At 55.9% G+C, this 53,112-nt stretch carries 54 protein-coding genes; 22 read left to right on the forward strand and 32 right to left on the reverse strand.

What is annotated here, in order from left to right:
- Positions 1-154: 154 nt before the first annotated feature.
- Complete coding sequence (murQ, locus tag L248_RS07860; protein WP_022529631.1) at positions 155-1,057, forward strand: N-acetylmuramic acid 6-phosphate etherase; 903 nt, start codon at positions 155-157, stop codon at positions 1,055-1,057.
- 89 nt (positions 1,058-1,146) lie between these two features.
- Positions 1,147-1,947: a tyrosine-protein phosphatase gene (locus tag L248_RS07865; RefSeq protein ID WP_040535597.1), complete on the forward strand. Its 801-nt coding sequence runs from the start codon at positions 1,147-1,149 to the stop codon at positions 1,945-1,947.
- A 133-nt stretch (positions 1,948-2,080) separates the two neighbouring features.
- Here L248_RS07865 and L248_RS07870 read toward each other — a convergent pair whose 3' ends face one another.
- The gene (locus L248_RS07870; protein WP_022529633.1) at positions 2,081-2,953 is read right to left on the reverse strand and encodes a BadF/BadG/BcrA/BcrD ATPase family protein; all 873 of its coding nucleotides are present in this window, start codon (positions 2,951-2,953) and stop codon (positions 2,081-2,083) included.
- A 200-nt stretch (positions 2,954-3,153) separates the two neighbouring features.
- Between L248_RS07870 and L248_RS07875 the strand changes: the two genes are divergently transcribed.
- A complete protein-coding gene (locus tag L248_RS07875) occupies positions 3,154-4,479 on the forward strand; it encodes a PTS sugar transporter subunit IIC (RefSeq protein WP_022529634.1) in 1,326 nt (441 codons plus the stop codon).
- A 26-nt stretch (positions 4,480-4,505) separates the two neighbouring features.
- Positions 4,506-4,793, forward strand: coding sequence for a hypothetical protein (locus L248_RS07880; protein ID WP_022529635.1), 288 nt, complete (start codon positions 4,506-4,508; stop codon positions 4,791-4,793).
- A 177-nt stretch (positions 4,794-4,970) separates the two neighbouring features.
- Here L248_RS07880 and L248_RS07885 read toward each other — a convergent pair whose 3' ends face one another.
- Positions 4,971-5,561: a type IV toxin-antitoxin system AbiEi family antitoxin domain-containing protein gene (locus L248_RS07885; RefSeq protein WP_040535600.1), complete on the reverse strand. Its 591-nt coding sequence runs from the start codon at positions 5,559-5,561 to the stop codon at positions 4,971-4,973.
- Positions 5,562-5,685: 124 nt separating this feature from the next.
- Positions 5,686-6,588 carry a LysR family transcriptional regulator gene (locus L248_RS07890; protein ID WP_022529637.1) on the reverse strand — a complete coding sequence of 301 codons (903 nt, stop codon included), beginning with the start codon at positions 6,586-6,588 and terminating at the stop codon, positions 5,686-5,688.
- 105 nt (positions 6,589-6,693) lie between these two features.
- Here L248_RS07890 and L248_RS15185 point away from each other — a divergent pair, with 105 nt between their 5' ends.
- Both L248_RS15185 and L248_RS07900 read left to right on the forward strand, forming a co-directional pair.
- Positions 6,694-7,242: a chromate transporter gene (locus tag L248_RS15185; RefSeq protein ID WP_022529638.1), complete on the forward strand. Its 549-nt coding sequence runs from the start codon at positions 6,694-6,696 to the stop codon at positions 7,240-7,242.
- Positions 7,239-7,790 carry a chromate transporter gene (locus tag L248_RS07900; RefSeq protein ID WP_022529639.1) on the forward strand — a complete coding sequence of 184 codons (552 nt, stop codon included), beginning with the start codon at positions 7,239-7,241 and terminating at the stop codon, positions 7,788-7,790. Before L248_RS15185 ends, L248_RS07900 begins: the two co-directional genes overlap by 4 nt.
- A gap of 113 nt (positions 7,791-7,903) precedes the next feature.
- Here L248_RS07900 and L248_RS07905 read toward each other — a convergent pair whose 3' ends face one another.
- The 9 genes from L248_RS07905 to L248_RS07945 form a co-directional block, all read right to left on the reverse strand.
- Positions 7,904-8,206 (reverse strand): hypothetical protein, encoded by a 303-nt coding sequence (locus L248_RS07905; protein ID WP_040535603.1) that lies wholly within the window; start codon positions 8,204-8,206, stop codon positions 7,904-7,906.
- A 291-nt stretch (positions 8,207-8,497) separates the two neighbouring features.
- Positions 8,498-8,668 carry a putative holin-like toxin gene (locus L248_RS16205; RefSeq protein WP_245585282.1) on the reverse strand — a complete coding sequence of 57 codons (171 nt, stop codon included), beginning with the start codon at positions 8,666-8,668 and terminating at the stop codon, positions 8,498-8,500.
- A gap of 105 nt (positions 8,669-8,773) precedes the next feature.
- Positions 8,774-10,375, reverse strand: a complete 1,602-nt coding sequence (locus L248_RS07915; protein ID WP_040535606.1) for a PH domain-containing protein — start codon at positions 10,373-10,375, stop codon at positions 8,774-8,776.
- The gene (locus L248_RS07920) at positions 10,365-10,835 is read right to left on the reverse strand and encodes a PH domain-containing protein (RefSeq protein WP_040535609.1); all 471 of its coding nucleotides are present in this window, start codon (positions 10,833-10,835) and stop codon (positions 10,365-10,367) included. The genes L248_RS07915 and L248_RS07920 overlap by 11 nt, the downstream gene beginning before the upstream one ends.
- 73 nt (positions 10,836-10,908) lie before the next feature.
- On the reverse strand, positions 10,909-11,352 hold the full coding sequence (locus tag L248_RS07925) for a P-loop NTPase family protein (RefSeq protein ID WP_022529644.1): 444 nt from the start codon (positions 11,350-11,352) through the stop codon (positions 10,909-10,911).
- A gap of 77 nt (positions 11,353-11,429) precedes the next feature.
- Positions 11,430-12,191, reverse strand: coding sequence for an NAD(P)H-dependent oxidoreductase (locus L248_RS07930; protein WP_040535612.1), 762 nt, complete (start codon positions 12,189-12,191; stop codon positions 11,430-11,432).
- A gap of 59 nt (positions 12,192-12,250) precedes the next feature.
- Positions 12,251-13,261, reverse strand: a complete 1,011-nt coding sequence (locus L248_RS07935; protein ID WP_040535613.1) for a linear amide C-N hydrolase — start codon at positions 13,259-13,261, stop codon at positions 12,251-12,253.
- A 75-nt stretch (positions 13,262-13,336) separates the two neighbouring features.
- Positions 13,337-13,957: a class I SAM-dependent methyltransferase gene (locus tag L248_RS07940; RefSeq protein ID WP_040535615.1), complete on the reverse strand. Its 621-nt coding sequence runs from the start codon at positions 13,955-13,957 to the stop codon at positions 13,337-13,339.
- 4 nt (positions 13,958-13,961) lie between these two features.
- Positions 13,962-14,237 (reverse strand): hypothetical protein, encoded by a 276-nt coding sequence (locus tag L248_RS07945; protein WP_022529648.1) that lies wholly within the window; start codon positions 14,235-14,237, stop codon positions 13,962-13,964.
- 223 nt (positions 14,238-14,460) lie between these two features.
- Here L248_RS07945 and L248_RS07950 point away from each other — a divergent pair, with 223 nt between their 5' ends.
- Positions 14,461-15,702: an MFS transporter gene (locus L248_RS07950; protein ID WP_022529649.1), complete on the forward strand. Its 1,242-nt coding sequence runs from the start codon at positions 14,461-14,463 to the stop codon at positions 15,700-15,702.
- 198 nt (positions 15,703-15,900) lie between these two features.
- On the opposite strand, the gene L248_RS07955 is transcribed toward L248_RS07950, so the two are convergent.
- The 3 genes from L248_RS07955 to L248_RS07965 form a co-directional block, all read right to left on the reverse strand.
- Positions 15,901-16,206, reverse strand: a complete 306-nt coding sequence (locus tag L248_RS07955; RefSeq protein ID WP_040535618.1) for a hypothetical protein — start codon at positions 16,204-16,206, stop codon at positions 15,901-15,903.
- A 98-nt stretch (positions 16,207-16,304) separates the two neighbouring features.
- Positions 16,305-16,760, reverse strand: coding sequence for an NUDIX domain-containing protein (locus tag L248_RS07960; protein WP_022529651.1), 456 nt, complete (start codon positions 16,758-16,760; stop codon positions 16,305-16,307).
- Positions 16,761-16,779: 19 nt separating this feature from the next.
- On the reverse strand, positions 16,780-17,322 hold the full coding sequence (locus L248_RS07965; RefSeq protein ID WP_040535621.1) for a GNAT family N-acetyltransferase: 543 nt from the start codon (positions 17,320-17,322) through the stop codon (positions 16,780-16,782).
- 133 nt (positions 17,323-17,455) lie between these two features.
- Here L248_RS07965 and L248_RS07970 point away from each other — a divergent pair, with 133 nt between their 5' ends.
- Positions 17,456-18,310 carry a metallophosphoesterase family protein gene (locus tag L248_RS07970; protein ID WP_022529653.1) on the forward strand — a complete coding sequence of 285 codons (855 nt, stop codon included), beginning with the start codon at positions 17,456-17,458 and terminating at the stop codon, positions 18,308-18,310.
- On the opposite strand, the gene L248_RS07975 is transcribed toward L248_RS07970, so the two are convergent.
- On the reverse strand, positions 18,307-18,831 hold the full coding sequence (locus L248_RS07975; protein ID WP_040535624.1) for a DUF7679 family protein: 525 nt from the start codon (positions 18,829-18,831) through the stop codon (positions 18,307-18,309). The genes L248_RS07970 and L248_RS07975 overlap by 4 nt on opposite strands.
- A 154-nt stretch (positions 18,832-18,985) precedes the next feature.
- Between L248_RS07975 and L248_RS07980 the strand changes: the two genes are divergently transcribed.
- The 5 genes from L248_RS07980 to L248_RS08000 are packed head-to-tail and all read left to right on the forward strand — an operon-like array spanning position 18,986 to position 23,057.
- Entirely contained in the window at positions 18,986-19,744 is a 759-nt protein-coding gene (locus L248_RS07980) for a 1-acyl-sn-glycerol-3-phosphate acyltransferase (RefSeq protein ID WP_022529655.1), read from the forward strand.
- Positions 19,741-20,580, forward strand: coding sequence for a glycosyltransferase (locus L248_RS07985; RefSeq protein WP_022529656.1), 840 nt, complete (start codon positions 19,741-19,743; stop codon positions 20,578-20,580). Before L248_RS07980 ends, L248_RS07985 begins: the two co-directional genes overlap by 4 nt.
- Positions 20,577-21,533, forward strand: a complete 957-nt coding sequence (locus tag L248_RS07990; protein WP_022529657.1) for a glycosyltransferase family 8 protein — start codon at positions 20,577-20,579, stop codon at positions 21,531-21,533. The genes L248_RS07985 and L248_RS07990 overlap by 4 nt, the downstream gene beginning before the upstream one ends.
- Positions 21,530-22,420 carry a lysophospholipid acyltransferase family protein gene (locus L248_RS07995; protein WP_022529658.1) on the forward strand — a complete coding sequence of 297 codons (891 nt, stop codon included), beginning with the start codon at positions 21,530-21,532 and terminating at the stop codon, positions 22,418-22,420. The genes L248_RS07990 and L248_RS07995 overlap by 4 nt, the downstream gene beginning before the upstream one ends.
- Complete coding sequence (locus tag L248_RS08000; protein ID WP_040535627.1) at positions 22,407-23,057, forward strand: TetR/AcrR family transcriptional regulator; 651 nt, start codon at positions 22,407-22,409, stop codon at positions 23,055-23,057. The genes L248_RS07995 and L248_RS08000 overlap by 14 nt, the downstream gene beginning before the upstream one ends.
- A gap of 87 nt (positions 23,058-23,144) precedes the next feature.
- Here the strand turns inward: L248_RS08000 and L248_RS08005 are convergent, their stop codons facing one another.
- The 8 genes from L248_RS08005 to L248_RS08040 form a co-directional block, all read right to left on the reverse strand.
- Positions 23,145-24,095: an ROK family protein gene (locus L248_RS08005; protein WP_022529660.1), complete on the reverse strand. Its 951-nt coding sequence runs from the start codon at positions 24,093-24,095 to the stop codon at positions 23,145-23,147.
- An 18-nt stretch (positions 24,096-24,113) separates the two neighbouring features.
- Positions 24,114-24,725: a DUF624 domain-containing protein gene (locus L248_RS08010; RefSeq protein ID WP_196812007.1), complete on the reverse strand. Its 612-nt coding sequence runs from the start codon at positions 24,723-24,725 to the stop codon at positions 24,114-24,116.
- Positions 24,726-24,780: 55 nt separating this feature from the next.
- Positions 24,781-26,415 (reverse strand): type 2 periplasmic-binding domain-containing protein, encoded by a 1,635-nt coding sequence (locus tag L248_RS08015; RefSeq protein ID WP_245585283.1) that lies wholly within the window; start codon positions 26,413-26,415, stop codon positions 24,781-24,783.
- Positions 26,416-26,456: 41 nt separating this feature from the next.
- Positions 26,457-27,329, reverse strand: a complete 873-nt coding sequence (locus L248_RS08020; protein WP_040535685.1) for a carbohydrate ABC transporter permease — start codon at positions 27,327-27,329, stop codon at positions 26,457-26,459.
- Between the two features lie 73 nt (positions 27,330-27,402).
- Entirely contained in the window at positions 27,403-28,311 is a 909-nt protein-coding gene (locus tag L248_RS08025; RefSeq protein WP_245585284.1) for an ABC transporter permease, read from the reverse strand.
- A 99-nt stretch (positions 28,312-28,410) separates the two neighbouring features.
- Positions 28,411-29,385, reverse strand: coding sequence for a LacI family DNA-binding transcriptional regulator (locus L248_RS08030; RefSeq protein ID WP_040535633.1), 975 nt, complete (start codon positions 29,383-29,385; stop codon positions 28,411-28,413).
- Positions 29,386-29,686: 301 nt separating this feature from the next.
- On the reverse strand, positions 29,687-30,454 hold the full coding sequence (locus L248_RS08035; RefSeq protein ID WP_022529667.1) for an SDR family NAD(P)-dependent oxidoreductase: 768 nt from the start codon (positions 30,452-30,454) through the stop codon (positions 29,687-29,689).
- Between the two features lie 87 nt (positions 30,455-30,541).
- Positions 30,542-31,960 carry an MFS transporter gene (locus L248_RS08040; RefSeq protein ID WP_022529668.1) on the reverse strand — a complete coding sequence of 473 codons (1,419 nt, stop codon included), beginning with the start codon at positions 31,958-31,960 and terminating at the stop codon, positions 30,542-30,544.
- Between the two features lie 293 nt (positions 31,961-32,253).
- On the opposite strand from L248_RS08040, the gene L248_RS08045 reads away from it, so the two are divergent.
- The 3 genes from L248_RS08045 (at position 32,254) to L248_RS08055 (ending at position 38,426) form a co-directional block, all read left to right on the forward strand.
- Entirely contained in the window at positions 32,254-34,164 is a 1,911-nt protein-coding gene (locus L248_RS08045; RefSeq protein WP_040535639.1) for a M13-type metalloendopeptidase, read from the forward strand.
- Between the two features lie 201 nt (positions 34,165-34,365).
- Positions 34,366-37,665 carry a MucBP domain-containing protein gene (locus L248_RS08050; protein ID WP_196812008.1) on the forward strand — a complete coding sequence of 1,100 codons (3,300 nt, stop codon included), beginning with the start codon at positions 34,366-34,368 and terminating at the stop codon, positions 37,663-37,665.
- Positions 37,666-37,844: 179 nt separating this feature from the next.
- Entirely contained in the window at positions 37,845-38,426 is a 582-nt protein-coding gene (locus L248_RS08055) for an SOS response-associated peptidase (protein WP_022529671.1), read from the forward strand.
- A 69-nt stretch (positions 38,427-38,495) separates the two neighbouring features.
- Here the strand turns inward: L248_RS08055 and L248_RS08060 are convergent, their stop codons facing one another.
- The 4 genes from L248_RS08060 to L248_RS08075 form a co-directional block, all read right to left on the reverse strand.
- Positions 38,496-39,263, reverse strand: coding sequence for a Fic family protein (locus L248_RS08060; protein WP_022529672.1), 768 nt, complete (start codon positions 39,261-39,263; stop codon positions 38,496-38,498).
- Positions 39,264-39,424: 161 nt separating this feature from the next.
- The gene (locus L248_RS08065) at positions 39,425-39,655 is read right to left on the reverse strand and encodes a hypothetical protein (RefSeq protein WP_022529673.1); all 231 of its coding nucleotides are present in this window, start codon (positions 39,653-39,655) and stop codon (positions 39,425-39,427) included.
- A 368-nt stretch (positions 39,656-40,023) separates the two neighbouring features.
- Positions 40,024-40,419 (reverse strand): iron-sulfur cluster biosynthesis family protein, encoded by a 396-nt coding sequence (locus tag L248_RS08070; protein ID WP_022529674.1) that lies wholly within the window; start codon positions 40,417-40,419, stop codon positions 40,024-40,026.
- Between the two features lie 88 nt (positions 40,420-40,507).
- Positions 40,508-41,458, reverse strand: a complete 951-nt coding sequence (locus L248_RS08075; RefSeq protein ID WP_040535646.1) for a ketopantoate reductase family protein — start codon at positions 41,456-41,458, stop codon at positions 40,508-40,510.
- 314 nt (positions 41,459-41,772) lie between these two features.
- Between L248_RS08075 and L248_RS08080 the strand changes: the two genes are divergently transcribed.
- Together L248_RS08080 and L248_RS08085 are read left to right on the forward strand one after the other, a co-directional pair.
- The gene (locus L248_RS08080) at positions 41,773-45,405 is read left to right on the forward strand and encodes a hypothetical protein (protein ID WP_022529677.1); all 3,633 of its coding nucleotides are present in this window, start codon (positions 41,773-41,775) and stop codon (positions 45,403-45,405) included.
- A gap of 264 nt (positions 45,406-45,669) precedes the next feature.
- Positions 45,670-47,217: a coiled-coil domain-containing protein gene (locus L248_RS08085; protein ID WP_022529678.1), complete on the forward strand. Its 1,548-nt coding sequence runs from the start codon at positions 45,670-45,672 to the stop codon at positions 47,215-47,217.
- Here L248_RS08085 and L248_RS08090 read toward each other — a convergent pair.
- On the reverse strand, positions 47,192-48,013 hold the full coding sequence (locus L248_RS08090; RefSeq protein WP_196812009.1) for a DUF2785 domain-containing protein: 822 nt from the start codon (positions 48,011-48,013) through the stop codon (positions 47,192-47,194). The two genes, L248_RS08085 and L248_RS08090, sit on opposite strands and share 26 nt — an antisense overlap.
- 183 nt (positions 48,014-48,196) lie before the next feature.
- Between L248_RS08090 and L248_RS08095 the strand changes: the two genes are divergently transcribed.
- Entirely contained in the window at positions 48,197-49,507 is a 1,311-nt protein-coding gene (locus L248_RS08095; RefSeq protein ID WP_022529680.1) for a PTS sugar transporter subunit IIC, read from the forward strand.
- Positions 49,508-49,579: 72 nt separating this feature from the next.
- Here L248_RS08095 and L248_RS08100 read toward each other — a convergent pair whose 3' ends face one another.
- Both L248_RS08100 and L248_RS08105 read right to left on the reverse strand, forming a co-directional pair.
- Entirely contained in the window at positions 49,580-50,350 is a 771-nt protein-coding gene (locus tag L248_RS08100; protein ID WP_022529681.1) for an SGNH/GDSL hydrolase family protein, read from the reverse strand.
- Positions 50,351-50,418: 68 nt separating this feature from the next.
- Complete coding sequence (locus L248_RS08105; protein ID WP_022529682.1) at positions 50,419-50,745, reverse strand: YxeA family protein; 327 nt, start codon at positions 50,743-50,745, stop codon at positions 50,419-50,421.
- 227 nt (positions 50,746-50,972) lie between these two features.
- Here L248_RS08105 and L248_RS08110 point away from each other — a divergent pair, with 227 nt between their 5' ends.
- The 3 genes from L248_RS08110 (at position 50,973) to L248_RS08115 (ending at position 52,592) form a co-directional block, all read left to right on the forward strand.
- Positions 50,973-51,374 (forward strand): hypothetical protein, encoded by a 402-nt coding sequence (locus L248_RS08110; RefSeq protein ID WP_040535655.1) that lies wholly within the window; start codon positions 50,973-50,975, stop codon positions 51,372-51,374.
- A gap of 108 nt (positions 51,375-51,482) precedes the next feature.
- On the forward strand, positions 51,483-51,656 hold the full coding sequence (locus L248_RS15870; RefSeq protein WP_022529684.1) for a hypothetical protein: 174 nt from the start codon (positions 51,483-51,485) through the stop codon (positions 51,654-51,656).
- 243 nt (positions 51,657-51,899) lie between these two features.
- Complete coding sequence (locus tag L248_RS08115) at positions 51,900-52,592, forward strand: class I SAM-dependent methyltransferase (protein WP_051999933.1); 693 nt, start codon at positions 51,900-51,902, stop codon at positions 52,590-52,592.
- A 46-nt stretch (positions 52,593-52,638) separates the two neighbouring features.
- Here L248_RS08115 and L248_RS16055 read toward each other — a convergent pair whose 3' ends face one another.
- Positions 52,639-52,965 carry a hypothetical protein gene (locus L248_RS16055; RefSeq protein ID WP_022529686.1) on the reverse strand — a complete coding sequence of 109 codons (327 nt, stop codon included), beginning with the start codon at positions 52,963-52,965 and terminating at the stop codon, positions 52,639-52,641.
- Positions 52,966-53,112: the final 147 nt, after the last annotated feature.

Genomic DNA, 53,112 nt, shown 5'->3' on the forward strand with positions numbered 1-53,112 from the left:
TCTTTGTCTTTTTTGATATACGATTTCTTAACCCACAAACAAATCGAACGGTAATTGAAACAGTATTTCTTCCATGATATACTTATAGCCGACTTGGAAAGGGCTGTCATCCGGCTGATGCCGCTTGGTTCCCGTTAGAAAGGGGTATGCTGTCATGGACTTGAGCAAGCTGACCACAGAGACCCGCAACCAGAAGACGATGCACCTGGATACCATGTCTGTGCACGACTTCGCCGTGGCGATGAATAATGAAGATAAGACCGTACCGGAGAGTGTGGCGCGGGCGCTGCCGGCCATTGAGCAGGCAATCACGGCGATCACGCATTCATTCAACCACGGCGGCCGGCTGTTCTACATCGGCGCCGGGACCAGCGGCCGGCTGGGCGTGCTGGACGCGGCAGAATGCGTGCCCACCTTCGGCACCCCGCCGGAGATGGTCCAGGGGCTGATTGCCGGCGGCATGCAGGCGATGACCGTGGCCGTCGAAGGCGCTGAGGATTCTGTTACCTTGGGTCGGCAGGACTTGATGGCCCACAAGCTGACCCCCCGCGATACCGTCGTCGGTATTTCTGCCAGCGGCCGCACGCCTTACGTGGTGGGCGGCTTGGATTATGCCCAGACCATCGGCGCGACCACCATTAGCATCGCCTGCAACGACCACGCCGTAATCAGCAGCCATGCGGGCATCGCCATCGAGTGTCCCGTCGGTCCGGAGATCCTCACCGGCTCCACCCGGCTGAAGTCCGGCACCGCCCAAAAGCTGATCTTGAACATGCTCTCCACCGGCGCCATGGTCGGCATCGGCAAGGTCTATGGCAACCTCATGGTGGACGTGAAGCCGACCAACGAGAAGCTGGTCGAGCGGGCCAAGCGCATCATCCGCCAGGCCACCGGCGCCGACGAAGCCGCTGCTGAACAGGCCTTCACCGCTGCCGGCCAGGATGTGAAGCTAGCCATCGTGATGGTCCTGACTAAGCTGCCCAAGGTTGAGGCCGCCGCCCGGCTGCAGAAGGCCAAGGGCTTCATCGCCCGGGCGGTGGAGGAACCGAAGAACTGACCCGACCGCGCTGGACTTGCGGTAGAATATCAATAGGCGCCGAGGCTGCTCGCCCCAGGCGCCTTTTTGTTGAAGGGAGAAATGTGGCCATGTCAGTACCCTATGTTCTGCCGCTGGAACAAGGCCCCAATTACCGCGACCTGGGCGGCTACCGCACCGCGGACGGGCGGGTAATCAAGTCCCACCGGTTGATTCGCGCCGCCCGAATGAATGAGTTGACGGAACAAGACCAGAAGTTTCTGACCAGCTACGGCGTCACCACTGTGGTGGACCTGCGCTCGCCCCGGGAAGCGCACGAGTGGCCGGACCGGTTGCCGACCGGTGCGGCGTACGAACTGAATCCCGTCTTTCCCACCGACGAGACCCAGGTCAGTAAATCCATCATCGAACTGCGCCGGATGTACGACAAGGACCCGCTGGCCGGCTTTCTCAACATGGTCACGACTTACCGGGACATGGTCACCCGGGGCAGCGCCCAGCGGGCCTTCCGCCGCTTCTTCACCCTGCTTGCTGCGCAAGACGCAACGTCCGGCGCCGTCCTCTGGCACTGCACCTCAGGGAAAGACCGCACCGGAATGGCCACGGTCTTCCTGTTGACGGTGCTGGGCGTGCCGGCGGAGACGATCCGGGCCGATTATCTGCTGTCCAACAGCCTCTTACGGGAGAAGCGGCACGAGCGGCTGGAGGCCTTGCGGGCCACGAACAGCTCCGCCGCGCTGATCGCCACCAACCGGTCGCTGGCGTCAGTGAGAAATGAATACTTGGACGCCGCTCTGGTACAGATCCAGACGGATTACGGCTCTCTGATGGATTATTTGACGAATCAGTTGGGAGTGGACGCGGCCATGCGGGCACAACTGCAGCGTCAGTATCTCAGCGACGCGCAGTAAGCGATGCCCATATACCCATCGCGACACCGTTTCCTGGCCCCCACGGGCGCCGGGATAACGATGCCGTTTTTTCTTTAGAAAAACCAGGTGTGCCTGACGCGACTTGGGCAGCCATGGAAAAGATTGTCCGCGGTCACTGCGGAAAGTGGTAATACTGCACCCCGCCCGCATTGCTGCCCTGCAGCCGACGCAACTCGGCGTCTGGGAGTTGGCGCCGCAGCACAGAGAAAAACAAGTCGTTTTTAGCCGCGACCGACCCCGCTAGTGCAACGACACTGGCGTTCGGTAGGCCAGCCCGACGCAGCGCTTGGTGGATTTGTGCGGCTAACGCCTCAGCTGCGGCCGTTACACAGGCCTGGGCGGCAGTGTTGCCCGTCTGCGCGGCGTCAGCCACGGCCCGGGCCAAGCCGGCAAATGCACCCCGGTCCAGCTGATAACTGCGGGCCACAGCGGCGCGGTAATGCGACGTTTGGGTTGCCGCCACCAGTACTGGCTCAATCGGACTGACCTGACCATCATCCCGCGCCGCCGCCATCATGGTGAACGCCCGCCGAACGATGTCATACGCGCTGCCCTCGTCGCCGAAGCGCCAGCCCCAGCCGCCGACCCGGACCCGGTCACCCGTGGCTTTCTGGGCCAGTACGATTGACCCGGTGCCGGCAATCGCAATGACTCCAGGACCGCCATGCAATCCGTTCAATAACGCCAAGTCGGCGTCGCTCACCACGGCAACGGGAACAGCATACTGCCGGTGCACCGCCGCAATGATCTCCTCTTGCCCGCCAGCCATGGCCACGCCGGCGATGCCGATGAGGATGCCCCCGCACTGGGCCACGGGCAGCTGATTGAAGACCTGGGCCAGCACCGTCATAATATTCCGCTGCGTACCGGCGGGGTCCAGGGCAATATTCCCCGGCCCGCTATTTTCTTGGACCAACCGTTTTCTTTCTTCATACGCTTCTGCCACCATGTGCGTGCCGCCGCTGTCGATACCAATCAGATACATGCTGTCGGACTCCTTTTTTGTTCTTTTTTCATTCTCAGGAAATGGTTTTCTGAAATATTGGTCTATACCTTAAACAACCGTCCAAAGAAATATTGTACCCCCGTGTCAACATTATTGACACGCATACTTGAAACACCATTCCACATGTGAGTATACTGAATTGGTAATCAGTTGTATACCGCTTGAGGAGGAATCATTCTATGAACAAATTGATGAAGTGGATCGAGACCAAACTCGTTCCGCCCATGGCCAAGATTGGCGCCCAGCGTCATCTGCTGGCTATCCGTAACGGTGTTGTTTCTACGCTCTCATTGATCCTGATCGGCAGTTTCTTTCTGATTTTCGTCAACCTGCCGTACAAGCCTTGGGCGGATGCCTTAGCCCCCTATTCCGCGACTATCGCGCTGCCCTTCCGGATGACCATGGGCTTGATGGCCATCTACGCCACCTTCGTGATGGGCTCGGATCTGGCCAAATCCTACCATTTGGATAGTACCACGGGCGGCATCCTGTCGCTGGGCACTTTCTTCATGCTGCAGATGCCGGTCAACGTGCTCACCCCGAAGAAGGCACCGCTGGGCTTCGTTCTGCCCATGACGAACCTGGGGGCCGCCGGCATGTTCACCGGGATCGTGTCCATGATCTTCGCCGTGGAAGTCTACCGGTTCTTCAGCGTGCACAAGATCACCATCAAGATGCCCGACCAAGTCCCGCCGGCCGTGGCCCGGTCCTTCGAAGCCTTGATTCCAGGTGCCGTCATCATCATTGTCGCCTGGCTGGTCCGGGACATCGCCGGCTTCGACGTGAACAGTGCGCTGCTCACTCTGTTCAAGCCGATTACCGGGATCCTGGGGAATAACCTGTTCGGCGTACTGCTGCCGATGTTCCTCATCCACTTCCTGTGGTCCTTCGGGATCCACGGGATGAGTATCGTCGGTTCCATCGTCCGGCCAATGTGGCTGATCATGCTGAATGCCAACACGGATGCCCTGACGAAGGGCGTCTCCGAGGCGAAGCTGCCTTACATCGCCCCGGAACAGTTCTACCAGTGGACCGTCACCATCGGCGGGGCCGGCGCGACAGTCGTCGTGGCCCTCATGTTCGTCACCATCTGCAAGTCCAAGTTTCTGCGGGAGGTCGGCGGTTTCTCACTGATCCCCGGCATCTTCAACATCAACGAGCCGATGATCTTCGGTGCCCCGATCATTTTGAACCCGTACCTGCTGCTGCCGTTTAACATCGTGCCGCTAGTGCTGTCGACCATTTCTTACTTCGCCGTGAAGTTCAACCTCGTCAACCACTTCACTACCTACCAGGCCTGGACGCTGCCCGCCCCCATCGGCGGCTATCTCAGTGCCGGGAACGACTGGCGGGTGATCGTCTTGATTGTCATCAACCTGATCGTCGCCGCCATCATCTACTACCCGTTCGTCAAGGCCTACGATAAGAAAATGGTCGCCGACGAACAGGCGAAAGCCAACGGTACTGATGACGCGGCGGATGCTGCAACTGCGGCCAAAGCGTAATTCATTTTTAGAAAGCAGGGAACTCCATGTTCTATTGGCTCGTCGTTTTTGTTGGCTTCCTCGCTTTGCTAGCCGGTACGCAATGGCTGCTGGCCTGGCTGAAGCAGCGGGGCATCCATATTAACCGCTGGCTCTTCGGATTGCTGGCCTTCCTCGTACTGATCGTCCCCCACGTGCTGATGAAGCAAGTGCCGCCGGTACTGGACGGTATACTGTATGGACTCTGCGCGGTCTTTGCTGTCGCGTTCATGACGGAGTCGCATGCGTTGGCGCTGCGGGAAGAAAAGGAACACGGAATCACGCCCAAACACTAAAATATCAAAAACTAGCTAGCATGCATGAGCATCGTCAAAATGTCGTGCGTGCTAGCTTTTTTAGCGTTGTTCAATCCAATTCTTTCCTGGGGTCTGCAATATCAAATACCGTATTTCATCGCCACTCCGTTGAGGAGAGGCATTCTGCTAGAGATGTGCACTATGCATTTCCAAACATCATCGAGCAAGCACCTCCATTAACGTAATCAACTCAGTTGTGGGATACAAGTCACGGGCGTAGGCAGCTAGACGCAGGTCGTCCTCAACTGATAATTGACCGCACAGATAAGTTTCCACCGCTTCATACTTTACATTGGGTCCGATTGTTGAATCGGCCCAAACGTCCAACAATGTACGCTCTTTGTCATAGACCTTAATTGGGTCGCCGCTTGGCGATTGAATTGTCGTAATTCCCACCGCATACCGATTATGGACCAAGTGACGAGCTGTCACGTCCCACTTAGCGAGATTATGGTTGTTATAACCTTGGGGAAACGTCATATAGAAGTGGAGCGGCATTTCGGTGGTCAGTCCGTGAAGAATCAACGCCGTCTCTTGTGAAAAGATACCAGGAGTAAATTTTTGACTCAACAGACTATATTGATCCGTCTCTGCACCGGCCAACACGTATACACCCGGTTCCTCGCGAACAATCATACCTTCATCAAGAGCCGTCTGAAGCATTGAAGACGATAGTCCATAGTTTCGTGCCGTACGAGAGAGAAATGTTTGGTGATGGGCTAGGAAATCATCGATTTTGCGTGTCATAGGGGACGCCTCCTTCAAAAATGTTCAGATATACTATTGATTACAACAATCTTCCCATTTTTGAACTTTCTCGGCAAGGGAACAACTCATTAAGATTACAATCGTCCCCTTTGCATGTTTGTATTCAGTACCCATCAGGAGATGACATATGCTGATTTTCGCTTTCTGCCTCCCGAAAACACGCCACCATCGCCCGTTGCGCCGGACTCACGGCGGCGTCCCGCAAAGTGATCGCGTAGTTCACAGTCTTCATCGCCACCCCCGGGAGTTCATAGACCGCCAGCGTTCCCGCCTGCACATAGGGCTGGGCAAATGGGGCTGGCAAAATTGTCAGCCCCAAGCCGGCCACTGCAGCGTTGATCAGCACCGCGGTGCTGCTGCTTTGCAGTATCGGCACGACGTCAGCGCCCAGACGGTGCACCGCGTCAGCGAAACGGTCGCGCAGCGTGCTGCCTTTCTCCCTCAGCAAGAACGGCACGACGGCCAACTGGTCGACCGTCAGCGTGCCCTGAACCAGGCCCGGTCGGCCGACAATAAGAAGGGGATATTGAGAAATCGGCTCTGCATGGAACGAGCGGCTGCTGGCGAAGCCTTCGATGAAAGCCACGTCGATGTCACCGCGGACCAGGCGGTCCTTGATCTGCTCGACGTTCTCCGCATAGAGCGTTAGCGGTGTTTGGGGATACTGGGCCTTGAACCGGCTGATGGCGGCGGGCAGGGAGATCTGGCCCAGTGTCAGACTGGTGCCCACCCGCAATGGCAACGCCCGCGCCGCTTCCCGGCCAAAATTGGCTAACGCTTGATATTCAGCCAGCAGCCGCTTCGCGCGGATGCGGAACGCCTGCCCGGCGGGATTCAAATGCAGACGATTATCGATCCGGTCAAACAAGGAGGTGCCGATGGCAGTTTCCAGTTCCCGCAAGGCCTTGGAAACTGCCGGCTGGGAAATAAAAAGCTGGTCGGCAGCTTGGGTCACTGACCTGGTGGCGGCGACCTGGACAAAGATTTCGAGCTGGCGGATATTCATTCGTTGTACGCCTCCATAACGCGTTTGTTATGGCTATTGTACCAGACATGTATTTTTAGTTAACCTCTTGTTCCGGTAGAATAGAGACCGAGGAGGATTTATCCCATGCATAAGAACTGGATTTTATTCAAGGTTTACCTGACTGCCGGCACCTTCACGTTTTCTGGCGGTATGGCTATGCTGCCGATGATTGAGCGCCAGCTGGTCAACCAATATCATCTCATTGACCGCGACACCCTGTATGAATACACGACTCTTTCCCAGACCTTCCCCGGCGTCATCGCCCTGACGAACGCCTGCTTTTTGGGGAAGAAAATCAACGGTACCAAAGGCATGATTGCGGCCGGCATTGGCGCCATCCTGCCGGCTTTCGTCTTGATGCTCGCCGCCACCATCGCCTATCAGCTGATTCCCCAAAAAGGCGTCATCATTAGTATCATGGCGGCGATCCGGGCGGCGTCGGCGGCTTTTCTGTTCAGTGCCGCCTACAGCCTGGCCAGGTATAACTTGCGGGACGCCGCGTCAATCCTGCTGGCGTTGGCCTGTTTTCTGCTCACTGTCTTCAACCTGGCCAGCGCGCCGACTCTGATCGTCGCCGCAGCGGTCGTGGGAATTCTGCTGAGCGTCACGAAACGGAGGGCGGCGAAGGCATGATCACCATTTTTCTCACCTTTCTCAAAATCGGCTTCCTGGGCTTCGGCGGCGGTTACGCCATGCTCTCCTTGATCTTCCAGGAATCCGAGACGCTGGGGATGACGGTCCAGCAATTCGCAGACTTGAACGCCTTGGACGGCCTCATCCCCGGCCCAATTGCCATCAACTCGGCCACCTACCTGGGCCAACTGTATGGCGGCTTCTGGACCGCCCTGGCCGCTACCGCCGCGGTGTGCGTGCCCTCGCTGGTCTTCGTGCCGCTCTACATGCACTTCGAGCAGCGCATCAACGATAACTGGTTCCTAACCGCGATCCTCGACGGTATCAAGCCCGCCTCAGCCGGCCTGATTCTGGCCGTGGCCCTCTCGCTGATGCTCCTGACCGTGTTCGGCATCAATGGTCTGGGCGCCTGGCGCAGCGCACATCTCGATTGGAGCAGCCTGCTGGTTCTGGGCGTCGTGTTCTTCCTCGATGCCAAGTACCATGTGAACCCGGTGTGGCTGATCCTGCTGGCCGGCGTCATCGGCGCCGTGGTCTATTATTTGTAGATGATAAGAAAGGCAAAGAACGTGCCGCCGAACTCCTTACATAGGAAATCGGCGGCACGTTCTCGTCATTCATTATCTGTATTGGCAGATGAATTCTGCCATGATAGCCAACATTATTGCGTAACGGTATCCGCGATGAAGCCTTTATCCCGCAACTCGCGGCCGGTATCTTCCCAAATATCATCCCGGGCGGTGATGGGGTAATAGTGATGCGTGCCCTTCGCGTCCACGACTTGAACGATTGGCGCATCGCCGAACTCGTCAGTCAAGGCGGCCGCCAAGTGCTTGTCCCCTTTGGTGGCCGCTTTGACGTCGGTAATCACCGATACTTTAAAGGCACCGCCGATATCATCGTTAAACCACGCGCCGCTGTCATTCCAATACCTGATGTCATTCTTGTTCTCTTGTTCGTTCATGCTGCATCCTTCTTTTTGTACCTTGCTTGGTTCTTGATACGCCTTCATTGTAGACCATCTTCGGGGGAACGTTAATTCACTGGGGCTTGGCGGGCAGTTCCTTAGTGGGAGCTTCTTAGTGGCCAGTGTCACCCCCGAATTGCTTGCGTAAAACCTTCAGTATTGAGTATAATAAAGACAGCAAAGGAGCCGCTGGCCTAAGCGACTCCCCGCAGAACCGTTTAAGACGGTTGGCATTAGTAAAGCTAAGCAATCTATTAAACGACCGCTAGACCATCGCCAAATAGTCTGTTAGCGGTCGTTTTTTCGATTGTCGACGATTACTACGACGAGCTTAACGACCACATCCACAAGTAACAGTACAAAACTGCCAAATGCGAAAACGACCGTTAAGACATCGGTAATGCGCAAACCGGCACCCCCTTTCGCTCTAGAGTTTGTCGATAGCGCATAGGCTACCACCCCTTCACGATCAGATTTGCCAACCGCCTTTCAACTATTCTGCTGTTGTTATTGTATCATGAAAACGTCTGAACCACTACGGCCGCAAGGGAAGTGGAACTTTCCTCACGGTTCCGGCACCGGGGTGGTAACCACGTGAATCCGCTGCTCTTCGGTGAACCACTGATACACATTGACGGCTGCGTCTTCCGGCAAGTACCGAATAGCAAATTCATCATTGCTGTTGCCCCGCCGCACATTGATCTCCAGGTGGGCGAGGTGACGTGAGCGCATCCAAATTGACTGGTGCAGCGCCACCGACTGGATCTGCTGGTGGTCTGCAATTAAAGTGGCTTGCGTAAACCAGCGGCCATGCAGCGCGTATAGCTCATCCCGCTGGCGGTCGATGCTCACGCCGCGGTGGGCACCGGCGTACCAGCCTTGCCAAATCGCCGCCAGGGGCAGCAGCAGTGCCCCGTACCCCCAGGGTCGTAACCAAATCATCAAAGGGATCGTGGGGACCAGGCTGAGCAGGAACGCATTGCGCAGCTGGTACCACTGCGTGCGCCGGGGCGGCCGCTGCCATTCTGGTGCTGCGCCGGTGCCGTACCCCGTCAATGCCTTCACCTGCTGCCAGGTTGCCGTCCGGCTCACAGGCAGCAAAACCAGTTCATCGTCACTCTCATCCTCTGCCGCTCGCGACGCCAGCAACGCTTGAATCGTCGTCAGATGGAACAGCCGGCGTAAGATAGATTGCGACAACCGCACGGCCTGAATCCGCTGCACCTTCGTGGTCACCGTATTGCGGGACAGTAGGCCGCGCTGCGTCGTGATATCATCACCGGTCCGGGTAATGGTGAAACCATAGAACCGCGTAAGCAGCCGCAGATAGGTGATCAGGGCCAAGAGAACGAGCAGACCGATCAGAACCCCTGCCAAGATCAGCAGTGCGGACGCGACGCCGCGACTCACTTGCGCGGTGAATCGGGCCGGGATCTCAGCCGCAATCTTGGGGTAGCCCAGAACGATGGCAATAAGAAAGGGAAACAGGCTGAGCGACGTTAACGCGTATAGATTCAGATCGCGGCCATTAATCTTGTAATGGGCCTCGCCGCTGACGGTCGCCGGCCTGTCGGATGCCGCCAGCATGGCGGCAATCGAATCTAAGGTTGGCGTCGTGGCTGACCCTTCATCAGGGGCAGCGGGCGGCGCACTGTGCTTCGGCTCCGCCGGGTCAGCCGGTGCACTGACCTGGTCGGCGGGCTCCTCGGCCGGGCTTGATCCGCGTTGACGGCTCGCCTGCTGCTTGGCCGTCAGCTCGTCATAAACCGCCACCGGCACGGCATTCAGCTCCGCCTCTGGTTCGTCTTCCTGATGCCCGGCGGTTTCAATGATCAGCGCCATCAAATGAAACGGCCGCATATACCACGCCTGTTTCTGTTGAATCGTTTGAATCCGGGCATACGGAATATGGGTATGCTTGCGTTCAAAGATGCCGCTGTGGACCACGATCATGTCGTCCTCCAACGCATACGTGAATGTCACGTACCGCACCACCGGCAGCAGGACCACGCCGGCAATATAGAGTCCCGCCAGAAGCAGCGCCCACCAACGGGCCATGATCCAATTGGTCTGCAGCAGCATCAGCAGCAGTAACACCCAGTTATCCCGCAGGCTCCGGCCCCAGTTAAAGAGCAGCGTCAGCGGATGCACATGCCTAGCGGTCATCGCGCACCTCCAATGCCAGCTTGAGGATGGCGGCCCGCAGCCGCTCGGCCTCTGCCGGTTCCACCCCGTCAATTTTCGCACTGGTGGACGCCGTTGCTACCCGCACGGCCTGCAATTTCTGCCAGCGCAGCAGCGGGCCCTGCTCAATCGTCACGTTCTGGATCCGTGTCGTGGGAATCGATTCCTGCTTGCGGAAGATGAAGCCGCTGCGCAATTCAACCGATTCCGGCCGGATGCGGTAGCCCGTGAAGGTGTATCGGTACGGTACCAGCACCAGCTGCACGAGGGGCACGATCACTAATAGCGCCCCGGCCAGCGGCAGCAGCCACACTGGCCAGTGCCGCCAGTAAACGACGTATATTGCCGCCGCCAACGGCACCAGCAGCCAGCCAGCGTCGGCGACCGCATCGGCCCGCCACACCGTCTTGATGCGTTCTGGGAGTTTTTCTAACTGATCCATCCGCACTCACCTCGCCTAACGTTTTGGTCTAGTATACCAGACCGCTGCTGGCCGGAGGGAGAGAAACGCACTCTCATTCCCCGCTGTTTGGGAAGCGGTCCATGAAGGTCCGCTTGGCCCGCTTCCCCCGCAGCACCACCAGGCGGGTTCCCGCCGGCCGCTGGGCCAGTACTTTCTGCCACTTCTTGTCATCATAGTGCCAGACGAAAGCGAGGAAGTTCCAGTAGTCCCGATTCCAATGTTCAGTGAAGCCCGCCGCCATGTCCGGTCGGCTGGCCTTGTCCCAGTGGTAGCGCAGGGAGCGCCGCACCACTCGGATAATGGCCTGGACCCGGTTCACTTGCAGCCAGAGCACCAAATCCGCCTCTGCCAGCCGCAGGGGCATGGTACCGCCGTAATTCCCGTCAATGATCCAATTGTCGTGGGCCGCCATGAAGTCCCGCTGCTGCTGAATAAACCACTGCTTGGCCTCTGGTGAATAGTCCGCCTTATGCCACAAGCGGTCAAGGTGCAGCACTGGATAGGCAGTCTAGGCCGCCAACCAACGGGCCAGCGTGGACTTGCCCGCCCCTGACCGGCCGATCAGCATGATTTTCATGCCCGTTTATGCCGCATGAACGTCATCACGTGCAGGATGATCGCCAGCAGAACGAAGAAAATCACGACGAAGCTGGCGTAACGCAGCCAGAAGGTGGCCGTCAAGGCGCTGAATAATTGCTGGATCCCCATCGTGGCCAGAGCCATCACAGCGATCATGAAGAAAAGCAAGACATACCGTTTCAAAGTTTCATCATCCTTTCGTTGATAGTGACTCAACTCGGCGCCAATCTGCCGGGCGCGAGCCAATTTTCTCTCCGTCGGCGTGCGCTGCCGCCAGGTGTTGGGGCAGACCAGCTCGGTGATTTTGTGCACGCCGGCCAAAGTCATGGCCCCGTCGATGGCCCGGAGCGTCAAATCCGTCTGCCCGGTGAAAATATTGTCCCAAGTCGGCGCGAAGCAGCTGGTGACAGAGACGTAATGCTTGTCGGCAAACACCCCGTTCGGCAGACTGTCCCCGGCCTTCGTCATCCGCGTCCAGCGATGCCGCATCACGTCGAAGAATTGCTTGAGCTGCCCAGGAATCGTCGTATAGTAAGTCGGTGCCCCGAAGACCCAGATATCAGCGGCCTGGAGCTGCGCCGCTAACTTATCCAAATCCGGGTTGGGCCGGTTCGGTGTCTCCGGGTGCAGGTCATAATCATTCAAGTCGATGAATGTGCTCGTGGCCGGCGCTTGCACCGCTCCCAATATTGTCCGCACCACTGTCGCTGTCAGTCCGTTGGCGTCCTGGCCGCCATAGATTCCCAAAACTTGCATTGCTGCCATCCTCTCCACGAAAAAAGAGCCCGCAGGCTCTTTCTTGTTACCTTTCTATCTTACAACACGTGGGCTTCGAACGTCTTGCCCAAGTCTTGGTAAGTGATCTCGGTAATGTCCGGATCCACTGTCTTCACAGTGGGCGTCATGTAATGGGAGTCCTGGACAGTCATCGTGCACTTGCTCAGGTCGAAGCCGGCCCAGTATTGGGTGGAATCGGTCCGGTGAGCATTGTCGGCGTCCTTGCCCAGACCCTCAGGCACCATCACGGACTTGAAGGCGTTGTAAAGCTGCTGAATCCCGTCCGCACTGTGGAACGGGGCGATATTGTGTGCAATCAGCATCGCCCGGACGAAGCGGGACGGGGAAGTGTAATCGCCGGGCATGCCGAACATGCCGTAGCCGGTGCCCAGTTCGATGGGCTGCAGCTGATAATCGCCAATCTTACTGCCCTGGCCGCGGTTGGTCGTGTCCAACGACACGTAATTACGAATATTGGTCAAGTGGTAACTGTACTCGGGACTGTTGGTCATCGCCCCAACGTTGTCGTAAACCTTAAAGGCCCCGTGGTCCACTGGCTCCAGCACCACGCCGGCCCCGGTGGCATCAACGAAGGCATAATGGAGGGGCAAGCCCTGGGCCGCCTCATCGCCGAGGATCCCGGTCTTCGCTGCGGCCGCCTTCACGTCAGCGACATTCTTGCAGGTGGTCAGAATGTAAGAAACGAATTCCGTGGAGAAAACGCCCTTCAGCCCGCGCTGGCTGAGCGATTCCTGATTCGCGTCAGTGGCCTCGATCAGGACCTGCATGTCCCCGGCCAAGCCATGTTCGTTGACCCCATCGAACAAGCCTGCCGTACCGGCAACGCCGACACCGGTCGCCGCATACTGGGTGGTCCAATCCGGTGTCTGACTGGGTACCTTGATACCCCGCGGGAAGCTGGTAATCTTGCCCGGGAAGTTCTTGCCGCCTTGGGGATCATTGTCGTGGAAGAACGTGTCGGCAAAGTCCATCGTCCGGCCCCAGAACGTATCCCCTTCGATTGATTTGATCTGCATAGATGTGCACATACCCTTCGCCCCTTAACTTAATATTATGTTCATTGTGGCGCTTTCGGTCTCGACATTCAACTGCCGGCCGTTCATTTACTGGTTCCGGGCCAGGCGGGCCTGCTTGCGCTGCAGTTTCTTGGATAACGTATGCTGCTTCTCGTGGGTATGGCCCCGGTGCTCACCGATCCGCTTCTGGGCAGCGAAGACGAAGTAGCCATTGTCCTCAATCACATGCACACCGCCGAAGACCGTGCGGATCTTGTTTTCATACCATGTCCGGCGCTTCGTCACCATGTACAGCCGGCCATTCGGCGCAAGCTGGCGATAGGCCCCTTCGATGAAGTGCTTAGGGACAGAAAAGTTCTCGTGGTACGGCGGATTCGACAGAATGACATCGAAGCGCGCGTCCCGGATGGCCGCGAAACCATCGCTCTGGCTAATCATGGGTGTGACGTGATTCTGCTCGGCGTTTTCCTTAGCCAAGGCGACGGCGTTGCCATCGACATCGGCCATCGTGACCCGGGCTTCCGGCTTCGTCGCCGCGAAGTAGACGCCGACGAACCCGAAGCCGCACCCCAGGTCCAGAATCCGGTCATTGGCGTGTACTTCAGCGTGGTTGAGCATGGTTTCAGTCCCCTGGTCCAGCCCTCGGGGAGAAAAGACCTCGGCGTTGCTGGTGAAGCGGAGCGTCGTTCCTTGATACGTAATATCCATGAAGTTAAGACTGCCTTTCTTTGTTGGATTGACGGACATCGGCGAGAATCTCTGCCAATTTCGCTGACGGTAATATGGCGTACGCCACATGCAGGTTCAGCGCCTCTTCCATCTTCTGCATGGCTTTCGTATACGCCCACATATCACTCGGCCGATAGCCTTCAGGCCAAGGCGTCACGCGCATGGTCCGCAATTCCCGACCGACGATTTCCCGCCGCCGATGGGATCCCAGCCGGTCCGTGAAGCGCCGGTACAGCACGTTGCTCAGGTAGAAAAGCACCTGCCCCGCTTGTTGTTCTTGCCGTCAATACGCACGTCTTTGACCACATAAAATGACTGGCTGTGCTTAGACTTGCTGATTTGTAGTCGCATGGCGGGACCTTCTCTTCGATATTGGGATACCATGATTATACTCGATTCAGTCCGTTTGATGGTGGTCACTGCCGCATTGACTTCGCCTCGGCAAAAGCCAATGATAAGGAGGAATTTCTTCGAGACAGGCGATGACCGCAGTGAACTTTCATGTGCTAGGCGATACCTTTTCTTCCCTCCGCTCCAAAAACTTCCGCCGCTTCTGGATTGGCCAATGTATCTCTGTGATGGGGACCTGGATCCAACGGACGACCCAAACTTGGCTGGTCTACCAGATGACCAAATCCGCCTTTCTGGTAGGACTGCTAGCGGCGGCACAATTTGTACCGATCCTGCTCCTGACGCTGGTCGCCGGGACACTAATTGACCGCTTCCCCAAACGGCGTATCCTGCTCATCACCCAATCCGGCTTCCTCGTCCTGGGCGCCATCATGACGACGATTACGTATCTCAAAATCGTCCAATACTGGCAGATTCTGCTCATCGCCTTGGGCTACGGCATCTTGCAAAGCTTTGATACGCCCACTCGCCAGTCCTACGTCATTGAGCTGGTGGGGAAGAAAGACCTGATGAACGGTATCTCATTGAACTCGTCCATCTTCAACCTGGCGAAGATTGCCGGACCGTCGCTGGCCGGCATCCTGATGGTCGCCCTGGGCGTCGCTCCCTGCTTCCTCATCGATACGCTGAGCTACGTGGCCATTATCATTGGCCTGCTAATGATCCACCAAGAGCACCCCGTGGCCAGTCACAAGGCGCGGCACATCATCGCCGATGTCAAAGAGGGTCTCACCTATGTGGTCCACCATGCCGACGTGAAGCTCAGTGCGGAATTGATGATGATCATTTGCACGCTGAACTTCAATAATAACGTCATCATTCCCATCTATGCCCAAGAGGTCCTGGGGCGCGGGGCGCAAGGCTACGCGAACCTGCTTTCGGCGACTGGTGTCGGGTCACTCGTTGCCGCCTTCCTGATGAGTTATCTCTCCCGCTTCGGTTTGCGCCGGGACATGTACCTGCTGGTCGCCCTGGGGACAACGGTCATGCAGTCGTTGATGATCTTCGTCCACGTGTACGCCCTGGCTTTGGTCTTCATGGTGGTCATCGGCTTCTGTAACATGGTCTTCCTCAACCAGTCCAACGCAGCTTTCCAGTTTTCTATTCCCAATGAACTGCGGGGGCGCATCATGAGCGTGTACGTGCTGCTGAATCAGGGCTCGACCCCCATCGGCAGCCTGTATTCTGGCGGCATTATGGACGTTGCCGGCGGCTTGTGGGGTTTTCCCGCCTGCGGTTTGCTGGCGTTGCTGCTGGCAGTGCCGGTCTTGTTGATGCACAGGCCCACGGTGAAAAAGTGGCTGAATGCCTAGTTTCATGGCTTCTTTCTTTAACTCTGTCCTGTTACTCTGTCCCGCTTAGTCGCCAGAAAAAGGAAGCAAATATATCACCATCAACGAGCGATGTTCTTTACCGTCCGCATTAATCAGCACAAACAACATTTTGCCCACTGAAAAAGGCGCCCCGTTCGGCTTCATCTTGAAGTCGTACAGGACGTCTTTCCTATTGCCTTAGAATCGCAGAATTTCACCGACGAGTATGAAGAAAATCACCGCCAGCAAAAGACCGCCGAGGATCTTGAACACCATCTGAGTACCCTTGGCAAACAGGTCCTTGGGAAACACCCAAGCCAGGATGATCGATCCTGACAGTGCCAGCAGCCCAATGGCGCGGGCTGCTGGTTCGCTATGCAGGACAATCGTTCCCCAGGTGACGCCGTGAATAAAGGTATTGTTCATCAAGATGGCTAATACCAGCAGTACCGGTGAGAGGCTGCCCCAGCCGATATGCTTGCCGCGTACAACGATCTTATCCATCACTGCCACCCGCCTCTCAGCATGCCCAATAACGCAAACTTCTTCTCGGTTGCATTATATGCTGAAACCGGATTCTCCGCCAGCAATACAGCTGGTGATCACAGCCGATGCAGCCATTCGGCCATCCGCTGGCGGCGGTAGCGCCAGATACTCTCATCTTTGATGACGTGCAAGCCCTGCTTGCCCGCCAGGACGGCAGTGATTTGTTCAACCCGAATAGCGGGCAGCACCGCCGCCAAAGCCGTTGGTGTGGTGTCTACCCAGCGCGAAGTGAGCTTAATCGGCACGCTTTCTTGACCAGCCGGTGGCGTGACCACGAACACTGTTTCCTGTGTTTCATGCTGAAGACAGAACCACGTGCCCACAAAGCGGTCGATGGTCACGGTCAGTCCCGTAGCTGCCTGAACGGCTCGGCGGACGGCAATCGCCGGCATTTCTGCCGCCTCAAAGTCAGCGCTGGGCAAGTCCCACTCATGGCGATGGGGACCGTGGACCAGTAAGACCTGGTGGCGGTCATTCATGATGATGCCCGATACCGTACGACGCAATGCCATGTTTCCCGGCAACCTTTCTTCACGCTTGGGGAGTCAAACCGAAAGCGGGATCGTAGTGTAAAACCCCGTGGACGCCAGTCAAACCGCCCTCTTGCAGTTCGCGCACCATGAAATTCTCATCGGCCACCTCGTATGGCGCCGTGATGCCGAATGGGCGGGCGGGAACGAAGCCGAAACGGCCATAATAGGCCGGGTCGCCCAATACGGACAAAGCGCGGATCCCATCGCCATAGGCCATCGTCTCCAAATACATGACCAAGGCAGTCCCCAAGCCTTTCTTCTGCTCCGCCGGCGTCACAGCTACTGGTGCCAGAACATAAACGGGCCACCGCTGGCCGTCATCAGCGACCACGGCGGCCTTGCTTAGCATGGCATGCCCCAGTACCGCCTCCTCATCGTTCACGGCCACCGCGTCATATTCTGGGCGATAATCAGAACTGTGGCGCAGCGCAGTAACCAAGTCCGCCTCGTGCCCGTCGCTATGGGCGGCATTGGCAAAGGCATCAGCAATGACTGGCAGGCTTTTGGCGGCCAAGTCCGGCGTCACAGGCGTAATTTGCATCGGGGACAGCTTCCTTTCTCTTACTGCTTCCATTATAACCGCAATTATTCCCCAGGAAATACTGAGCTGAACGGTCAGCATTGCCGGCGCCGCCCTTCCTGCTTATACTGAAAGCACGAGGGAGCGATGTTGAATGTCTGAACGAATTGCATTGTTAGCCGATGTGCACGGGAACGCGACGGCGCTGCGGGCGGTCTTAGCCGACGCCCAGGCCCGCCACGCCACCCGCTACTGGTTCCTGGGCGATCTGATCATGCCCGGACCGGGGGCCGAGGACCTGTTCGCCCTGCTGGCCAGTGTCGGCACCGAGGTGATCATCAACGGCAACTGGGAAGAAGCTTTCTTCGCCGCTCTGGACGGCCACATCTGGGCCGACGATCCCTCCGATGTCTACTTTGTCCGCCTCAGCGAATACCTCGCCGAACATCTGGATGACGCCACCATTGCCACGATGAGAAAGCGGCCGATTGCCGTGACGAAACACATTGCCGGACTGACTATCCAGCTCACCCACAACCTGCCGGACCACGCCGGCGGCCACACCCTGTACCCGAACCAGCCGCAGAAGAATTACGACGCCCTCTTCGCCGACCACCGAGTGGACATCGCCATCTTCGGCCACATCCACCAGCAGCTGATGCGGTACGGCAGCCAGGGCCAGCTGATCATCAACCCCGGCGCCGTGGGCCAGGCCTATGACCCGCGGGCGGCCTTATCCACGGATCACCGGGCCCAATATGCGCTGCTCGACGTCGCGGATAACGGCGCCAACCGGGTCGATATGCGCCGGGTGCCCTATGACGTGGAGAAAGAACTGGCCCTGGCCAAGGCTGCCGATTTGCCTTACTTAGAGTTGTACACCAAGCTGCGCCGCACCGGCCGCACGTTCACCCACGATGACGACCTGCTGGCGGGTATCAACGCCGCCCACGGCTATCGCGACGACGTTCTCCGTTTTGCCCGCCAGCGGCACCACGCGCAGAATTAACGTGTCTGGCTGCGGTGGTGCAACTGCCGCCACAGCCGGTTGACCCGCCACTGGGACAGCTGTTTCACCCACGCGCGCGGCCAGTGCCAGAAACGATTGGGTAAGTGATACTTTGCCCGCCACGCCGCCAAATCCGCTGCAATTTGGGCACGCGTCCAATAACTATAATCATGCTGCACATAACGCAGGGCATCCCGAATATCGGCGGCGTCCGTTCCGTGCCAGCGCTCTGGCATGAGGAACTGGGCCCGCGGCCGATTGACGGGACCCTGTTTTTTGCGCTGCACCACCAGGATTCGGCCCAGGCCCATTGGGGGAATCACCCCCTCGATGTAGGGTCCCAGCGGATAGACGATCAGTGCCCCTTGCAGAAACTGCAGGGCGGCGTCGAGACCTTCAGTCACCGCCATCTGCTTCAGTCCGCGCTGCAAATCGTTAGAGAACGTGAACCATTCGCTCCGGTGCTTGCCATGCCCGTCGAGTTTTTGAATCTTCACGATGTACCGGTTCCGCTGTGTCACGGTGCGCCGCCCCTTTCTACCCATAACTGTCTCAACTTCAGCGGCCCTTGTCAATTCGCCAAACCGCGTCAGTCCCACTTCCCAAAAAGGGTGGTATACTAACCGGTAAAGGATTGAGTGAGCACTCAATCGACAAGGGGAGGAGAAGCTCATTATGACCAAACGTGAATACGACTTCGATTCCGAGACTCAAGACGTGGTGTCTGTGCCGGAACCACCCAGCCCGGCGGCCATTAGCAAGGCCCTGGCCCGTCATTATAATATCTCCGTCTACACGGCCGCCAAGATGTTCGCTCGCCTCTATTGCGCGGGTTACCTGGGCATTCGGGTGGCCAATCCGGAAGTGCTGCAGCCCTATCAGGGCCGAGGTTACTTTCTCTATGGTAACCACACGCAACCGCTGAGTGATGCGTTCTTTCCGATGCTGCTGGCCCATGGTGTGCCAGCTAAGACGATTGCCCGCACGGACAACCTGGCGGTGCCGATCCTCGGTCCGTTCCTGCAAATGGGCGGGGCCGTGGTGGTGCCGCCAGACCTGCACGCCATGCCAGAGTTCTTACAAGACGTGGCCCAGTGCATCACGGCCGGCCAGCCGGTGACAGTGTACCCGGAGGCCCATGTGTGGCCCTATGACACCCACATCCGGCCATTTACCCGGGCAGCTTTCCATTACCCCGTCGCCCTGCACACCCCGAGTTTTGCCATGACCACCACGTATCACCGCCGGCGCCATGGCAGCCGGCCGGGGATCACTGTTTACTTAGATGGTCCTTTCTTCCCCGACACCAACCTGTCACCCCGGGCTCAGCAGGGAGATCTGCTGGACCGCATCCATGCGGCCATGACGGCCCGCGCCGCGCAGTATAGCACATATGCGTATGTGACATACAAGAAACGGGGGGGACAATCGTGAATATTCTCTATTCGGGGGATGCCCATATCGGGGATGGGGTCTTAGTTTCGGTACTTTCACTGTTGAAGCACGTGCAAGAACCGCTCCACATCTACATTCTGACAGCCACCATGGCCGCGGACGGCCAGCGCTGGGCACCGCTGCCGGACAGCACGGCGGCGTATCTGAGCCGGGTGGTCAGCCAGCGCTCGCCGGCGTCCACAGTGGTCAAAATCGACGTGACTGACCTCTTCAACGCTGAACCGCCCACGGCCAACCTGGCCACCCGCTTCACCCCGGGCTCGATGCTGCGGCTGTATGCCGACGAACTGCCTCAGATGCCGGACCGGCTGCTTTACTTAGATACGGATGTCCTTTGCCGGCGGGACCCTGCCGCATTCTACAGCCAAGACTTCCATGGGGCCGAGTTCATCGGCGTCCTGGATCACTACGGCAAGTGGTTCTTCCACCACGGCTGGCGCCCCTTTGATTACGTGAACTCTGGTGTTCTGCTGCTGAATATGCCGCGAATCAAAGAAACGGGCTTGTTCGCCAAAGCCCGGGTCCGCTGCCAGCAGCGCAAGATGTTCATGCCTGACCAGTCGGCCCTGAATAAACTGGCCGTGAACAAACGGCTGGCCCCGACCCGTTACAATGAACAGCATACACTGAAGGACGACACCGTCCTCCAGCACTTTAGCACCACCTTGCATTTATTCCCTTGGTTTCATACCCAAACGGTCAAGCCGTGGCAGCCGGAGGCCATGCACAGCGTCTTACAGCTGCATGCCTACGACGATATTCTTCAACAATACGCTGCCCTGGCTCCGGCCTTGAAAGGAAGTTCTCATTCATGACGACGCCTACTTTACCTATTTTCTTCTCAATCAATGACGCCTACGTTCCTTGCTTGACGGTGGCGATTCATTCTCTGGCCGCGCACGCTGATCCGGCCCGCCAGTATGATGTCATTATTCTGCACCAAGGGCTTCTGGCAGAAAACCAGGCGGCCCTGCAAGCGCTGAGCACCGCCAACGTGACCGTTGAACTGTTGCCGATGGATGATCAACTCCAGGCTCAGATCAACGATCAAAGTAACACCCTGCGGGGGGACTATTTTACCTATACGATTTACTTCCGCCTCTTCATCGCGGATATGTTTCCGCAATATGATAAGGCCCTGTACCTGGACGCCGACGTCGTTATTTTGACCGACTTGGCGGAATTGTTTGATACGGACCTGGGCAACAATTTCTTCGCTGCCGCCTCCGACGACTTCATGGGTACCGATCCGGCCATGGGTCACTACGCCGAAGCAGCCGTGGGGGTACCCCGCACAGAGTACGTCAATTCCGGCGTGCTGCTGATGGACCTGAAGAAGCTGCGGACCGAGCACTTCAGCCAGCATTTCTTAGCCCTGCTCAACCAGTACCACTTTGCCAGTTTGGCGCCAGATCAGGACTACATTAATGCCATGGCCCACGGCCGCATCCACTACCTGCCCCACCAGTGGAACACCCAGGTGCGGACCACCGGCGATGCTGCGGCTAATCCCCATCTCGTCCACTACAATTTGTTCAGAAAGCCGTGGCATTACGCCGATGCGCCCCATGCGGACTATTTCTGGCAGGCTGCCCAAAATCTCAGTATCTACCCCGCCTTGCAAGCCACTCTGCAGGCCTACACCGCTGTGGACCGGCAAACCGACTTGGATAAACTAGCCCACATGGAAGATATGGCCCATGACATTCCGCTGAAATCGCCCACCTTCAGGACGGTTCAAGCGCAAACAGGAGGTGTTGCGCTATGATTGCGCAATTATTCGCCCCGAGTGACCGCGGGCCGGTCATTCAAAACATTGAAAAAGCCGTCGCCGCCAACCAGCTCAACAGCAAAGTGGAGACCGACGACCCAAACATTTCTAACCAGCGGGAACTGGATCTGCTGAATAGCTACGTCCAAAACCTGCACACCGTGTCTTATAAAGTGAACAACCTGATTGCCCGGACCGCCATGAATACCGCTGCCCGGATCATTACCCGGAACATGGTGGTGACCGGCCAGGAGAACCTGGCCGCCACCCCCGGCGGCGCCATCGTCACCAGCAACCACTTCAGTCCCATCGAGAACATGCTGGTCCGCCGGGCCATGGGGATGCACCGACTGTACATTGCCAGCGAGACCACCAACTTCTTCATGGACGGCTGGCTGGGCTACCTGATGCGCTATGCCGACACGATTCCTGTCAGCATCGATATTCATTACGCCGGCATCACCTTCCCGGAACTGCTGCGGAAACGGTTGGACGCTGGGCACAAGGTTCTCATCTACCCGGAGCAAGAAATGTGGTTCAACTACCGCAAGCCCCGTCCGCCCAAGCGCGGCGCCTATTTTTACGCGGCCAAGCTGAACGTCCCCATCGTCTCCTGCTTCGTTGAGATTGCTGACCTGCATCATCCCCTCAACACCGAGTTCAACGAGACGCAATACCGGCTGCACATCCTGAAGCCCATCTTCCCGGATCCGGCCCTGTCGCCCCGAGACAACAGCTTCCGCATGGCTGACCAGGACTATGCCCAGAAGAAAGCCGCCTACGAGGCAGCTTACCGCCAGCCGCTGGATTACCGCTTTTCTCCCAGCGACATTGCCGGCTGGATTCCCACGGGACAGGAGGTGGCCCGGGATGGTGGGCAATAACGACGACTTGCAACTGTTCCGCGACGCCCACTTGCTCGACGATATGACGCCGAAGCAGGTGAGCATTCTGGCCGCCGCCATCGACGTCTTCGCCGAGAACGGCTACGCCAACTCCAGCACCAAGGAGATTGCCCGGCGCGCCGGCGTCGCTGAGGGCAACATCTTCAGTACCTTCACCAACAAGCGGGGCTTGCTCCACGCCATCATCGACCCGGTGCGCGAATCCCTCTTCCCCCGGGCCATGGACGAGCTGGTCAAGTACAAACTGGCCACCAAGTACGCTACGCTCCGGGAATTCCTCGACAACATCATCCGCGACCGCATCGACTACCTGCGCAATAACCAGAAGGTCATCAAGATCTTCGTTGCTGAGCTCTTCTACGACCAATCCCTGCGCCGCCAATTCGTGAAGAAGTTCCCCGTGGCGTACTGGCTCCAGTTCGACCGCCAATTCATTCACCTCAAGCACCTCGGTCAGCTGGTAAATTGGAATAACCGCGAGATCGGCGCCGTCATGTCCGGCATCATCGGCGAAGTCTTCTTCGGTTACCTCTTCTTCGGCCAGCCCCTTTCGGACAAAACCGTTCAGAATACCATCAATACTTTGGTGGATGTGCTGACGCCGCATGAAGCTTAAGGCAGAAAGGCCCCCACGATAAAGCCCCTCACAAGTTCGGCATAACCGACTGTGAGGGGCTTTGGTGTCCTGTATTTTGTTGAAAAACTATGCCAGTTTCTTTTCAGCCTTGGCAGCACGAACCAAAGGATAAACTGCACCAATCAAACCAGCGTCATTATGCAATCCTGTTGATTTGACATGACCCAGTGCCTTGTCTTTGATGTAATTCAAGCTCTTATGCCGGGTCAAGAACTCTCGTATCTTATCCATGAGCATGCCCATAAATACGTCATTGGCACTGATCCCACCACCAATAAGAATCAGCTCAGGATCAAAGCTGGCAAACATGTTGACAACCATGATGCTAATATCTTCCATGAATTGGTTCAGCACTGGTGCCGCGATGGGATCGTTATCCCGGGCGAGTTGAATGATTTCTCGGGCATCAGTCACTTCCGCATCTTTCGGATACACCTGTTTGGCAGACTCATTGTACCGGTGCACTAGGCCGCTAACCACAGCGGCATGCCAATTGAGCGATGCATCTTCCAGATCCTTGGTCAAATCAAAGTCATGGGTAATCGTCCACCCAAACTCTCCTGCCATACCGTGCGCTCCTCGATACACGTCGCCATTGATAACGATGCCGCCGCCAACGCCGGTCCCCAAGACAACACAGATATAATCATCCACACCTTGGGCATTACCCAACCAGTGCTCTGCAATGGCTGCAGCATTAGCGTCATTCTCGACGTGCACCGGCAGGTCAGTCATCGTACTCAATTTGTCCGCCAACGGGAAACCGTTCAGACATTTAATGGCGCCGGCGGTAATCATGAAACCATCGCGTCGAACGATTCCCGGGATAGAGACACCCACTCCGGCAATATCATATTGCTTACGATACGCCGTAATCACTTTACGCATGGAAACCAGTAATGGCTTTTTCTCTTTTTCTGTTGGTACAGCATCCTTCGTCACAATTTTTCCAGCAGCATCGATCACGCCATATTTGATCGTCGTACCGCCCATATCGAATCCTACGTAATACTTCATGCTGCCTTCCCCATTCCCTTATTCATATTTTGCAAACACCCGCTGCAACAACCAGCTCTGCAAATAAGCTGTGCCGGCGAAACCCATCACCAGGACGATGATGGCTATCCAGTGATACTTAAAGGGAAGATAGAAGACCACAGCAATCATCAGTAAGAACATAACAACGGACTCCCATGCATTCCCGATGGCTAAGGTGACTGCGTTATGCAACACTTGCCCAATGGTTTCTTGATAGCGGCCCACCAGGGGGAAGATATACATGACGGTCAGAAACAAGATGGCATATAGTGCAATCACCGCCACCATCAACGGAGAAGACGGCCCGACCACCTTCCCAATCCACCAATAGAACGCTATCATACCGGCGACGAGGCCCATCACTAGCCATCCCAGCACGCTTCCCTGCACCAGATTTTTCCGGTAAGCGTGCCAGAAACCCGGCGCCACTTGCACTGTACTTGGATCATCCAATTTAAGCGCCATGCCATACAATGCACTTAGTGAAGCACCAATCGTGACCACGGGTAAGCACCCAATCACAAACATCAAATTGAGTACCAGCAGCTGGTACATGCTTTGCAAAGTACGATAGGCTTTGCCATCCAGTGCAAAAAAGCGAGCCATCATCTTCATCTCCTTGAAAGAAAAAGGACCGTTCTCGGCCCTTCTTCTAGTATACAGCCTACTTCATATTCAGTTTCTTCATGTTGGCTTTGATATTCTTGTCCCGCGTTTGATTGATTTGGTCAATGCTGTTGGACTTCTCGAAATCCTTGTATTTCTTTACATTGGCATCAAACTCTGCCTTGGACTTTGCTCGAATGAGACTGACTAGTGTCGTGCTCCAATTGGTTTGAATGGCGGAGTACGCACGTGCTTCCTGGGTTCCCGGATCGGGTGCGATATTCTCTGTCTTGAATTGCGGTGTCAGGTACTTCTGACCCCACTTCTGCATTTGCCAAATGGCCTTAACATAGGAATCTTTGTTCAAGGCCTTGTAACGATCATGGCCAAACAGAATAAATTCGCCCATCCGGTACTGGTTCTGCCACTTATCTGGATCGTCCTGTTGTACCTTAGCGGCACTTGGTGTCCACTTGACCATACCATTACCAGCATCTTCATAAGTCTTCCCTTTGATGCCGTAGTTGACCAGCATCTGCCCACGATCGCTCAAGAGATACTCGAAGACCTGAATTGCCTTTGCCGGGTTCTTGGTCTTGTTAGAAATGTAGTTAATCATCCAACCAGAGATCCCTGCTTGAGACAACGTAGGTTTCCGGCCTTCAGTGCTCTGGATACCATCGACGGCCACATATTGGTCATCCGGATGCTTTGAAGCAAATGTTTGTAGGTTGATGCCGTGGTTAACATCGCTGCCCATCATGATCGTTGCGTATTTACCGACGTTGACTTTTTCGTTGAAGGCATTGGAATCGTCGGTAAAGCTATCATCACTGATATTACCAGCGGCATGGACTTCACGGAAAGCATTCAACCATTTCAGATAATCCGGGTCCATGTTCCGTGCATAGTATTTGTTGTCTTTGGTAACAATGGGCACACCCAGCATATCTTGAACAACGTTGTCCAGCGAACTATTGGCGCCAGAGAAGTCGTTGAAACCGAAGGGCGTGAGATTCGGGAATTTGGCTTTGATAGCTGCCATGGCTTTTACAAAGCCTTCTGGTGTTGTAAAGTCTTGCTTGCCGATGGCTGCTAAGACATCCTTCCGAACAATAAAGGCGTCGCGAGGCGGAACCTTCCCTGACTTGTAGTCGGCCTCAGTATTCGAGTAGTCCGGATAACCGTATGTTTTGCCATCTTTCATCTTGTACCAATTTAAGGTGTCTTGACGGGCGACCTTGAAGAAATAGGGATCGTACTTCGTCGCTAAATCTTGTAACGGGTACGCCCATTGGCTGGCGGTCCGTGCAACTTTAGAGTTCGGGTCAAGAATTGTTACAACATCCGGCAACTTACCAGAAGCAAAGTACGTGTTCAGCTTAGTATCGTCCCCAGTGACAAACTTGATATTAACGTTCAAGTCTTTCTTGATTTGCTTGGTGATCATGTCCTTGCCAAAGGACTTATTCCACCAGTCGGCATTGACATACCACGTTAACGTGTTGTTCTTGCTTTTATCCGCTTTCCAAGCCGGCGTGTTCTTTGAAACTTTATAGGACACTTTGGGCAATTTGTCGCTGGTGCTGGATGAATTGGAACTGGATGAGCCGCACCCCGCGGCGATCAACATTGTTGCAGCTGCCATGGCCGCAATCGCGCCAATGCGCGCCAACCGTTTGGTAATACTCACAATAAACATCTCCCTTAAACTTTTCCTTCAAAATAGACTGACTATTCCTTCACAGCGCCAAGCATTGTGCCGCTGACGAAGTACCGTTGAACGAATGGATAAAGAATCAAGATGGGTAGAATCGTAATCATGATGGTCGCGAGCTGCACCCCCCTTGATGTGGTATTGATGGCGACTTGGGCTTTCAACCCGGTTGTACTTGCGGCTTGGGCTTGCACGATGATGTCATACAAACGCATCTGTAACGGATAAAGGCCTTCGTTGGTGACGTAAAGCTTCGTTGTCATGAAGTCATTCCACTGCCAGACACCATTGAACAGTGCAATCGTCGCGAGCGCGGGCTTGGATAATGGTAAGATGATGCTCCAGAATACCCGAAAGTCACTGGCACCATCAATTTTTGCTGATTCTTCCAGCGAATCCGGCACTTGCCGGAAGAAGTTCATTAGGATAATGACGTCGTAGTAGCTGAACAAGGACGGGATAATATAGACCCAGAAAGTATTCAGCATCCCGAGTGACTTAATCAGCAGGTATGTTGGAATCATCCCACCCGAGAAAAACATCGTGATGATTCCCATTGTGGAATACAGCTTCCGCCCTCTCAGGCGGCGCTTACTCAACGGATATGCAACGATGGCGCAGAATAGCGTATGGGTAATGACCCCCACACCCGTTTTCGCCACTGAAATGAAGAAGGCGCGCCACAAGCCAGGATCGCGGAACACCGCTCGATAATTATCCAGCGATAATTGTTGAGGCCAGAAAATAAAGTTGCCATTACTTAGGGCCGTCGAAGAAGCAAAGGACGAAATAACAATGTTCCACAACGGTACGACGATAATCAGGGTAAATAGAGTAAGGATGACGATGTTCACGACATTGAACACTCGCGTTCCTTTGGTCTCTCGCACCTTGGTGCCGGTTTTACGCTTGCCACCAAATGGCGACTTTTGCGCTGTATTTAATTCCACTTAAGACACCTCCTCACAGGACCGATTGGTTGTCATTTAACTTCTTGGTGACCATGTTGGCAGCCACCAAGAGAATGACAGAAATGACTGAAACGCCCAAGCCGACGGCCGTTGCGTACGAAAAGTCGCCCTGGGTCAACCCTACTCGGTAAACGTATGAATTAATGACTTCAGCTCGAGGCTGGTTCTGGGAATTCATCAACACCAACGTTTGATCCAAGTTGGAGCCGAACAGCCCGGACACCGAAAGAATCAAGTTGAGAGAAATAATACTGCTGATTCCTGGCAACGTAATACTCCAAATTTGACGCAGCTTAGAGGCACCGTCCATCTCGGCTGCTTCATAGTATGTGGGATCAATACCGGCCATTGTGGCCAGGTACAAAATAGTGCCCCAACCGACTTCTTTCCAAACATCCGACCAGGCGGCAATATTCCAATACTTATTGGCATCCAGCATATAATTTGCATGAGACCCGATACCCAGCAAACCAAGGAACTGGTTGATCAAGCCGTTGGAAGACATCCAGTTAATCAACATACCACCAAGGATGATCCATGAAAGAAAGTGAGGCAGATACGTAATTGTCTGGACAATCTTCTTGAACGGCAACCAGTTGACCTCGTAAATCATGATGGCTAAGGCGATAGGCAAGAAGAACTCGATGGTGAGCTTAATTGCACTGATGCCCACCGTGTTCCAGACTGCCTGCCAGAAGTACTTGTCATTCATAATGGTCTGGAAATTCTGCCACCCATTCCACTTAGCACCAGCAATCGTGTCGGTCACAGAGTAACTTTTGAACGCAAGAGTCAACCCGTAAATGGGAATAAAATTGAATACGATCATGAAAATGACACCCGGCAGCATCATGGATTGCATTTGCCACTGCGAACGAAAATCAGCAAACCATGTTTTCATCCGACTGCTGACACTCCGTTTTCTCCCCGCAGGAATTGAATTCATTCTGGACACCCCTCTTTTGTGCTGACTAAAAACGTTTTTATTTTGGAAGAAAAATTATTGTTTGATTGCTGTTGAGTCTCGCACAATCATTTGCCCATCCAAGACAACCATCTGTCCCTTGGCATCTTCTGCAATCATACTTACTAACTGCTTTACAGTAATAACACCTTGTCTGCCAATTGGATTCCTGGTTGTTGTTAGGGATGGTTGGAAATAGCGAGCGATCTCAACATCATCAAAACCGATGACGCTAACGTCTTGAGGAACATTGATGCCGTTCTCTTTAAGTGCGCGCATGGCCCCAATTGCGGAAATATCGTTACCAGCCAGAATACCGTCCACGACATCTTCTGGGTGGAGGTTGATGAACCGACGCATCTCACTGTACGATGTCGGTTCTTCAAACAAACCAGGCAGAATAAGGGAGCGGTTGACCGGAATCCCGTACTTCTGTAAAGCATCTTCGTATCCCCGCTGTCGTTCGTTACTATCGAAGTTGTCCGGATACCCTGCAAGGTAAACAATTTTCCGCCTGCCCAGGCTGATGAGATACGCTGTTGCATCGAACGCTTCTTTGTACGAATTGAACGTAATACTGCTGATTTTGTCACCGGTCTTCGGTCGATCCAGGAAAACGGCAGGGATTCGATGGTGTTCGATCATCTTCGCGTCATTTTCAGTAATTCGGCTTTCAAACACAATCACACCGTCGACGACATTGCCGAACAGATAATTCTGGATGGTATCGTGGCGTTTCGTCACGAATACGTTCAATCCGTACCCGAGACTGTCAGCTGTGCGCGCAATGGACTCAATCAATGTGTAGAAGTACGGGCCAGAAACACTATTTGTAAAGAAACCTAGCATATTCGTCTGCCCTGACTTCAACTGCTTTCCAAGAAGGTTAGGCACATAGTTCAATTCTTTGGCGGCAGCGATGACTTTCATCTTCGTCTCTTGCTTCACCACATCGACACCATTCAGTGCTTTCGATACGGTTGCAATAGATACTCCCGCAGCTTTCGCCACATCTCGAATTGTCGGCTTCGTGTCCCACGCCCCCTTAAAAACGTTTTTACACTTTGTAGAATACCATCACTGTCCGTTGAATGCAACCGGTTACTTAATAGAAACATGTTCCTTTCTATGTATCATCACCATCTAACATATCAGTATTTTACTAAACTTTTTTACTTAATGTCATGGAATTGGTGACCCAAACAATGTTAATATCCCGGATACCGCCCGTTGGAGGTAAAAACGTTTTTACTAAACCCAACAAAAACAACAGCACCCCTCTCTCGAGAAGTGCTGTCTCTCCTACCCAAATTTACAGAGCCGTCCACCCGCCATCAGCCACCAGCACCGATCCATTCACGAACTTGGCCTCATCCGACACCAAGTACAATGCCGCGTCGGCCATGTCCTCGCCAGAGCCCTGCGGTGACTCAAAGCCGCCGGACGCTTGCAGTGCTTTTTGGCCCACTGGATCAGGATCCGTGATGGTCGCCCCAATATTGGTGACGACAGAACCAGGGGCTAAGACATTGGCCCGGACCTTGCCCTTAACACCGTAAGTGGCCGCAATGTTTCGGGTCAGGCCAATAACAGCGTGCTTCGAAGTGACATACGCCGCCCCGCCGCGGCCGCCGAAGAAGCCGCCGACGGAACTGATATTCAGGATCACCCCGCCGTTTTCTTGGGCTTCCATGATCGGCACGGCTTCCCGGCAGGACCAAAACGGTGCATAGAGGTTGATTTTGAGTACTTTGTCCCAGGATTCATCCGTTGCTGACACGACCGTCTTGAAGTTGTCTACGATACCGGCATTATTGACAAGGATGTCCAAGTGGCCGAATTCTGTCTCAGCTCGGTGCACCAGGGCCTTCACGGCAGCTTCGTCGCTGACGTCGGTAACATCGCCGACCGCTTTGCCGCCGGCAGCGGTGATGGCATCGACCGTGGCTTGAACACCGGCTTCGTCCCGGTCACTGACCAGGACCTGGGCCCCTTCCTGAGCAAAGCGCAAGGCCATGGCCTTCCCCATCCCATTGCCGGACCCCGTAATGATTGCTGTTTTACCTGCTAAACGCGCCATATTGAATCGTCTCCTTTTCAAGTGATTAGAATCACAATCTACAATTCTATTATACCGAGTTGGAGACAGGCTTGGCTAGCAGAATGCTTAAGCGGTTTCAGAGCGGCGGCGATACAGCAGCAGACCGCCAATCAGCAGCACGGCGGTGCCAATCAACGCCACCGCCCACCAGTAGCTGAAGTGCATGGCGTTCACGAACCAGTCTGGGTGTGCATGGGGATAGGCTATCACCCGGGTGCCTGCTTGCCGGGACATGCCCCAATACAGCAGCGAAGTCGCCAGCGACAGTCCCAAGGCCATCCCGATATTTCTCCCTAAGGCGGCCATTGCCCCGGCGATGCCCTGGTACTCCGGACCAGCCCCGCCCATGATCATCGGGTTGTTCTGGAAGGCGCCGTTGGCCACCCCGAACATGGCCAGACCGACGATCAGCCACCCCAGCGGTGTTGTCGGGCTGGCCCAGAGGAACAGTCCGAGGGGAATGAAGAAAATAAACAAGGCGTAGAACGATACCTTCTCCGCCCCGATGTGGTCGCTGATGATCCCACCGGTGGGGGCGCTGACCATATTCAACAGCGGCACCGCCATCAAGATCACGCCAGCGGTGGCCGACGAGAGCGCCAGTGTTTCTTGCAGGTAAAAGGGCATGATCACATTGTTAAAGTAGCCGACCATATAAACCAGCATCGCCGAGATAATGCCCAGCGTGAATCCTGGCGAGCGGAAGATGCCCAGAGCAATGAGCGGGCTGGCCACCCGTCGTTCAATCACAATAAACGCGACGAGCAGAGCGGCGGCCAGGGCAAAGAGCACCAGCACGCCCGGATGCGTGAAGCCGGCCGCCTGCCCCCAGTAGATGGCAATGAAGAAACTGACGATGGTCAGGGCAAAAGTACCATATCCCGGCCAGTCCACCTGGATGGCGGACCAATTGACCGGATCGTGGGGATAGATCCGGTAACCGACGAAGAACGCGATGATGCCGATGGGCACGTTAATGAAGAAAATCCAGTGCCAGCTGGCGACCGCGAGAATTAAACCGCCGATGCCCGGCCCGGCAATATTGCCAATTTGGACAAACGTGCTGTTCAACCCCAGCGCCCGGCCGTGTTCGTTCATCGGAAAGGCTTCCGTGATGATGCCAAAGTTGGCGGACATCACCATGGCGGCGCCTAATGCTTGGAACAGGCGGGCGCCGAGCAGCAGCGGCAAGCTCCCGCTCAAGCCGCAGGCCAATGACCCGGCAACAAAGACCAGCGTACCTGTTTGAAATACCGGGATGCGGCCAATCTGATCGGCGAGCCGGCCAAAGAAAATCAGCAGCGCGCAAATCGCCACCAGGTACACCGACACCACCCATTCAGCTTGGTTCATTGGTACCCCCAATTCCCGCGAGATATGGGGAATGGCAATATTGACCACGCTGGCGTCCAGCGTCGACATGAACGACACCATTGAGGTCGCAAATAACATGATCCAGCGGGACCGCTGTTCCACGTGAAACACTCCTTTACTTGACTTTGATTAGAAAATGGCTGAGCGCCGCAAGAAATCTTGTTGGGAACGGATTGGTGGCCGGGGCAATCTGCCCGTTGCCCCTCCCTGCCACCGAGCGGGCTGAACAAAGTCTAAGGACCGTACCGTCAAAACCAAACTGCGGGTTATTCGGCTGTCCGGGCACTTAGCCCGGATAGCCCATCTGCTCAGCGTCGTCTTCTCCTCGCTATCATTTTTCACTCATCTAGGCTATGATAGCCCTACACCATATTTCTACATTGTACAACGAAAGGAGTTTCATCATGGCAGAAGAACAAGTACCCCGTGTGCAAGACGATCTCTACGGGCATGTCAACGGCGCCTGGCAGCGAACCGCCACCATTGATCCGGACCGGGTCTCCGCCGGAGTCAGTACCGACTTGGACAAACTGGTCGAAAAGGAATTACTCGCCGATTTAAAGGATGCGTTGGCGAAGGCCCCGGACAAACCCAAGGATAACTTCCAAAAGGCCGCTGTTCTCTTTGGCAAGGCCCTGGATTTCGACCAGCGTGACCGGGAAGGCATGGGACCGATTCAGCCCCGGCTTTCTAAAATCCAGAGCATCAAGACCCTGGCCGACTTCAATCAGAACCTGCCGTACCTGATCCAGAAGGGGTATAACCTGCCCTTCGTCCCTTACGTCGGTACCAACATGCACGATGCCACCCGCTACCAGGTCATGTTCAGCTCGCCGGAGACGATCCTCCCGGATGTAACGATGTACGCCGACCCCACCCAGAAGCAGCAGCTGCTGCCGGTGTGGGAGAAGATGGCCCGTCTGCTTCTGGCCCAGTCGCCGCTGAGTCCCGCCGACCAGGAGACTTACGTTCAAGACGCCCTCACCTTCGACAGCCGCATCGCCGCCCACCACATGAACCACGAAGAGGCGGCCGTGGACGACAACTTCGATAATCCGGTGGCGTGGGACATTGCCTTGACGAAGTTTGCCGGCGTGGCCATTGGCGCCGGCATCCAGCCGCTCCTGCCGAGTATGCCGAAGACCGTCAACATTCTGGACCTGAAGTACTTCAATCACTTTTCTGACACCTTCAACGCCGACACCTTCTGGGAATGGCAGCACTGGGCTTACGTCAATGAGCTGACCGACCACGCCCAGTACCTGAGCCGTGACCTGCGCAAGATCGGCACGATGTACCAGCAGGCACTGACCGGACAGCAGGAATTGACCCCGCCGGAGCGCTTCGCATACAACGTGGCCAACCATTACTTCGATGAACCCATCGGCGTGTTCTACGGGAAGAAATACTTCGGTCCCCAAGCCAAGGCGGATGTCACTCACATGGTCGAAGACCTGATCGCCACCTACAAGCAGCAGATCCACGCTAACACGTGGCTGTCCGATTCCACCAAGGCGATGGCCGTGAAGAAATTGGACACCATGGTCATCAAGATGGGCTATCCTGAGAAGGCGCGGCCGCTGTATGACCGGATCAGTATCGACAAGGAGACGCCGCTAGCCACGACGCTGGATACCATTGCGGAGGTCAGCCAGCAGTACCGCTTCGCTCGGCTGAACAATCCGGTGGACCGCAGCGAATGGAATATGCCCGCTCAGCTAGTCAACGCCTCATATGATCCGTCCGCTAACGATATCACCTTCCCGGCGGCTATCCTGCAGGCACCCTTCTACGATGTCAACGCCAGCCGGGCGGCCAACCTGGGCGGGGCCGGCGCCACCATTGGCCACGAGATCAGCCACGCCTTCGACAACAACGGGGCGATGTATGACGAACACGGGAACAAGAAGAACTGGTGGCAACCCGCCGACTTTGCTGCCTTCAAGAAGTACACGGCGGCCATGATTGCCCAGTTTGACGGTATTCCTTACGCCGGCGGTAAGATCAACGGCAAACTGGTCGTCAGCGAGAACATCGCCGACAACGCCGGCTTGAACGCCGCCCTCCAGATTCTCCACGCCGAGGACGCGCCCCAGAGCGACTTCCAAGAATACTTCATTAACTACGCCCGGACTTGGCGCACCAAGATTCGTCCGGAATTCGAGCGGGTCATCTTGAAGACCGATGTCCACGCCCCGGCACTGCTCCGGACTAATGTGCCGGTGCCGAACTTCCCGGAATGGTATGCCGCGTTCGGTGTGAAGCCGAGCGACCGGATGTTCCGGCCGGCGGATAAACGCGTTGTGATTTGGTAAGTACCATGAATTGAGTGAGAAAGACAGGCCCTGCCCCCATCAGCGGTATTATTGCTGGCTGGGGACAGGGCCTGTTTATTACATCCGACATTTTTGGTCTATCTTAGACATTTTTCCAAATATGCAAACTATTCTGTCCCACCGATGATACAATGGAATGGCATAAGTGTATGGCAACATCATGGGAGTGGGGGATATCAAATGTCGAAGCCATCGTTGACGCGGACGCGGGAGTTCGCGGTCAGGGTCAGTGTTTTGTTCGGTCTGATGCTATTATTGGGAATTGGTTTGACTAAATTGCCCGTCACAGTAGAAGCAGACACTGATGCTGACGCAAGTGCTTCAGCAATTTCTGAGAGCAGCAGCGCGGCCGCCCTTTCTGGAAGCAGAACGAACGCAGCAGCCGCTTCTGAGAGTAATCCCAGTGTGGTCCCCGCCTCGGCAAATACGCAAACCGACACCACGTCCCCGATTGCCAAGGCAATGCTGGGGGCAACACTGCCGGCCATCACGGAGAAGGCCAGCCAAACACAGGCGGCCGCGGCGGATGCGGACGATACTGCCGCAAGTACCACCCCGCTCTGGGTGGCGCAAGCGGTTGTGGGGACGCCGTATACACCCTTGGAATTCATGAATTTGCCGATGGACAAGCAGTTAGCGTTGATCAAAGCAGCCAATCCGGATATTCCGGCGGCGAACGTCACGCAAACCGAATCGATGGGTAAGTATACGCCGCCCACAGCGGCCGCGGCACCTGCGCCGCAGACCAATCAATCGTCTACGGCCCAGATCTTGCGCAGCCAGCAACGGCTGTTAGCTGATGGGACAGCAGTGTTTGATATCGGCATCCAACCCACATCTGCTGGCGTCGCTGTTCAGCAAATTGATTTGTATACATATCCGACGGGTTGGTCAAGTGCCCTGAGCAGTTTAGTTCCTGGAGATTTTACGGTCACTTTGCCGGCCGGCCTCAGCGCAGACGATTTCAAGTTAGCGGTGCTTCAACAGGGCAGTTCGACGTACCTCCAAGCGACCCTGTCGGCTACGGCTATGAAGATGGCCCAATCGGCAAGCGGGTGTCCAGTGAAGCTGGTCACCACTGGCCCCGCCGGCAACAATCAATTACCGGCAGTTACGTTCAATCTGGATTTATGGCAGCCGTCCATTCAACGCGCTTATGGCAAACTTGACCTGGGTCAGAATCTACAGATGCAATACATGTTCAATTCGTATTTCCCGTGGGACGGCAAGGAAACAGCCAACACGCTGATTAATCCAGACGCCGCCGACCCAAACCAGAACAGACGAGAGAATTTTGGGACATCAAACCAGCAGAGCATTGATATCCCGAACATGAACGTGGTGAACCTGGGAAAAAACGTCCGCATGATGGGCCAATTCCGGGATCGCGGAGTCGCGTCTAATTCCACCTTCTTCATCGACGGCGGTTGGGATGAATATCAGAGCCAGGGCGGCGGCGATAATGCCAGCCCGGGATCTTTCGGCTCGTGGCACTCTTCTCCCCTGTTGATCGGCATGGACGGCGGTGCAGCCCAAACGTTAACGGGCAGCCTGTTTGACGGCAGTTACAGCCCCAATTATGCGTTTGACGACACCCGCCACATTCAGATGTACCCTGATCCCAACGAACCAATCGATGACATCAAAACGGTTCATTTGGATTATATGGGGTATATTACCGATGCAGCTAAAATCCAGGCGTTGAGCCCGTCTGTAGCCGCGTCCGTTTCTGAGCTCATCTTTAAGGTCCAGTGCACACTGCAGCCGAGTCCAGAAAGCAACCAGATGCAAATGTCTGAAACGGTCACCAATATGACCCCTGGTGTGGATTTGACGGGGATGTACTTTGTCCGTAATGTCGACACTTCCCTCGCGCAAAAGACAAATGATACCACACCGCTGCTTTACTCCACGGCAGGCACCAGCAATTACAACGATAACATTCCTATTCGCTATGCCCCCATTGCCCAAGAAGGTCCTTTGAAGGGCTATACCGAAGGGCTGTACATTCGACCAGAGGGAGACAACCCCGACGTTCCCTATGCCATCGAGTATAATTTTAATAACGATTATGGCCCGGACGGTTGGTTCGGCGGGCACGATGTCCCTTGGGGAAGAGCTGTAGGAGCCCAAGACCCTACGTCAGCTCAACTCACAGGAACCAGCGTGGCCTATAATGGGGCCAAAACACGGTATAAGTCCTTCGCCAATACAAAGGCCAATGGTGATGCGAAGAATCCTGCGAATACCCCCGGATCATCCGCTTCTGGCGTCAACGGCGATACCGGGATTGCCATGAAGTGGTCAAGCAATTACGTTGGCAATTTCGGCTACGGCAAGTCCGTCAGGATGGTGTATAACGGCAAGGTGACAGACTCTGCCGCACCGTACATCACGGTGGATAAACACACCATGACAGTAAATCCAACGGATACGGGTGATGTGCCGGTGACCGGCCAAGCGATGGACACGGACAGTGATGCCATGCAAATCTTTTACACGGTCGATGACCCTGTTGATGTTTCCCAAGATATCGCCACCTTGAGAGGACAGGGCACGCAGTTTGCCTCAGTCTCGTATACCCAGGCAGGTAAGCCGAAGGGCGATTGGCTGCCCTTCACCGGCACAATTTCGAAAACCGAGGCCAAGGCCAACTGGGATAAGCTGCACACCGACGGCGAACATACAATTCGCGTGTACGCCTTTGACGTGCCGACGGGGAACCAAACGGCCCACGTTTCTAACTTGGAAACGATTCGCGTCAATCCCCGGGCTAAGGCCGTACTGCATTTCGTCGACGAAAACGAAGATGCTATTCACGATCCCGTGACCAAGAATGGCATCAGCGGAAAAGCCTATGATTTCTGGGACTTCGATGCAAAGAGCGTGTTGGCAACGGCAGCCACCGATCTCACTGGCCAGCCACCCGCCAACCTCGGTGACGGCCCGTACTACACATTGAATACGACGGTCAAACCCGCTAACGCCACTGGTGTATTGCCGGATGACAACGGCACGGTGAACATCTACTTCACATACAAAAAGACTGACTTGCAACTGACGGTACCTAAATTGGACTTTGGCAATCAACCGCTCCCGGGCGCAACGGCCAAGAGTTATTCAAATACCCTGGCCAATACATTCACGGTGAGCGATACCCGGTCCGCCAAATCCGCCGCGCTGACGCTCAATGCGGCGTTGACTGGATTCGCCAATGGGACTGGACAGGACGCTGCTCTCCTGAATGGCGCCAGCATTAAGTTCATCCGTAACAAGTCAGGTGTGGATGTGCCTTGCGGGACGAGTGCAACGGCCAGCGGTACGAATACGGACATTGCCTCCGGATTAGCCGGGACGACCAATCCGTACGATGTGAATTTCGATGACATTCAATTAATTCTGCCGAGTGCCACTGCCAGCACGGCCAAGTTGGGGTCATACAATGCAACACTCACGTACACATTGAGCGACGGGCTGTAATCGCACCGCGTCGGTTCACTCACGCTTGTCAGAGAAATCATCTGGCAAGTGTTTTTGTCGCCCGCGATGCAAAGTTCCATTGCCCGGTGGTCCCCCAGGTCTCTTCCCGGCTTGGCTTCGCCGTTTTTCTCATTTTCAAAGACTATAATAGAAGTGGAGCAAGAAAGGAGACTTTCTGAATGTGCGGTAGATTCTATATCGACGTACGCCGGAACAAGCGGCTGCGCGAAATGGCGGATCAACTGGCAGCTCACGATATGCCAGTGAAAACGGGTGAGGTGTTTCCCAGTGACCACACGGCGCTGATCGTGCCCCATGACGGCAAGATGGCATTAGGCAGTGTCGTCTGGGGCTTCCCTGGCTTCAAGCCCAAGCAGCTGATCATCAACGCCCGCGCTGAGTCGGTGATGGTCAAGGAAATGTTCAAGGCCCCATTCACCCGCGAGCGGTGTGTCTTCCCGATGTCTGGATTCTTCGAGTGGACCAAGGATAAGGAAAAGAATTACTTCACCGATCCCGAGGGTCATGTTCTGCTGGTGGCGGGCTTTCTCGCCCACTTCCCCGAGGGTACCCGGTCAATCATCATGACCACCAAGCCCAACGCGACCGTGGCTAAGGTCCACGACCGGATGCCGTTGCTGATTCCCCACAAAGATCTGAAGAAATGGCTCTTCGACACCAACTATGCGGTGAACCGGCTGACTGAAGAAATGGCCGACTTAAACAGCACCACGGACGACCCTGACGCCGTACTCAGTTAATAATCGTTTTGTTTACTTAGGAAAAAGCACCCGTCGCCAAGCAGCTTGTATGCTGCCCAGCAACGGGTGTTATTCTTTGTCACCAAATTGGTGTTTAACGTGAATGCCCCGAGGTCGGTGGACAGTGGTATCCGTGATGGGCTGCTGCAACAATCGGTGTCTTTCTGCCGGGCTCGGCAGCAGCGTCAGCATCCTAGCCAGGACACTGGCTTCCTCGTCTTCGTCTGCGGCAACATAATAACGCAGGAGGAGGACCATAAATTCCACTCGGTCCAAGTCTTTCGCCGGAAGAATCAGGTAATCGTGCCGAGCCAACCCACCGTATGCTGCGTTAGCCGCAATCAAAGCCGTCCGCTTATTGCCGTCCTGGAACGGCTGAAGTTTGGCGATGGCAGCGAAGATTCGCCAGGCATCGCTCTCGCGCTGGGGAGAGTGCTGATAACGGGTCACGATGCGGTCCAGGTCTGCCCAAGTCACGACCGTCGGCGGATAATAAGCATCGGTGCCCTTCGCATTGACCAGGATGGCGACCCGGTCGTAGGGATCACTGCGGGCATCGCGAAGATGCCCCGGCCGGCGGGGTTCTTCGTCCGAAGGGGAAGAAAACTGACGGTTGACGGCGATGATTCCGGCAGTACTGAAACCCGTCTCGTCAATGGCCGCCAAACCATTCAACGCATCGGTGAAAATCGCCGTGTCCGCATTATCTTGGCGCAGCGGCGCCGTCGTATGCTGGTCCAACGCCTGTTTCGTCTGGTAGGCCGAACTGCCGTAATCATTTAATGACCCCAGCGAGACGATAAAATGGGCTAGCGCTGTATTGTCGATATCCGCCATGCCGAGCCCCCTCTTTTCTTCATCAATGCACGTTTCTCCGCTCCTACTATTTCGTATATCTTTGCGTCTGTCAAGATTGCAGAAGGTGTTAGCGCTTTCTAAAGTGCGAAGAAAAAGAGCCGTCAACGGCTCCGCCTAGCCAGTCAAACGTACACGTATTGTTAAGGCCGGTCAAGGGTGCTGTTTTTATTCTTTTTAATCTCGGATCGTGTTTTTCGAATCCATTCATTCGCGTCAGGTCGACTCAGGTGCATCATTTCCATGATGTGAACGGTGATTTCTTCTTCGGTCATTGGTTTGATGACAATATACGGTTCATCCCGCATGCCAACCGGTACTGGTGCTTCCTCTTGTATCTTTTTGGCCTCGGCGGCAGTAAACGTCTTACTCATAGCCATCACCTCTCAGTTCAAATCCGTATTCAAGGGCCAATGCCTGCATCGTCTGTCTGAGCGCAGACATTGGGGTAAGACCCACTTTCACGAGCGTATTTACTCGGCGATCAATCGTCAGGTCTGAAGGAATTTCATCTTTGGCAGCTGTATAACTTACCGCATCTCCATTGTGTGCAATGATTAATTCAAAGTCAACTTATTGCCGTTTCGGGACTTATTATGATATTTGGGGCAGCGCTAGAATGCACTTTTTAGAAACTTATTCAAAAGGACTCCGCCAATTACCAGCTTGTTGGCAGAACAAAAAACGCCGGCCGCAATGGCCGACGACACAATATTGTTAGTTAGATCCGGTCAAATTGTACTTAGCACGTCGCACCCGCAGCAAAAATCCCCTGCTTGAACGCGGCCAAAACATCCGCGCCCTTGGCAATCAGCACGCCGCCATCCAGCAGTCCGGTGTCATCGCGCAAGCTGATGCTGTAGTGCTGGTAATCCATCGTCAGGCCCTGGCCCAGGAAAGTCAGGTCATACTGTGAAGTAAACAGCGGTACGCCGGCGTTGTTCGTCAGGGGAATGCTGTAATCCGGGTCCGGCTGGTCGAGGATGATCAGTGTGAACTTCGTGCCGATGCTGCAAGCGCCGCCTTGCAGCGAGTACTTGCCGCCGCCGTCATCAGTGATGAGCAATAATGTCTTGCCAGCGAACCGCGGTCCCGCCAGGAGCTTGGCCATCGGGTCTGTGATGTTGATTTCTGTCATATCTACCGCCTCCAACTTAATTGTACGCTATTCGTCAACGCGTGAAGAAAGCCGCGGTGACTGGCCTCGGCTTTCTTCTGTATGCTGATTACGCTGTGACCGCTTCGCGTGAATGCAGTGTCTTCAGCTTCTCCTGACCGTGGATCAGGGCCGTCAAGGTGGCGTTCACCGGTGTGGGAATGTTCTCCCGCGCGCCCACCTTCGCGATATAGCCGTTGAGAAAGTCGATCTCGGTCTTGCGGCCCTTGGCCATGTCCTGGTGCATGGACGGATAATGCAGACCGTTCTTATCGTCGGGGAACTGGGCAATAATCAGCTGCTTGGCGCCGGCAGCATCGAAGTGCACGTGCTGGTTGGCGGCAATCGCCGCAAACTCGCCGAGGACCCCGTCGATCATCGCATCGTGGTCCGGCAGCTGGCCAAACTCGCCGATGTTGCAGTCAAGAATCGTGCAATACGTATTCAAGACGGAGTTCAATGCCGCCTTACGCCAAATTGCCGCCAAAACATCGTGGGACGCGGTAGGCTTCAAACCGGCGTCCGTCAGTACTTGGACGACCTGCTTGAAGAACGGCGCTTCATTGCTGCCGAGGGCTTCCAGCGTCACGCTGCCATCACCCTTCATCGTGATCTCGCCGGGACCGTTCAATGCGGCGGACCAAACCGTCACACCAGCAATGATCTGTTCCTTGGGGACAAAGCGGCTGATAGTCTCGATGTTGCCGATGCCGTTGCCTAGCTCCAAGATATGCGTTTGAGGCGTAATCACCGGCTTGAGCGCCGTCAGCATGTCCGCGATGCCCATCGCTTTAGTGAACAGCACAATCAGGTCGAAGGTCCCCGGCACGTTCTGAGGCAGATAAGCAGGCACGTGGACCCGCTGGTCACCATTATCGGTGTGGACCAAGAGCCCGTGCTGATTGATGGCTTGGACATGGTCCGCCCACAAGTCAATGAACGTGACTGGATTATCCGTCTGGGCCAGCATCGTCCCGAACCGGCCGCCCATGGCACCAGCGCCTGCAATCGCAATTTTCACGATAATCGATCTCCTTTTCAATTTGGCTTCCACCATCATTCTAGCACGTTGCCCTGCAGCGCGTGGGTGGCTCCACAGTAAAGAAAATGAATACCAATCTGGTGAGTTCCCACAACACCTGCCTGGCTGAAGTAATTGGACGCTTTTCAAATGTCATTTTCACAATGTCCATCATCGACAAATTTTTCTTGCCGAAACTACAAATATATACCGTACCAATATTGATACAATAACGTTAGTAGTGGGAATCAGCGCATATCCGCACCGCTTGCGCAGCCGCTCTTTCTAGACTTTGCCTTAGGGAGGACGACCGTATGTTAATTCAACACCGAATTTTCAGAAAACTATGTCAGTGGGTCATTCTGGGCCCAATATTTTGGGGACTGCTCATCTTGACCTTCGCTGGCCGCGCCCACGGGGCGACCATCGGGAGTGTACTGGACAATACAGGGGCCACCGCCCCCGGCGATATGTATCAGATCCCCGGCTTAGACCGAGCCCGCCAGCGGGGTGAAGGGTCGTATGTCAAGACCGGTGTCGGCACGGGAAGCCCGCTTACCACCGGCAACGCGGCCGATTGGGAAGGTAAGAAAGCCGCCTCGCCGACGATTATCACCTTCCCGGACAAATTGAACACCAACGATACCGGGGATCCCAATCCCTGGTTCAGCGTCAACTACGTGGATCACAACGGCTTCATCGACTTCAAAGACTTGACTCAAGCCAATAATTTCTACCAGCACGGCGAATCCAATTACAACGCCAGCAACATCAAGAGCCTGATGACCACCGGCTACCCCGGCAGCCAAACGACCCGGGGCCCCGTCTTAAAGGACGGGGCCTCGTTTGACGGCGGCTTTTTGCAAGTCACCGGGAACGTACCCATCAAAGCTCAGATTGCCGGCTCCCAGACCAGTGTCGACGCCACGATGGCCGGCAACTGGGGCGTCATGGTGCGGGTCACCCTGCCGGAGGGCATCGACGCCAAGTCCCTGGGCGGGGCCATCGACTGGGGCCAGTCCTATTTCTATCTCACCCTGCAGTCCATCAGCTTCTGGGGCATCCAGATTGGGCAGCTGAACTTCCCGTTGCAGTTCGACCATCATGTCTACCTGGATCCAGATGTGAAGAAAACCAACGTGTTCTACCTCAAAGTGAAGGGGATCCCGTTTGGTTACGATGTGTCGGCGAACAAGACGACGGCAAAGATGCAGCTCCAGCGGGGCACGGCCGACTACTTGGATTACCTGCACAACCGTTATATCGAGGGCGGTCAGGCCAAGACGCTGGACAACCTCACCGCTTCCGGCGACACCGATACCACGGGCAGCGGCACGAATATTCAGCCGCAGTTCATTGCTCAAAGCGGCGGTAAAGATACCGTCTGGGATCCTTTTTACGGACTGGTCAACCAATATCTGGAGGGGATTCCCCTCTTAGGCCCGTTCATGGCCTGGATCACCAGCTGGTTTTCTTCCAGCCCGGTCTACTTGACCGGTAACGTGGGGCGCACCGTAGCCTTGCTCAATGCGGCCTACCACTCGGCAGACCGCGGGCTCACCTCGAATTCCGGTTGGCTCTGGCGAGCATGGCAAAATACGGTGGTCTCGCCCATCATTGCCAACATCTCGCAATACTTCGTGACCAATGGGTTCACTGGAACCGCCCATATCAATTTCTCTTTCGATATGAGCAAGTATGCCGGGGACGTGAACCAAGACTTCCAGGCCATCACCGCCGGCCGGCTGATGCCCGCCCCTTATCCCGACGGCCAGTTCAACAAGGGTACCGGGCTGGGCACCGCTGCTGAGGGCGACCCGAACCGCCAGGCGATCGGTATCAAGCTCTACGGCAGCAATACCCTCGTCGATCCCTACGACGTGCTGGCTGGCAAGGACCGTACCGCGCCCAACGCCGACTTGCTCGCCCAGATGAAGGCCGGTACATCGCCGATGGATTACGCCGTCATCGACCAGGCCAAGCTGGAGACCAGTAACCAGGACGACGCCCGGGATTTTCCGGTCTACAGCAACTTTTCTACCTGGACCGCCTTCGTCAGCCCCTTCGACAACAGTCCACAGAAAGATACCCTCAATTCCAGCGGCGATCCGCTGGGGAGCGATATGCGGGCCCGGACTGCGCGGCCGGATAGTTACAGTGACGGTATCCTGGTCAACGACGGCAGCGACTTCAGCGTGGATCAGGACTACGACCCGGCGGCGAGCGGACCGCTCACGAAATCCGCGACGGACGACACACTGACGGCGGCGGGGGCCATCGTTCCCCAGCGATACGCCCAAGTCTACCAGTATTACGATTACAGCGGGGCGACGCCGGTGGCCAAGCCCACGCGCATGTTCACCACGGCCAGCAACACGCTGTGGGTCAGAGCCAATCAAGACCGGAATGCCGCCGCGGGGTACACCGGGCAGGTCACCCAGGGCTTCCCCAATAACCAGTGGGTCTACACTGGTAAGTACAACAACTTGGCCATGGCCGGCGCGACGCTGGGTCTCGCTCAGGATCTGCGGCCGGAGCTGAACGACAGTGGCAGCCGCACCTTCATTCAGCCTCGCACAGCGGCGATGAATGGCAATACGGTGCGGTCGACACTGGGCACTTGGCGGGATCGGCTGACGGTGAACCTGGATAGCTTGACGGTTCGGACCTATCGGCTGGGCAGCGATACCGTCCTGGGCATGACGATGACAGATCGGCTCTTCCCCAGCGGGACGGCCGAAAATCTGGATCTTCACTGGGGCGACTCGCTGGGGTACGCCATCACCGGTCCGCTGCCCTATGGTCCAGTCACCGCCGCGCTGCAGCTGCCGCCGGCCGGCAGTGCCGCCACTGACAACGGCTTCTACGGCACGGTCCAAATCAAGCGGAATAAAGACGTGCCCATCAATTTGCAGACTGCTGCCAACGCAGCGAACCCGCTGAAACTGGCGGCCGCTGCCCCAGACTTGGTGCGCAACTCGGATTTTCTTATCCTCTTCCGGGACGATACGACCGCCGATTGGTCGGCCGCACACCGCTTCACCACGACCGCCAGCGATACCGTGTTCTTCTTCCAAGACAGTGACCGCGCGCCGGTGAGCGGCACCGTCAAGAATAACGGGACTGCCAGCCAACAGACGTTCCAGATCATGCTGCCGCGGGTGCCGGGCACGACACTCTCATCCCTCACCGTCCAGACACCCACGGGGAGCGCTGTGCCCGCCGCCAATATCACGCCGCTCACCACCAACACCGCGCTGGATAAGTATTACCAGCGCTACCAAGTGCAGATGCCCAGTGCCATTACCCAGGGCCAGACATTCACGTTCGGCTATACTTACGCGCCCAACGATCTGACCCAGATGCCTAGCAGTACCACCTTGCGCACGGTGGTCAGCAACGCCGATGGTACGGTCCTGGCTGAAACAGGGGCGCTATACTTGAAGCGAATGAGCACCTTGGCCATCCTGCAAACGCCGACGCTGGATTTCGGCCGGCACGTCATGCCCAGGGAGACGACCACGTACGGCCTGACTGAAGCGAGCCAGCAAGCCGCCCAACTGGTCATCCAAGACAACGCCCAGGCTACCGGTCAGACGGCGCTGAGCTGGACCGTCGATGGATTCCTCTCGCCCTTCACCGCCGCCAGCGGCGAAGAGCGGAACGACTTCACGTTGGCGCTGGGCCAAGGGGTCATGCCGGCGGATTACGAATATCCCACCGATGCGGATTGGCGGGCCGCGGTGACGGCCAACCACACGGCGGCGCCCTTGCCGGCCAACCAGCAGACCGCCCGCTTGTTCACCATGAACACGCTGTTGGAGCCGAACACGAACGCCGCGCCGCTGATCATCGGCTACCCCAACGCCCGCCTGACCGTTCCAGCAGTGACCAAGAATGGTGAGTACTCGGCAACGCTGACTTACACGGTGAATATGGGCCTTTGAGGACATTTTAGAAAGCAGAAAAGCGGGAAGAAATTAGTGGCATGCTTCCCTTTCTCCGAACTAAACAGAGTCACCTGGCAGCCATTCATGGGCTGACCGAACAGTGCCGGCGTGTTCAGCTTTTTCTCTCATGGCGTGCACCAGTACAAGTCCGCCAGAGCAGCCGGCCAAGCGCTGAAAACGGTCTCGCCTTTCTTCTCGAAACAGCCCCCATTCTCTGGTAGACTGGAGCTAAACACGTGAGAGAAAGCGAGGTGAATCCCCATGGCCGGTGCCAATTATATTGCGTTAAAACGCGCCCTCGATAAATTGAGCGGGCAGTCTCAGCAGCAGGCGGCAAATGAGCGGCGTAAGCAGTTGATGGCGGCCTTCGTGAAGCGCACGACGGGTGTGCGAACCGAGGCTGAAGAGGCCCGCCAAGCCAAGACGCTTAAGCCGAAGGAAAATAAGAAGGCCCTCAAGAAGGCCCCGCCGTCTAAGAAAGAGGCAGCTGCTAAAAAGCCGAGTAAACAAGACAAATTGGCCGATCAGCAGGAAATCTATCGGCTCAAGCACCAGCTAGCGACCGCCCGGCAAGGCCTGGTCGCGCAGCAAGACGCCATTCAGCAGTTGAAGCAGAAGGTACTGGACGAGCAAACGGCTACAGCCCATTGGCAGGCCCAGTATCAGGCAGCCCATGCAACGATGCGGACGATTCAAGCCGCCAATGTCTCCCGCCAACGCACGGCCCAGAGTCTGCAAGACAAGAACCGCAACCTGAGCAAGACTGTGACCCAGCAGCGGGCCGCCAACGCCAGCTTGCAGCGGACGCTGGACAAGACCACTGATCAGGTCAAGAGTCTGCGCGGTCAGTGGATCGCCCACAATCAAGACACCTACATCACCGCGTACCGCCTCTGGCAGCAAGAGCAGTCGCCGTACCGCATCCTGAAGGAAGAGGTCATTCCCCGCCTGCAGAGCCAGATCAAGGGCTTGCACACCCGCATCCAGACGCAGCAGGAAGAAATGGACTCGCTCACCCGAGCGTTCGCCAACGAAGCCCGCTGGCGGCCCACGGCGAAAGTCGCTGTCGACATCTTCGCCCCGCTGGTTACCCCGGCACAATTGAAGGAAATCCTGAAGATCATCAACCACGACCGGGCCAAGCCGATCGTCTATCACCACCCGCGGGCGGTCCCGGTACCGCCGCGCCCGGCTAACATCCCCATGACGGATGCGGTCCGGGTCAAGGTAACGTCACCAGACAAGCAGGCGGACACGCTGGTCAAAGACCTCCTCGCCCATACGACGGACACCACTCCGACGGAAACGCACTCTGAAAACGCGGCACCGAGCAAAAAAATACTGCACCTGGCCCTCGACCGGTACAGTAAGAAAAGCAACGTGCGGCCCGCCAAGGCGAAAACGGCGGATGAACCAGTGCCGCTGCCAGACTGGTTGGAAAACCCAGCACTATTTCAAAATATTGATGTCCATATCCTCACCTGGCAGGATGCCCGGGGCGTCCGCAGCCAGCTCAAGGCACTGGGCGCCAACGTGCATGTCGAACGGCCCGACGCCATTTCTCTCAGCCAGATCCATGCCATCGCGTACGGCGACCCCGCCGCCATCATCATTGCTGATCGCACCAAGGCCCACCATGCCACCGTGCAAGCAATGAAAGACATTCAAGCGGACACTGCGACGGCCCACGCTGCCGCGCTTATTGCCGACAAAGGGATTGGCGTGACCTCCACGCTGCGCAGTATCTACGACATTCTCCTAGGCCGCTGGAGTCGGGACCGGCCTACTGGCGAAAGCCCATCTGAATGAAATAATCATTGATGAAAGCCAAGCACGGCTGGCGGGCCGGGTCATCCACCGGCAGTAAGAAATACGCGTTCTGCATGATGCGCAGCCACGCACTCAGCCGGTAGTAAGACGGCAGACTATCCGCCGCATAATTGTGCCAGAGATAAGCATGTTCCACGGCCAGCCAATCCGTCCACTCGCGCAGTGAGATGTTGTGGGCAGTCAAGCCCACGACCAGCGCTGCCGCCAACCGCTGCTCTTCATCATCCAAGAAAGCGCTCGTCATCCGCCGCAAGACGGTGACGACGCTTTTTTGCACATCGGGGATCAGCGTGTGCAGGAATTGCGGGTGCTGCACAGCACTGCCGAGAAAGTCCGCCCCGTGGCCCACTGCATGGGCCCAGCCGTGGCCGGACACGTACCCGCGGTAGTCCTTTTCTCGCTGCAAGTAAGTCACTGCCCACTGCATATACGTCCGCCGCTGATCGTCAGTGAGAAAAGCGTGGGCCGCGTCGTAGTTGAGGATCAGCGTGCCCACCAGGGCCGTGAACGTGCGACCAAAGACCGCATCGGTACCGGGCCGGTCAATGTCCCGCCACAGGTCTTGGCGCCGTAACACCTCACGCGCCACTTCTGCCCGCTGGTCCGCCGTGAACCCGCCCTCAAAAAAGCCGCGGCCAAACAGCGTATAAATCACGTCGTCCCGCAGCTTGCCGTCGGGGTCCCCGATGTGGTCCAGCATAAATGTTAATTCGTCCGCCGTAATCGCCAACGGGCTGGCGTCCACCAGCGCCGCCAGTTCCTTCGTCATCGCCATCGTCTTCATCCTCCCTTTTGCCTCTGATGGTACCGTGTTCAGAGGGGTGGGGCAAGTGGCGTGAGAAACGTTACGGTCTGGTCGGCACCCCCTGTGCACATCCATGACTTTCCACCATGATAAGCATGTAGCCGGTTTCTTCCTGGCAATTCCAGTATAATTGGAAAGAAGGAGGGAACACACATGAACGGATTTGAAAAATTTCTCAATAAATACCTCGCTCCCATCGCCAACAAGATGAGCGCCAATACGTTCTTCTCCACCCTGGCGGGAGCGTTCGTGCGGACCATTCCGGTCACCATCGGCGTATCCATCGTACTGATCATTTATGGCCTGCCGATACCTGCTTGGCAGCAATATATTTACAGCACCGATCTCAATAACCAATTCAACGCGGCCATTAATGCCACGATGAATGCGCTGGGGATTTACGTGGCCTTTAACTTTGCCTACATCTACGCCGACCACTACAAGTACAGCGGCCTCAACGCTGCCTTGCTGGCCGTGGTCAGCTTCTTGATGCTGATGCCGCAAGTCATCAAGACGGGGAAGACGACCACCGTGTCGGCCTTTCTGACAGAAAACACGGGCGGCGGCGGTCTGCTGGTCGCCATCTTGGTGGCGTACATCACAGCCAGATTGTACGTCGTGCTCACCCAGCACCACTTCACCCTGAAGATGCCGCCTGGTGTACCGCCGATGGTCGAGGAGTCGATGAGTCCGGCCTTGATTGCCGTGGCGATTCTCACGTTGATGTTCGTTGTCCGCATCGGCTTCTGGCTGACGCCGTTCCACGATATCTTCAGCTTGATCACCAAGCTGGTGCAGATCCCGCTCCAGAACCTGACCGGCAACGCCTGGAGCGTCATTATCCTGGCGACGGTCACCAATCTGTTCTGGTTCTTCGGCCTGCACCCGTCATTGATTCTTGGGGTCGCCAGCCCGATCCTGCTGTCGCTGCTGACCCAGAACATCAATGCCTTGGCTGCCCAGAAGCCCCTGCCGTACTTAGTGGCCGGTATCGTCTACATCATGACCGGCAACATGTTTGGCGGTCAGGGCCAGACATACGGCCTGGTCATCGCCATGGCCCGGGCAAAGTCAGCGCGTTACAAGCAATTATTCAAATTGGAGCTGGTTCCGGCCATCTTCAACGTCAATGAACCGCTGATCTTCGGCTTTCCCATCATGCTCAACCCCATCTTTTTCATCCCCATGTTGTTGACCGCACCGATTTCCGGCTTCGTCAGCTGGGGTATGATCAAGCTGCTGGGCATCACGAAGTACCTGGCCTCGGCCCAGCTTCCCTGGACAACGCCCGGTCCCATCCAAGCCTTTATTCTGGGCGGCTGGCAGCTGCTCTTGATCATGGCTGTGGTGATGGTCTTGAATTTCTTCCTTTGGTATCCGTTCTTCAAAGTCGCCGACCGGCGGGCATTACAAGAAGAACAAGCAGCCGCCGCTGCAGAAACGGCAGCACAGGCTAAGAACTAATCACGCGTACAAAAATAGCAGATGATCACTGGCAATCGATATGTCAGCAATCATCTGCTTTTTTGTGCTTGCTTACTTCTTCGTCACTTGCTGCAAGACCTGTTTGGCCACCAGCGTGTAGTAATGCGGCTGACCGCTTGTGCTGGGATGGAAGCCGTCGGCGGCGAACCAATCGGTGTGGCCCTTGGCCACGGTGTACCAGTCGATCAAGTGCAGATTCTTGTACTTGTCAGTGGCCTTCTTAATTTGGTCGTTGGACTGGGATTCCCACGGCTGGCTGGGCACGTGGACGTTGATCCAGAAGACATCCCGCTTACTGCCCAAGACATCCATGATTTCCTTCGTGGTGTCAGCAGTGAACGTCCCGTTGGTGCCGACCCCAATGACGACGGTATTAGCCAGCTGCCCGGCACTTTGCATCTGCTTCAGCACGGCCGGTACGCCATACGCTTGGCGGCTTACATCTGCATGCATGACCATCTTCGGGAAGATTTCTTTCAGAAAGGACTCACTGCCCAGCATCACAGAGTCGCCGACGAAAGTGATTGGCATCGTCTTCGCGTATTGCAGCTCAGGATACGTCAAGCCGTACTGCTTTAATTTCCCGTACAGGGGATCCGCAGCGGCTTCGGAGGATTCGGCGGCGGCCTTACTGGACGAAGCGGCCGCGGCTTTCTTCGAACTGCTGGCGGCTGCCGCTTTCTTCTTGGCCGCCTGTTCCGTCCGTACCCGCTCGTTGTTTGCCTGGACACCGTAGTAAATTCCCCCGGCGACGGCAATGACCACGATCACGGCTGCGACGATGGCAATGATTTTCTTACTGCTGGATTTCTTCTCATGCATGAATTCCTGTCCGCTCCTTCGCGTGAATGTCACTCATTATCATACCATGAATCACGCGTTGGAGACGGTCAGCGCGCTTTCTCGGGCACCTCGTTCGGCTGCACTTGTTCCCAACTGGTGATTTCACCGTTTTTGGCGGTCAACTTGAGCCACGCATGCATCTTCAGCGGTGCGTCCTTAACCGTCGTGAACGAAATCTTGTGCTCCTTGCCCTCGGCATCTTTGGCCGTTACATCATACCGATACAAGTGGGCTTGGACGACGCCGTTTTTGTCCTTACTGGCAAACCGGGTGCCCTGGTCTTCGATATGGTAATAGTAAGCGGTGCCGCGATTGCAGCCGGCGAGCGTAAAAAGCGTTAATAGACTGACGAGCACGAGCATGAATTTTTTCATTGGATTTTCCCCTTACGATTTGTGATAGCACGTTGCCGCGCTTACTTATAGTGTACCAAATCCCATGGGACTGCGGCGAACAGTTCCGTCACGGAAAATCCGTCTGAAGATGGAGCGACGGCTTCGGCGGAAGTCCTCTTTTCCAAAAAGATTCCAAATAGATGCTTGACACCATCCATGTGGATGGTATTATTAAGCTGTTCAAAAAGCATAAAGGAGGAATCAGCATGGCCCGACCAAAATCGATGACCGAAAAGATCACCATTAACATCGACCCTGTCGACCTGGGGTACATTGACCTGTTGGTGGACCAGGGCTTCTACGGCAACCGCAGCGACTTCATCAAAAACGCGGTGAAGAGCCGGCTCCACGATTATGACGACCAGTTCAAGGACATCCAGCGCAAGGACCGCCAGACGACGGATTGGATCGTTGGTATCTCAACGATCACCGCCCGGGACGTCGCCAGCCACCTGGCGGAACACCGCCACACCGAACTGCACGTCATCGGCTACCTGACCGTGGACCGCGCTGTCGATCCGGATGCACTGAAGCAGGCCTACCCCACCATCGTGGTCAACGGCGTGTTCAAAGCCAGCAATGAAGTCAAAGCCGCTTACGGCTATTAACCCGAATGGAGGAATACCACCGATTTAACGGTTGCTTAAGACCGGTGCTTGCGGGCGGACATTGGCCACTGTTTCAGGTATGATAAGGGCAAGAAAGAAGGCGTCGCCATGAATGATGAACAAAAAGATAACGAGTTCGTTGACTTCGACAATTTTGACAACGACCGCCAACCGGCCGGCCTTTCCTTTAAAACGAAGAAACCGAACAACACCGTCAAGGCAATTATTGTTGGTGTCCTGGCTCTGGCCTTTCTCCGCCACCACCGGCGCAACCGGCGTTAGCCAGGGGCAGTGATGGCACCGCTTAGCTCCAACCTCAGCACCGCGATCATATTTCCGTGAACTGGTCACTGGCTGGCCAGTTTTTTTATTGCCGCGACGTCTCATCCGGCGTTCCGAAAAGGCTGTCATTGCAGCAGCCAAAAAATGCTATGCTGGATGTAGCAGAAACGCAGAAAGCAGGTGTGTATCATTTCTAACCAATCAATCTATGATGACCCCGACTTCTTCCAGGCCTATAGCCACATGGCCCGGTCCGAAGGCGGGCTGAAAGCGGCGGGCGAGTGGCAGACGCTGCAAAGCGTGCTGCCGGACTTCACCGGCAAGACCGTCCTGGATCTCGGCTGCGGTTACGGCTGGCATTGCCGCTACGCCGCTGAGCACGGTGCCAAAGCCGTGCTGGGCATCGATTCGTCGCAAAAGATGCTGGACAAGGCCGCAGAAATGACCGGTGACCGCCGGATCCAGTACCGCCAGATGGACATGACCGCCATTGCTTCGCTCCCTGATCATTACGACGTGATCCTCAGCTCGCTGGCCATCCATTACATTGCCGACTATGCCGGTCTGGTTGCCAAGATCTGGGACCGGCTGAATACCCCCGGCCGGTTCATTATGTCCGTCGAGCATCCCATCTTCACCGCCCAAGGGTCGGAGGAATGGATTACGGACAAAGCCGGTAAACGTCTCTATTGGCCAGTCGACCGCTACTTCGACGAATCCAGCCGAGAGACTGACTTCTTAGGCCACACCGTGAAGAAATACCATCGGACGCTCACCACGTATCTGGAGACCTTGCTGCGTGAAGGCTTCCAGCTGACCGACGTGGTCGAGCCGCAGCCGCCCAAGGCGATGCAGAAAGATAATCCCGATATGCAGGACGAGTTGCGGCGGCCGATGATGCTGATCGTATCCGCAACAAAACCGGCAACACATTAAAACAAGAGCCAGCCGCTGTTCATTCACCGCAGTGGCCTGGCCCTTGTTATTTCTTCTTGTGTTTCTTTTTCTTCTTGTCCTTTTTACCCGACTTGTCCTTATCTTTCTTTTTCTCGGCTTTCTTGTCGGCCTTTTTCTTTTCTTTGGCCGGTTTCTGCGCGGCTGGTGCTTCGCTGCTCTCCTCGCTATCCGCCGTCCCGTTCAAGAACGTCGCCGGGGACTGAGCCCGCAGGAAGAAGGCGGCCTGAGCATCGCCCAAATCGGCCCGCCGCTGCAGCTCTGCGCGGGCCGCGTTGGCTTGAAGCGTGGCGGTGAAATTCTTTGGGTATAAATACGTATACAAAACGCCGTTAGGTTCTTGCTGGATCGTCATGTCGTCACCTCCGATTGTTCACTCGTGGTCTATTACTCACTAATGTAGCACAGCGGCCGGCCCATCGCCATAGTGAATGCACCACCATCACTCGGGAGTTTGACAGTTTGGCACGCATAAGTCATCGTTGGCGCCCGGCATGGCGCT

Origin of the sequence: Schleiferilactobacillus shenzhenensis LY-73, from assembly GCF_000469325.1 — a bacterium.
GTDB classification, from domain to species: domain Bacteria; phylum Bacillota; class Bacilli; order Lactobacillales; family Lactobacillaceae; genus Schleiferilactobacillus; species Schleiferilactobacillus shenzhenensis.

What these genes read in the sequence shown, in the direction of transcription:
- L248_RS07935 (WP_040535613.1), bottom strand. Translation starts at nt 13,261, where the DNA reads ATGTGCACATCTATGCAGATCAAATCAATCGAAGGGGATACGTTCTGG.
- L248_RS07865 (WP_040535597.1), top strand. Translation starts at nt 1,147, where the DNA reads ATGTCAGTACCCTATGTTCTGCCGCTGGAACAAGGCCCCAATTACCGC.
- L248_RS07960 (WP_022529651.1), bottom strand. Translation starts at nt 16,760, where the DNA reads ATGGCATTGCGTCGTACGGTATCGGGCATCATCATGAATGACCGCCAC.
- L248_RS08090 (WP_196812009.1), bottom strand. Translation starts at nt 48,013, where the DNA reads ATGGCGATGACGAAGGAACTGGCGGCGCTGGTGGACGCCAGCCCGTTG.
- L248_RS08070 (WP_022529674.1), bottom strand. Translation starts at nt 40,419, where the DNA reads ATGACAGAAATCAACATCACAGACCCGATGGCCAAGCTCCTGGCGGGA.
- L248_RS08115 (WP_051999933.1), top strand. Translation starts at nt 51,900, where the DNA reads ATGGCCCGGTCCGAAGGCGGGCTGAAAGCGGCGGGCGAGTGGCAGACG.
- L248_RS08065 (WP_022529673.1), bottom strand. Translation starts at nt 39,655, where the DNA reads ATGAGTAAGACGTTTACTGCCGCCGAGGCCAAAAAGATACAAGAGGAA.
- L248_RS08050 (WP_196812008.1), top strand. Translation starts at nt 34,366, where the DNA reads ATGTCGAAGCCATCGTTGACGCGGACGCGGGAGTTCGCGGTCAGGGTC.
- L248_RS08045 (WP_040535639.1), top strand. Translation starts at nt 32,254, where the DNA reads ATGGCAGAAGAACAAGTACCCCGTGTGCAAGACGATCTCTACGGGCAT.
- L248_RS08010 (WP_196812007.1), bottom strand. Translation starts at nt 24,725, where the DNA reads ATGATGGCTCGCTTTTTTGCACTGGATGGCAAAGCCTATCGTACTTTG.
- L248_RS08080 (WP_022529677.1), top strand. Translation starts at nt 41,773, where the DNA reads ATGTTAATTCAACACCGAATTTTCAGAAAACTATGTCAGTGGGTCATT.
- L248_RS07905 (WP_040535603.1), bottom strand. Translation starts at nt 8,206, where the DNA reads ATGAACGAACAAGAGAACAAGAATGACATCAGGTATTGGAATGACAGC.
- L248_RS08000 (WP_040535627.1), top strand. Translation starts at nt 22,407, where the DNA reads ATGGTGGGCAATAACGACGACTTGCAACTGTTCCGCGACGCCCACTTG.
- murQ (WP_022529631.1), top strand. Translation starts at nt 155, where the DNA reads ATGGACTTGAGCAAGCTGACCACAGAGACCCGCAACCAGAAGACGATG.
- L248_RS07915 (WP_040535606.1), bottom strand. Translation starts at nt 10,375, where the DNA reads ATGACCGCTAGGCATGTGCATCCGCTGACGCTGCTCTTTAACTGGGGC.
- L248_RS07880 (WP_022529635.1), top strand. Translation starts at nt 4,506, where the DNA reads ATGTTCTATTGGCTCGTCGTTTTTGTTGGCTTCCTCGCTTTGCTAGCC.
- L248_RS07870 (WP_022529633.1), bottom strand. Translation starts at nt 2,953, where the DNA reads ATGTATCTGATTGGTATCGACAGCGGCGGCACGCACATGGTGGCAGAA.
- L248_RS08105 (WP_022529682.1), bottom strand. Translation starts at nt 50,745, where the DNA reads ATGAAAAAATTCATGCTCGTGCTCGTCAGTCTATTAACGCTTTTTACG.
- L248_RS08110 (WP_040535655.1), top strand. Translation starts at nt 50,973, where the DNA reads ATGGCCCGACCAAAATCGATGACCGAAAAGATCACCATTAACATCGAC.
- L248_RS07950 (WP_022529649.1), top strand. Translation starts at nt 14,461, where the DNA reads ATGACCGCAGTGAACTTTCATGTGCTAGGCGATACCTTTTCTTCCCTC.
- L248_RS08060 (WP_022529672.1), bottom strand. Translation starts at nt 39,263, where the DNA reads ATGGCGGATATCGACAATACAGCGCTAGCCCATTTTATCGTCTCGCTG.
- L248_RS07885 (WP_040535600.1), bottom strand. Translation starts at nt 5,561, where the DNA reads ATGACACGCAAAATCGATGATTTCCTAGCCCATCACCAAACATTTCTC.
- L248_RS08100 (WP_022529681.1), bottom strand. Translation starts at nt 50,350, where the DNA reads ATGCATGAGAAGAAATCCAGCAGTAAGAAAATCATTGCCATCGTCGCA.
- L248_RS15870 (WP_022529684.1), top strand. Translation starts at nt 51,483, where the DNA reads ATGAATGATGAACAAAAAGATAACGAGTTCGTTGACTTCGACAATTTT.
- L248_RS07965 (WP_040535621.1), bottom strand. Translation starts at nt 17,322, where the DNA reads ATGCAAATTACGCCTGTGACGCCGGACTTGGCCGCCAAAAGCCTGCCA.
- L248_RS07995 (WP_022529658.1), top strand. Translation starts at nt 21,530, where the DNA reads ATGATTGCGCAATTATTCGCCCCGAGTGACCGCGGGCCGGTCATTCAA.
- L248_RS15185 (WP_022529638.1), top strand. Translation starts at nt 6,694, where the DNA reads ATGCATAAGAACTGGATTTTATTCAAGGTTTACCTGACTGCCGGCACC.
- L248_RS07980 (WP_022529655.1), top strand. Translation starts at nt 18,986, where the DNA reads ATGACCAAACGTGAATACGACTTCGATTCCGAGACTCAAGACGTGGTG.
- L248_RS08095 (WP_022529680.1), top strand. Translation starts at nt 48,197, where the DNA reads ATGAACGGATTTGAAAAATTTCTCAATAAATACCTCGCTCCCATCGCC.
- L248_RS08055 (WP_022529671.1), top strand. Translation starts at nt 37,845, where the DNA reads ATGTGCGGTAGATTCTATATCGACGTACGCCGGAACAAGCGGCTGCGC.
- L248_RS07890 (WP_022529637.1), bottom strand. Translation starts at nt 6,588, where the DNA reads ATGAATATCCGCCAGCTCGAAATCTTTGTCCAGGTCGCCGCCACCAGG.
- L248_RS07900 (WP_022529639.1), top strand. Translation starts at nt 7,239, where the DNA reads ATGATCACCATTTTTCTCACCTTTCTCAAAATCGGCTTCCTGGGCTTC.
- L248_RS08035 (WP_022529667.1), bottom strand. Translation starts at nt 30,454, where the DNA reads ATGGCGCGTTTAGCAGGTAAAACAGCAATCATTACGGGGTCCGGCAAT.
- L248_RS07955 (WP_040535618.1), bottom strand. Translation starts at nt 16,206, where the DNA reads ATGGATAAGATCGTTGTACGCGGCAAGCATATCGGCTGGGGCAGCCTC.
- L248_RS07970 (WP_022529653.1), top strand. Translation starts at nt 17,456, where the DNA reads ATGTCTGAACGAATTGCATTGTTAGCCGATGTGCACGGGAACGCGACG.
- L248_RS08005 (WP_022529660.1), bottom strand. Translation starts at nt 24,095, where the DNA reads ATGAAGTATTACGTAGGATTCGATATGGGCGGTACGACGATCAAATAT.
- L248_RS08025 (WP_245585284.1), bottom strand. Translation starts at nt 28,311, where the DNA reads ATGAAAACATGGTTTGCTGATTTTCGTTCGCAGTGGCAAATGCAATCC.
- L248_RS07990 (WP_022529657.1), top strand. Translation starts at nt 20,577, where the DNA reads ATGACGACGCCTACTTTACCTATTTTCTTCTCAATCAATGACGCCTAC.
- L248_RS07930 (WP_040535612.1), bottom strand. Translation starts at nt 12,191, where the DNA reads ATGCAAGTTTTGGGAATCTATGGCGGCCAGGACGCCAACGGACTGACA.
- L248_RS07875 (WP_022529634.1), top strand. Translation starts at nt 3,154, where the DNA reads ATGAACAAATTGATGAAGTGGATCGAGACCAAACTCGTTCCGCCCATG.
- L248_RS16055 (WP_022529686.1), bottom strand. Translation starts at nt 52,965, where the DNA reads ATGACGATCCAGCAAGAACCTAACGGCGTTTTGTATACGTATTTATAC.
- L248_RS07920 (WP_040535609.1), bottom strand. Translation starts at nt 10,835, where the DNA reads ATGGATCAGTTAGAAAAACTCCCAGAACGCATCAAGACGGTGTGGCGG.
- L248_RS07940 (WP_040535615.1), bottom strand. Translation starts at nt 13,957, where the DNA reads ATGGATATTACGTATCAAGGAACGACGCTCCGCTTCACCAGCAACGCC.
- L248_RS08085 (WP_022529678.1), top strand. Translation starts at nt 45,670, where the DNA reads ATGGCCGGTGCCAATTATATTGCGTTAAAACGCGCCCTCGATAAATTG.